Annotated in this window: 42 protein-coding genes and 1 riboswitch (1 of these 43 only partly in view); of the genes, 17 read left to right on the forward strand and 25 right to left on the reverse strand. The window is 70.4% G+C overall.

Going from position 1 to position 41,253, the window contains the following annotated elements; translation table 11 throughout:
- The 8 genes from ABD106_RS08060 to ABD106_RS08095 all read right to left on the reverse strand — a co-directional run.
- Positions 1-383 carry the 5' end (the start) of an MFS transporter gene (locus ABD106_RS08060; RefSeq protein ID WP_343919172.1) on the reverse strand. The gene continues 820 nt to the left of window position 1, outside the view, so only the first 383 of its 1,203 coding nucleotides appear in the window; the start codon lies at positions 381-383; the stop codon falls past the left edge of the window.
- Positions 380-1,990 (reverse strand): tripartite tricarboxylate transporter permease, encoded by a 1,611-nt coding sequence (locus ABD106_RS08065; protein WP_343919174.1) that lies wholly within the window; start codon positions 1,988-1,990, stop codon positions 380-382. Before ABD106_RS08065 ends, ABD106_RS08060 begins: the two co-directional genes overlap by 4 nt.
- 7 nt (positions 1,991-1,997) lie before the next feature.
- The gene (locus tag ABD106_RS08070) at positions 1,998-2,540 is read right to left on the reverse strand and encodes a tripartite tricarboxylate transporter TctB family protein (protein WP_343919176.1); all 543 of its coding nucleotides are present in this window, start codon (positions 2,538-2,540) and stop codon (positions 1,998-2,000) included.
- A 2-nt stretch (positions 2,541-2,542) separates the two neighbouring features.
- Positions 2,543-3,550, reverse strand: coding sequence for a tripartite tricarboxylate transporter substrate binding protein (locus tag ABD106_RS08075; protein WP_343919178.1), 1,008 nt, complete (start codon positions 3,548-3,550; stop codon positions 2,543-2,545).
- Positions 3,551-3,716: 166 nt separating this feature from the next.
- The gene (locus ABD106_RS08080) at positions 3,717-4,370 is read right to left on the reverse strand and encodes a TetR/AcrR family transcriptional regulator (RefSeq protein ID WP_343919180.1); all 654 of its coding nucleotides are present in this window, start codon (positions 4,368-4,370) and stop codon (positions 3,717-3,719) included.
- The gene (locus ABD106_RS08085) at positions 4,367-5,341 is read right to left on the reverse strand and encodes an NADP-dependent oxidoreductase (protein ID WP_343919182.1); all 975 of its coding nucleotides are present in this window, start codon (positions 5,339-5,341) and stop codon (positions 4,367-4,369) included. The genes ABD106_RS08080 and ABD106_RS08085 overlap by 4 nt, the downstream gene beginning before the upstream one ends.
- On the reverse strand, positions 5,338-6,642 hold the full coding sequence (locus tag ABD106_RS08090) for an MmgE/PrpD family protein (RefSeq protein ID WP_343919184.1): 1,305 nt from the start codon (positions 6,640-6,642) through the stop codon (positions 5,338-5,340). Before ABD106_RS08090 ends, ABD106_RS08085 begins: the two co-directional genes overlap by 4 nt.
- 37 nt (positions 6,643-6,679) lie before the next feature.
- Positions 6,680-7,384, reverse strand: a complete 705-nt coding sequence (locus ABD106_RS08095) for an SDR family oxidoreductase (RefSeq protein ID WP_343919186.1) — start codon at positions 7,382-7,384, stop codon at positions 6,680-6,682.
- Positions 7,385-7,599: 215 nt separating this feature from the next.
- Here ABD106_RS08095 and ABD106_RS08100 point away from each other — a divergent pair, with 215 nt between their 5' ends.
- From ABD106_RS08100 to ABD106_RS08120, 5 genes are read left to right on the forward strand one after another with little or no spacing between them, the layout of a single operon-like run.
- Positions 7,600-8,496 carry an alpha/beta fold hydrolase gene (locus ABD106_RS08100; protein WP_343919429.1) on the forward strand — a complete coding sequence of 299 codons (897 nt, stop codon included), beginning with the start codon at positions 7,600-7,602 and terminating at the stop codon, positions 8,494-8,496.
- A 20-nt stretch (positions 8,497-8,516) separates the two neighbouring features.
- Positions 8,517-10,061 carry a flavin-containing monooxygenase gene (locus ABD106_RS08105; protein WP_343919188.1) on the forward strand — a complete coding sequence of 515 codons (1,545 nt, stop codon included), beginning with the start codon at positions 8,517-8,519 and terminating at the stop codon, positions 10,059-10,061.
- Positions 10,058-10,339 carry a LysR family transcriptional regulator gene (locus tag ABD106_RS08110; RefSeq protein WP_343919190.1) on the forward strand — a complete coding sequence of 94 codons (282 nt, stop codon included), beginning with the start codon at positions 10,058-10,060 and terminating at the stop codon, positions 10,337-10,339. Before ABD106_RS08105 ends, ABD106_RS08110 begins: the two co-directional genes overlap by 4 nt.
- On the forward strand, positions 10,336-11,397 hold the full coding sequence (locus ABD106_RS08115) for an Ldh family oxidoreductase (RefSeq protein ID WP_343919192.1): 1,062 nt from the start codon (positions 10,336-10,338) through the stop codon (positions 11,395-11,397). Before ABD106_RS08110 ends, ABD106_RS08115 begins: the two co-directional genes overlap by 4 nt.
- Positions 11,397-12,182, forward strand: a complete 786-nt coding sequence (locus ABD106_RS08120; protein WP_343919431.1) for a fumarylacetoacetate hydrolase family protein — start codon at positions 11,397-11,399, stop codon at positions 12,180-12,182. Before ABD106_RS08115 ends, ABD106_RS08120 begins: the two co-directional genes overlap by 1 nt.
- A gap of 34 nt (positions 12,183-12,216) precedes the next feature.
- On the opposite strand, the gene ABD106_RS08125 is transcribed toward ABD106_RS08120, so the two are convergent.
- Entirely contained in the window at positions 12,217-13,521 is a 1,305-nt protein-coding gene (locus ABD106_RS08125; protein WP_343919194.1) for a PucR family transcriptional regulator, read from the reverse strand.
- Positions 13,522-13,651: 130 nt separating this feature from the next.
- On the opposite strand from ABD106_RS08125, the gene ABD106_RS08130 reads away from it, so the two are divergent.
- From ABD106_RS08130 to ABD106_RS08155, 6 genes are read left to right on the forward strand one after another with little or no spacing between them, the layout of a single operon-like run.
- Positions 13,652-14,404 (forward strand): ABC transporter permease, encoded by a 753-nt coding sequence (locus tag ABD106_RS08130; RefSeq protein WP_343919196.1) that lies wholly within the window; start codon positions 13,652-13,654, stop codon positions 14,402-14,404.
- 42 nt (positions 14,405-14,446) lie between these two features.
- Positions 14,447-15,487, forward strand: coding sequence for an ABC transporter substrate-binding protein (locus ABD106_RS08135; protein ID WP_343919198.1), 1,041 nt, complete (start codon positions 14,447-14,449; stop codon positions 15,485-15,487).
- Positions 15,484-16,299 carry an ABC transporter ATP-binding protein gene (locus tag ABD106_RS08140; protein WP_343919200.1) on the forward strand — a complete coding sequence of 272 codons (816 nt, stop codon included), beginning with the start codon at positions 15,484-15,486 and terminating at the stop codon, positions 16,297-16,299. The genes ABD106_RS08135 and ABD106_RS08140 overlap by 4 nt, the downstream gene beginning before the upstream one ends.
- Positions 16,296-17,225 (forward strand): fumarylacetoacetate hydrolase family protein, encoded by a 930-nt coding sequence (locus tag ABD106_RS08145; RefSeq protein WP_343919202.1) that lies wholly within the window; start codon positions 16,296-16,298, stop codon positions 17,223-17,225. The genes ABD106_RS08140 and ABD106_RS08145 overlap by 4 nt, the downstream gene beginning before the upstream one ends.
- Positions 17,222-18,244 (forward strand): NAD-dependent epimerase/dehydratase family protein, encoded by a 1,023-nt coding sequence (locus tag ABD106_RS08150; RefSeq protein ID WP_343919204.1) that lies wholly within the window; start codon positions 17,222-17,224, stop codon positions 18,242-18,244. The genes ABD106_RS08145 and ABD106_RS08150 overlap by 4 nt, the downstream gene beginning before the upstream one ends.
- Positions 18,245-18,256: 12 nt before the next feature.
- A complete protein-coding gene (locus tag ABD106_RS08155) occupies positions 18,257-19,021 on the forward strand; it encodes a hypothetical protein (RefSeq protein WP_343919206.1) in 765 nt (254 codons plus the stop codon).
- Positions 19,022-19,053: 32 nt separating this feature from the next.
- On the opposite strand, the gene ABD106_RS08160 is transcribed toward ABD106_RS08155, so the two are convergent.
- On the reverse strand, positions 19,054-19,980 hold the full coding sequence (locus tag ABD106_RS08160; RefSeq protein ID WP_343919208.1) for a LysR family transcriptional regulator: 927 nt from the start codon (positions 19,978-19,980) through the stop codon (positions 19,054-19,056).
- A gap of 118 nt (positions 19,981-20,098) precedes the next feature.
- Here ABD106_RS08160 and ABD106_RS08165 point away from each other — a divergent pair, with 118 nt between their 5' ends.
- The 3 genes from ABD106_RS08165 to ABD106_RS08175 all read left to right on the forward strand — a co-directional run bounded on the left by ABD106_RS08165 (position 20,099) and on the right by ABD106_RS08175 (position 23,749).
- Positions 20,099-21,259: an iron-containing alcohol dehydrogenase gene (locus ABD106_RS08165; protein ID WP_343919210.1), complete on the forward strand. Its 1,161-nt coding sequence runs from the start codon at positions 20,099-20,101 to the stop codon at positions 21,257-21,259.
- Positions 21,260-21,347: 88 nt separating this feature from the next.
- On the forward strand, positions 21,348-22,871 hold the full coding sequence (locus tag ABD106_RS08170; RefSeq protein ID WP_343919212.1) for a CoA-acylating methylmalonate-semialdehyde dehydrogenase: 1,524 nt from the start codon (positions 21,348-21,350) through the stop codon (positions 22,869-22,871).
- 11 nt (positions 22,872-22,882) lie between these two features.
- Entirely contained in the window at positions 22,883-23,749 is an 867-nt protein-coding gene (locus ABD106_RS08175; RefSeq protein WP_343919214.1) for an SDR family NAD(P)-dependent oxidoreductase, read from the forward strand.
- A gap of 112 nt (positions 23,750-23,861) precedes the next feature.
- On the opposite strand, the gene ABD106_RS08180 is transcribed toward ABD106_RS08175, so the two are convergent.
- Together ABD106_RS08180 and ABD106_RS08185 are read right to left on the reverse strand one after the other, a co-directional pair.
- Entirely contained in the window at positions 23,862-24,956 is a 1,095-nt protein-coding gene (locus ABD106_RS08180) for a type I restriction endonuclease (RefSeq protein ID WP_343919216.1), read from the reverse strand.
- A 117-nt stretch (positions 24,957-25,073) separates the two neighbouring features.
- Positions 25,074-25,823, reverse strand: coding sequence for a hypothetical protein (locus tag ABD106_RS08185; RefSeq protein WP_343919218.1), 750 nt, complete (start codon positions 25,821-25,823; stop codon positions 25,074-25,076).
- 85 nt (positions 25,824-25,908) lie between these two features.
- Here ABD106_RS08185 and ABD106_RS08190 point away from each other — a divergent pair, with 85 nt between their 5' ends.
- Positions 25,909-26,454 carry an NYN domain-containing protein gene (locus tag ABD106_RS08190; protein WP_343919220.1) on the forward strand — a complete coding sequence of 182 codons (546 nt, stop codon included), beginning with the start codon at positions 25,909-25,911 and terminating at the stop codon, positions 26,452-26,454.
- A 199-nt stretch (positions 26,455-26,653) separates the two neighbouring features.
- Positions 26,654-26,995 carry a hypothetical protein gene (locus ABD106_RS08195; RefSeq protein ID WP_343919222.1) on the forward strand — a complete coding sequence of 114 codons (342 nt, stop codon included), beginning with the start codon at positions 26,654-26,656 and terminating at the stop codon, positions 26,993-26,995.
- A gap of 61 nt (positions 26,996-27,056) precedes the next feature.
- On the opposite strand, the gene ABD106_RS08200 is transcribed toward ABD106_RS08195, so the two are convergent.
- The 7 genes from ABD106_RS08200 to ABD106_RS08230 all read right to left on the reverse strand — a co-directional run bounded on the left by ABD106_RS08200 (position 27,057) and on the right by ABD106_RS08230 (position 33,232).
- Positions 27,057-27,494: a hypothetical protein gene (locus ABD106_RS08200; protein ID WP_343919224.1), complete on the reverse strand. Its 438-nt coding sequence runs from the start codon at positions 27,492-27,494 to the stop codon at positions 27,057-27,059.
- Between the two features lie 36 nt (positions 27,495-27,530).
- Positions 27,531-27,646, reverse strand: a riboswitch (SAM riboswitch).
- Between the two features lie 110 nt (positions 27,647-27,756).
- Positions 27,757-28,431: a cyclase family protein gene (locus tag ABD106_RS08205; RefSeq protein WP_343919226.1), complete on the reverse strand. Its 675-nt coding sequence runs from the start codon at positions 28,429-28,431 to the stop codon at positions 27,757-27,759.
- Positions 28,428-29,828: a purine-cytosine permease family protein gene (locus ABD106_RS08210; protein WP_343919228.1), complete on the reverse strand. Its 1,401-nt coding sequence runs from the start codon at positions 29,826-29,828 to the stop codon at positions 28,428-28,430. Before ABD106_RS08210 ends, ABD106_RS08205 begins: the two co-directional genes overlap by 4 nt.
- A 69-nt stretch (positions 29,829-29,897) precedes the next feature.
- Positions 29,898-30,326, reverse strand: a complete 429-nt coding sequence (locus tag ABD106_RS08215; RefSeq protein WP_343919230.1) for a nuclear transport factor 2 family protein — start codon at positions 30,324-30,326, stop codon at positions 29,898-29,900.
- 79 nt (positions 30,327-30,405) lie between these two features.
- Positions 30,406-32,127 (reverse strand): DNA/RNA helicase domain-containing protein, encoded by a 1,722-nt coding sequence (locus ABD106_RS08220; RefSeq protein WP_343919232.1) that lies wholly within the window; start codon positions 32,125-32,127, stop codon positions 30,406-30,408.
- A gap of 4 nt (positions 32,128-32,131) precedes the next feature.
- The gene (locus tag ABD106_RS08225) at positions 32,132-32,452 is read right to left on the reverse strand and encodes a nucleotide pyrophosphohydrolase (RefSeq protein WP_343919234.1); all 321 of its coding nucleotides are present in this window, start codon (positions 32,450-32,452) and stop codon (positions 32,132-32,134) included.
- A 99-nt stretch (positions 32,453-32,551) separates the two neighbouring features.
- Positions 32,552-33,232, reverse strand: coding sequence for an excalibur calcium-binding domain-containing protein (locus ABD106_RS08230; RefSeq protein ID WP_343919236.1), 681 nt, complete (start codon positions 33,230-33,232; stop codon positions 32,552-32,554).
- 261 nt (positions 33,233-33,493) lie between these two features.
- On the opposite strand from ABD106_RS08230, the gene ABD106_RS08235 reads away from it, so the two are divergent.
- Positions 33,494-33,724 (forward strand): hypothetical protein, encoded by a 231-nt coding sequence (locus tag ABD106_RS08235; RefSeq protein ID WP_343919238.1) that lies wholly within the window; start codon positions 33,494-33,496, stop codon positions 33,722-33,724.
- 73 nt (positions 33,725-33,797) lie between these two features.
- Here ABD106_RS08235 and ABD106_RS08240 read toward each other — a convergent pair whose 3' ends face one another.
- The 6 genes from ABD106_RS08240 to ABD106_RS08265 all read right to left on the reverse strand — a co-directional run.
- Positions 33,798-35,369 (reverse strand): zinc-binding metallopeptidase family protein, encoded by a 1,572-nt coding sequence (locus ABD106_RS08240; protein ID WP_343919240.1) that lies wholly within the window; start codon positions 35,367-35,369, stop codon positions 33,798-33,800.
- Complete coding sequence (locus ABD106_RS08245; protein ID WP_343919242.1) at positions 35,366-36,982, reverse strand: thiamine pyrophosphate-binding protein; 1,617 nt, start codon at positions 36,980-36,982, stop codon at positions 35,366-35,368. Before ABD106_RS08245 ends, ABD106_RS08240 begins: the two co-directional genes overlap by 4 nt.
- Positions 36,979-38,715 carry an amidohydrolase gene (locus tag ABD106_RS08250; protein WP_343919244.1) on the reverse strand — a complete coding sequence of 579 codons (1,737 nt, stop codon included), beginning with the start codon at positions 38,713-38,715 and terminating at the stop codon, positions 36,979-36,981. Before ABD106_RS08250 ends, ABD106_RS08245 begins: the two co-directional genes overlap by 4 nt.
- A complete protein-coding gene (locus ABD106_RS08255; protein WP_343919246.1) occupies positions 38,693-39,721 on the reverse strand; it encodes a C-terminal binding protein in 1,029 nt (342 codons plus the stop codon). The genes ABD106_RS08250 and ABD106_RS08255 overlap by 23 nt, the downstream gene beginning before the upstream one ends.
- Positions 39,711-40,511 (reverse strand): amino acid ABC transporter ATP-binding protein, encoded by an 801-nt coding sequence (locus tag ABD106_RS08260; RefSeq protein WP_343919248.1) that lies wholly within the window; start codon positions 40,509-40,511, stop codon positions 39,711-39,713. The genes ABD106_RS08255 and ABD106_RS08260 overlap by 11 nt, the downstream gene beginning before the upstream one ends.
- Positions 40,508-41,253 (reverse strand): amino acid ABC transporter permease (locus ABD106_RS08265; RefSeq protein WP_343919250.1); only part of this gene is annotated, 746 nt, incomplete at its 5' end. The genes ABD106_RS08265 and ABD106_RS08260, both read right to left, overlap by 4 nt.

Below are 41,253 nucleotides of genomic sequence, written 5' to 3' on the forward strand. Positions count from 1 at the left end.
CGGGGCAGCACCTCGACGAGCAGCGCCATCGCGACCGCCTGGATGCCGCCGAGCGCGATGCCCGTCACCCCTCGCATCGCGATGAGCACCTCGAGCGTGGGCGCGAGCGGCGCGGCGAGCGCCGACACGGTCGTCGCGATGAGGCTGATGCGCATGACGGCCGTGCGGCCGATGCGGTCCGACAGCCATGCCCATGCGAGCACCGACACCGCGATGCCCGTCGTCGTCGCCGAGACCGCGAGCGCCGCGGTGGCGCTGCCGACCTGCAGGTCGCGGGCGAGGCTCGGGAGGATCGCCTGCGCGTCGAACAGCTGCGAGAAGGTCGCGAACCCCGACACGAACAGTGCCGCGATGAGCGACCGCTCGCGCCGGTCGGCGCTCACGGCCGGGGTGCAGCGGTCTCGTCCGCCTCCTCGGCCTCGTCGACCACCGCATCCGATCCGGCGGCGTCATCCTTCGGCACCGTGACCGCCTCGGTCATCGGAGGGATGTGCCGTGCCTGCTCGATCACCTCGGGCGTGCCCTTCATGATGCGCCGCACGACCGCGTAGCCGAAGCCGAGCACGAGCGCGGCGTAGATGGTGATCGCGATGGGGTCGGTGACGAAGATGCCGAAGTCGCCGCCCGAGATGAGCAGGGACTGCCGCACGGATGCCTCGAGGATCGGGCCGAGCACGAAGGCGAGCACGAGCGGGCCCGGGTCGAAGCCGGTGCGCTTCATGAGCCAGCCGAGGATGCCGAAGCCGAGCACGATCCAGATGTCGGTGGGGTCGTTCGAGATCGAGAAGGTGCCGATCAGCACGATCGCCATCGCGAACGTGACGAGGATCCCCATCGGCACGCGCAGCAGCTGCACGAAGACGCCGACCATCGGCATGTTCAGCACGAGCAGCATCGCGTTGCCGATCACCATCGAGGCGACGACGCCCCAGAAGATCTCCGGGTGGTCCGGGATGAGGCTCGGCCCGGGCGTGATGCCCTGGATCAGCAGCGCGCCGAAGATGAGCGCGAGCACGACGTTCGAGGGGATGCCGAGCACGAGCAGCGGCACGAAGGCCGACGTCGAGGAGGCGTTGTTCGCCGTCTCGGGACCGGCGACGCCCTCGATCGCGCCCTTGCCGAAGCGCGAGGGGTCCTTCGCGCTGCGCTTCTCGAGCGCGTACGAGGCGAGCGACGAGAGCACGCCGCCACCGCCGGGCAGGATGCCGATGAAGAAGCCGAGCACCGAGCCGCGGGCGATCGGCGCAGCCGACTGCTTGAGGTCGGAGCGCGTCGGCATGATCTTCGTGACCTTCTTGGCCACGCGCTGCAGGTGCCCGCCCTGCTCGAGGTTGTGCAGGATCTCGCCGACGCCGAACAGGCCCATCGCGATCGCCACGAAGTCGAACCCGTCGAGCAGCGAGGCGGAGCCGAAGTTGAAGCGCGGCATGCCGCTGATCTGGTCCTGGCCGACGGTCGCGAGCAGCAGGCCGACGGCGGCCATGACCATGGCCTTCCAGGTGGAGCCCGTGCCGAGCGAGGTGACGAGCATGAGCCCGAGCACCATCAGGGCGACCATCGCGACGGGCCCGAAGGCGAGCGCCGCGTTCGCGAGCATGGGCGCGAAGATCGCGAGCCCAATGACCGAGACGATGCCGCCGATGAACGAGCCGATCGCGGCGATGCCGAGCGCGGGGCCAGCTCGGCCCTGCTTCGCCATCTGGTAGCCGTCGAAGGTCGTGACGACGGATGCCGCCTCACCGGGCATGCGCAGCAGCACGGACGTGATCGTGCCGCCGTACATCGACCCGTAGTAGATGCCGGCGAGCATGATGATCGCCGTCGCGGGGTCGAGCGCGTAGGTGAGCGGCAGCAGCAGCGCGATCGTCGCGGTCGGGCCGAGGCCGGGCAGCACGCCGATCGCGGTGCCGACCACGACGCCGACGAAGACGTAGAGCAGGTTCATCGGGTCGAGCGCGACCCCGAAGCCTAGGACCAGACCATCGAACATGGCGGCATCACATCCAGGACGTCAGTGGCGTCATGAGCAGGTCCCGAGGCATCGGGACGCCGAGCAGGACGTCGAACAGCATGAAGAGGGCGACGGCACCGACCACGGCGAGGGGCACGGCAGTGGCCCAGCGCATCTGGCCGAACATCCGCAGCCACAGGAGCATGAGCAGGATCGCGGGTACCGTGAAGCCCAGCAGTGTGAAGAGCACGGCGAAGACGACGAGCGAGGCGAGCGCGACGAGGGTGCGCACCGACTCCTTGCCCCAGGGCTCGTAGTCCTCGAGGGTGTCGGTGATCGCGACCACGACGGTCGAGCCGAGCATCAGCACGGCGGCGATGAAGGGCCACAGCCCCGGTCCGGGGCGGGTGCCCGTGCCGAGCCCGTAGCCGATGCTCAGGACGATGGCGACGACGCCGACCGCGGCGAGCACGGCCACCGCACCCCAGCGGGCGATCTTCCGCCCGCGGATGCCGACGGTCGAGTCGGACGCATCCGGCTCTGCCGGGTGCTCAGCACCGTGCTCGGTGCGGTCGGCGACGTCGGTCATGGTCAGCTCCCGAGGATGCGGGTGTAGACCTCCTCGGCCTCCGTCAGGAAGCCGTCGAAGTCCTCTGCGGTCTGGTACTCGGCCGGGACGTAGTCCTCCCCGATGGCGTCGACCGTCTCGGGGTTGGTGAGGCAGCCCTCGAGCGCGTCCGAGAGCGTCGTCACGACATCCTCGGGCGTGCCTGCCGGAGCGGCGAGCGCGTAGATCGTCACGGCGAGCGTGAGGTCCTCGTAGCCGAGGTCGACGAGCGTCGGGACCTCGGGCAGGTGCGCCTGCGGCTCGGGCGACGAGACGGCGAGCGCGGTGAAGTCGCCCGACTCGATGCGCTGGACGACGTCCTCCTGGTCGTTCACGAAGACCGAGTCGACGTGGCCGCCAAGCAGGGCCGTGATCGCACCGGCGCTGCCGTCGAACGGCACGACCGTGACCTCGACGCCGTACTCGTCGGCGAGTCGCTGGAGCTCGATCGCCTGCGGCGTGGAAGCGCCAGAGACGCCGACCGTGAGGGTGCCCGGAGCCTCCTCGGCTGCCGAGAAGAACTCCTCGCCGGTGCTGTACGGCGAGTCGGCGCCGACGACCAGGATCATCGGCGAGTAGGAGATGACGCCGATCGAGGCGACATCCTCGCGCGAGTAGTCGAGGCCGTTGGCGATGGGCGAGAGCGCCACCATGCCGGGCGAGACGATCGCGACCGTCTGACCGTCTGCAGGCTTGGAGATCATGTCCTGGAGGCCGACCGAGCCGGAGCCGCCGGTGATGTTCTCGGCGATCACGTTCGTGCCCAGCGTCTCGCCGAGGCACGGCGCGAGGGCCCGCGCGGTCACATCGGTGGGGCCGCCAGCCGCGTAGGGGATGACGAAGCGGATGTCGCCGGCCGGGAAGCTCGACGCGTCGCCCGCCTCGGGCGCGGTGGAGGTCTCCGGGCCCGCGGCGCTGCTGCAGCCGGCGAGCAGCGCGACCCCCATGATGGCGCCGACCGCGATCAGCGACCGGTTGTGGTTCCTGCTCATGCTGCGCATGCGAGTTCCTAACCTCGTTGTTAGTAGAGAAGTGCAAGTTTCGAGAGTGCACTCTCAGTATGGCCTGACGCGACGCTATTCGTGAGCACGGGGGAACGTCAAGCGGCGATAAGCATCGGCGATCGGTCGGCGGGCATCGGCCCGTCGGCCGCGCCCATCAGTCGCGCGGGAGGAGCACGAGCGGGCGCAGCTGCGCGTCGAGCCGCGGTCCGAGCCGCTCCCAGATGCGGTCGGGGTCGAAGCCGCGCACGGGGGTGCGGTCGATCTCGTGCATGTAGATCGCGTGGCAGTTCGTCCCGACGTGCTGCGCTTCCGCCCGCCGGTCGAGCAGGCCACGCTGCTGGCCGTCCTCGACGATGCTGCGCGTCATGCTGATGGTGCGGTCGCCCTGCGCCACGTTGCGCGCGCTGAGGGGGCTGAGGCTGAAGCCTTCACGGAGGTACCGCGAGGCGTTCTCGGGGTTGCGCCGGTAGAAGGCGGAGCGCTCGAGATAGATCGCGCGGATGCGCTCGACGAAGTGCGTGCCGGTGAGCGCATCGCCCTGCGCGGCCGAGAGTGCCGCGTCCTGCTCGTCGATGCGGTCCAGCACGGCATCGAGCTCGTCGCCGAAGACGACGTGCAGCAGGTCGTGCTTGTTGGGCACGTAGCGGAAGAGGGTCGCCTCGCCCACGCCCGCGAGCTGCGCGATCTCGCGCATCGTGATGTCGTCGAAGGACTTCACGTGCATGAGCTCCGCGGCGGCAGAGCGGATGGCGTCGCGCTTGCGCTGCTTGCCGAGCTGGCGCGCACTCATCTCCGGTGCAGTGGTCACCGCGTCACCTCTTCGTCGGTCGCGCCCTGGCTGCGCTGCCACGGCCGCAGCACGATCTTGCCATCGAGCCCGCCGCGCTCCCCCACCCGGTGTGCTTCTGCAGCCGCGGCGAGCGGCAGCTCGAGCGCGACGCGCGGCCGGAGGCGCCCATCGGCGACCCAGTCGGCGATGCGCTGCATGTCGAGCTCGGACGGCTCGACGACGACGCGGCGGAGGCCGATGCCGCGCGCGCGGGCAGCCTCCTCGACAGCGAGCGCCGTGCGCGGGATGAGCGTGACGACCGTGCCACCGGGCGCGCACCAGTCGAGCAGGGTCGCGGTGCGCTCGCCCCCGAACGGGTCGATGACGACGTCGTGCTGAGAGGGCGCAGCCGGCAGGCCGTCATCCCCGGATGCCACCACCCGCGCGCCTGCGGAAGCCGCTTCCTCGAGCCTCGCCGACCGAGCGCACGCCGTCACGACGGCCCCGAGCGCGAGCGCGATCTGCACGGCGAGTCGCCCGACCCCGCCGCCCGCGGCACAGATGAGCACCGAGGCTCCCGGTCGCACTCGGCCCGCGCCCTCGAGCGCCTGCAGGGCGGTGAGGCCCGCGAGCGGGAGCGACGCCGCCGCCGCGAAGTCGAGGCGCTCCGGCATGCGCACGAGCTGCCGCGCGGGCGCGGAGACGTACTGCGCGTAGGCCTCCGCCGGCAGCGGGAAGCGCGGCATGCCGAACACCCGGTCGCCCACGGCATGCCGGAAGGAGCCGTCGGCGACCTCCTCGACGATCCCCGCGACGTCGAACCCGAGGATGGCCGGATCTCGCCAGTAGCCTCGACCACCCGTCGCGCGCGACTTCTGATCGGTGGGATTGACGCCCGCAGCCTCGACGCGGACGAGCACCTCGCCCGGCAGCAGGGACGGGACGGGCACCTCGACGGGCCGCAGCACCTCCGGCGCGCCCCACGCGGTCGCGGCGACCGCTTGCATCATGCGTGGCACAGCGCCTCCCAGGGGGCGATGCCGTCGAGCGCCTCGATGAGCCGTGCGACGCCGTCCGACTCGTCGAGACCGGCGATGAGGGTCGGCAGCCGCTCCGCAAGCGCGAGCGGCAGCCCCGCGGCGGGCAGCAGGTCGAGCGCCATGCGCGCCGACCGCCGCGCGTCGACCTCGACCCGCTCGGCCGCGCCGTCGAGGCGACGTCCGTCGGCGAGCTCGATCTCGATCGCTGCACCGTGCGCCGCTGCGGCGGGCAGCCCGCCCGCGACGTCGACGAGCGCTCGGAGCCGCTGCGACTCGGCGCTGCCCGGGTGGAGCGCGTCGGCGTCGACCCGACCGTCCGCGAGCGCGATCGCGACGCCCTGGCGCGCATCCATCATCGCCTGCGCCCACGACGAGGGCGGACGTGCGATGTCGATGCCGGGGTAGGCGGCGTCGGCGTCGCTCAGTCGAACGCGCACCCGCACGATCGTCGAGGGGTCGGCGTTCGGCAGCTCGGCGCGCAATCCGATCGCGACCTCGACCGCCGCTTGGTTGATCGCGCAGACCGGATGCGCCTTCAGCAGCATGTGCGCGATGACGGGCTCGTCGGCGAGCGCCCCGGGAAGCGCATCGACGATCGACGTGACGCCTTCGGCATCGATGCCGAGAGCGTGGAGCAGCCCCGAGCGTCCCTCGATCGCGGCCGTCGCGCCACGCGCGCCGCTCGCCGCCCACATGGCCGACTCGAGCCCGTCGCGCGCGGCCGCGGCGGTCTGCAGCCGCCATTCGTCCGTGCCCTCGAGCCACACCTGGGTGAAGCCTGCGGCGCGGTTCGCGGCGAGCGCGATCGCGTGCGCGGTCGCGGCCTCGTCCAGCCCCAGCACCACGGCCGCCCCGGCGGCGGCAGCGATCGGCCCGACGACGCCGGTCGACCGCATCCCTCGAGCGCGCGCATGGGGCAGGAGCGCCGTCCCGAGGACGCCACCGACCTGGTAGCCCGCCGCGATCGCGAGGCACGCGGGGGTCACGGCGCTGCCGAGGTGCGTGACGGAGCGCGGGTGCTCGTCGTGCTGCGCTCGCGCGCCCATCCGCAGCGCGGTCGCGAAAGCGAGGTCGGGCGCCGTCTGCGGCCGCTCCGTCCACGGCAGCGCCCATGAGCCCGAGATCCCCGGGAGCGGCATGCCGTGCGCCCCGAGACCGACGATGAGGTTGTGCAGCAGCACGGCCTTCGCACCCCGACGCGTGCGCTCGGGCAGCGGCTCCCCGGCGGCGCGCACCACGTGGCGCGCGAGCAGCGCCGCGGCGGTGGTCACGATCGGCGCGGCGGGGCCGACGCTCGTGGCTCGGCGCTCACAGCGGCGCGGCGCCGACGGTCATGCCGCCGCAGACGTTGAGGTTCTGCCCGGTGATGAAGCCGGCCTCGTCGAGCAGGAAGGTCACGGCCGCAGCGACGTCGGAGGGCTCACCGACGCGCTTGACGGGGATGGCGTCGATGATCTGCTGCGTGCGCGGCTCGCCGGCGGGGTTCGCCGCCTCGAACATCGCGGTGCGGATGGGGCCGGGGCTGACGGCGTTGACCGTGATGCCGTGCTCGCCGAGCTCGAGCGCCCACGTGCGGGTCACGCCGATGATCCCGGCCTTCGAACCCGAATAGGCCGTCCTGCCGGCCTTGCCGAGCGCGGCTCGAGAGGCGAGGTTGACGATGCGGCCGAAGCGCGCGTCGCGCATCCCGGGCAGCAGCGCCTGCGCGCATCGCATGGCGGCGACGACGTTGATCTCGTAGGTGCGCAGCGCATCCTCGATCTCGAGGTCGGCGAGCTCCGCGACGCGGATATAGCCGACGTTGTTGACGAGCCGGTGGATCGGCCCGTCCGCGAGCGCCTCCTCGAGGGCCGCCGCGACCTGCGTCGCATCGGCGAGGTCGGCCTGGATGCCGCCCGGCTGCTTGTCGATCACGACGACGTCGCGACCGAGCCGGCGCTGCTGCTCCACGATGGCGGCGCCGATGCCGCTCGCTCCGCCCGTGACGAGCACGCGCTCCTTCGACTCGCCCATGGCGCTCCTCCATCCGCGGCCCACGGCCGCTGTCAGCTCTGCAAGTGCGACGGGCGCTCAGGGCGTCGTCGCCGCACGCCGATCGTACGAGGGCTCGTGAGAGTGGGCAATCACATCCCCCTATTGGCATGGCCCCGGACGCCGTGTACGCTCGCCTCAGAGCACATTTTGATAGTGCACTCTCAGAATCTTGATCACGATGGAGTGAGGTGGCAATGGTCACGGAGCAGGCAGAGCGCCAGAGCGTCTGGCATGTCGACGGCACGCTGCGGGAGCCGCTGCTGGTGCAGCCGACCGGGCACGTGGCGCAGAGCGACCGGTCGATCCCGATCTACGACAGCGGCAACGAGTCGAGCGCCGCGACGATCGTGCTCGTGCATGGCAGCTCCGGCACGGCCCGCGGCAGCTTCTGGGCCGTCTACCCGATCCTGTCGTTCACGCGCCGCGTCGTCGCCTTCGACCTGCAGCTGCCGGCCGACGACGCCGAGCTCACGCTCGCGGACGCCGTCGACCAGCTGCGAGCAGTCGTCGCGCATGCATCCGCCGACGGCCCCGTCGCGCTCGTCGGCTATTCCTTCGGTGCGGTCGTCGCGGCCGCATACGCCGCCGAGCAGCCCGGCACGATCGAGTCGCTCACCCTCGTCGCTGGGTGGTCGAAGACCGACCGGCACCAGCTCGTGCGCAACGAGCTCTGGCAGCGCCTGCACGACAGCGACCCCGAGAGCCTGCAGCGCCTCACCCTTCTGATGGCCTACTCGCCGGGCTTCGTCGTCGGCCGCAACGCGCGCGACTGGGCCGAGCTGCAGGCGGCGGTCACGCGTCCGTACCCCGCGCAGATCATGCGCCTCAACCGCGAGATCGACATCACCTCGGGCCTCAGCCGCATCGACGTGCCGACCCTCATCGTCGGCTGCACGCATGATGCGATGGTGCCGCTGCACCACGCGCGCGTGCTCTTCGGCGCCATCTCCGACGCCCGCTACCTCGAGATCGAGTCGGGCCACGCGGTCTCGGTCGAGCGCCCCGCGCAGCTCGCCGTCGCCATCGACGACTTCAGCGTCGACCCCCGCGAGCACCCCGCGGGCACCATCATCCCCGTCGACCACGCGTGATGCAGAACCAGGAGCAGACCATGAACACCGCATCCGCCACCCGGGCCGCTGAGCGCCCGTCGACCACCCACGCGAAGGTCGCGATCATCGGTTCCGGATTCGCGGGCCTCGGCCTCGCGATCCAGCTGCGCCGCCGCGGCGAGCACGACTTCATCGTGCTCGAGCGTGCCGGTGACGTCGGCGGCACTTGGCGCGACAACACCTACCCCGGCGCCGCGTGCGACATCCAGTCGCACCTCTACTCCTACTCGTTCCGCCCGAACCCCGACTGGTCGCGCGTGTACGCGACGCAGCCCGAGATCCACGCGTACCTGCGCGAGGCGGCGATCGACGAGGGCGTCATGCCGCACATCACCTTCGACGCCGAGCTGCTCGAGTCGACGTGGCAGCCGGAGGAGCAGCGCTGGGCACTCGAGACGACCGCCGGCTCGTTCACCGCCGACTTCGTCGTCACCGCTGCCGGGCACCTCTCTGACCCGAAGCTGCCCGACATCCCGGGGCTCGAGAAGTTCGACCGCCCGATGTTCCACTCGGCGCAGTGGGACCACTCGTTCGACCCCGCCGGCAAGCGCGTCGGCGTGATCGGCTCCGGCGCATCCGGCATCCAGATCGTGCCGGAGCTCGCGAAGGCCGCCGAGCAGCTCACCGTCTTCCAGCGCTCGGCGCCGTACCTGATCCCCCGCGTCGACCACGAGTACAGCGACGCGCAGAAGACGATTTTCCGGCGCATGCCCGAGACGGCGCAGGCGCTTCGCGACGAGCTCTACTGGGGCAACGAGGCGCGCTTCCCGCAGCGCCGCGGCATCGCCGACTTCATCGCCAAGATCGAGGCGACCGCGCGCGACCACCTGCAGGCGCAGGTGCCGGCGGGCGAGCTGCGCGACAAGCTGACGCCCGACTACATGATCGGCTGCAAGCGCATCCTCATCTCGAACGACTACTACCCGACGTTCCTGCGCGACAACGTCGCGCTCGAGACGAGCGGCATCGTCGAGGTGACCGAGACCGGCATCCTCACGAACGACGGCGAGGTCGAGCTCGACGCGCTCGTGCTCTGCACGGGCTTCGAGGCTGCCGACCTGCCCATCACGCACCGCATCTTCGACGAGCACGGCCGCTCGATGGCTGAGTCGTGGACCCGTGGCGGTGCCGCCTACGCGTGCTCAACGGTCGCGGGCTACCCGAACCTGTTCATCATGAACGGCCCGAACTCGGGCCTCGGCGCGGGCTCGATCATCTTCATCATCGAGTCGCAGATCCGTTACATCCTCGGCGCCCTCGACCACATGACCGACACCGGCGCCGCCGTCATCGAGATCACGCAGGACGCGCAGGACGCGTTCATCGACTCGGTCGACGCGCGCGCCGCGGACACGGTCTGGCTCAACGGCGGCTGCCACTCCTGGTACGTCGACCACCGCTACGGCCGACTCACGACCGTCTGGCCCGACTTCATGCACAAGTTCCGCCGCGAGGCGGGCACCTTCCGGCCCGACGAGTACCGCTTCGACGGCGAACTCGCCATGGCCGAGCGCGAGCGCGAGCTCGAAGGGGTGCGTGCATGAGGGGCGTGAACCTGTGGCGGCTCGAGTGCTTCGTCGCCCTCGCCGAAGAGCTGCACTTCGGTCGCACCGCGACCCGGCTGTTCATCACCCAGCCGGCGCTCTCGCTGCAGATCAAGCAGCTCGAGCTCTCGCTCGGCTACGAGCTCGTCTGCCGCGCGCGGCAGGTGACGCTCACCGAGGCGGGCCGCCGGCTGCTGCCGTACGCCCGCCACGTACTGGCCGCCGCGGAGTCGTTCTCCACCGCCGCAGCGGTGCGCGGCCGGCTGCAGGCAGCATGACCGTGCCCGCGGTCCTGCCCGAGCGGCTCGTGCGCACGGTGCGCGAGATCCTGACCGCCTCCGGGTGCACCGACGAGGTGGCGGATGCGGTCGCGCTGGGCCTCGTCGACGCCGACCTGCACGGGGTCGCGTCGCACGGCGTCTCGCGCCTCGGCATCTACCTCGAGCGGCTGCGCGCCGGCGCCGTGCGCGGCGACGACGCCGTCTCGGTCGTCACCGAGTGGCCGACCGGCGCCGTGCTCGACGCGGGGCACAGCTTCGGCGCGTGGTCGGCGTCGCGCGCGACCGACCTCGCGATCGCGAAGGCGCGCGAGTCGGGCATGGCCATCGTCGTCGCCCGGCAGGCCGACCACTTCGGGCGTGCCGCCGCGTTCAGCGAGCGGATGGCCGACGCCGGCATGGTCGCGATCGTCGCGGCCAGCACGGCGCCCCTCATGCCCGCCGTCGGCGGCGCCGAGCCCGTGATCGGCAACAACCCGATCTCGATCGCCGCGCCGGGCACGGCGGGCGCTCCGTTCGCCGACATGGCGCTCTCCGCCGTCGCGCTCGGCAAGATCATCGAGGCCGAACGGGCAGGGCGCGACATCCCGACCGGTTGGGCGACCGATGCGGAGGGCGCCGCGACGACCGACCCGAGCGCCGCGCGCGGCGGCCTGCTGCTGCCGGCGGCCGGCGCGAAGGGCTTCGGGCTCGCATTCTTCATCGAGGTGCTCACGAGCATCCTCGGCGGCGGCGAGGGCGGGGAGGCGCGCAGCCTCTACAAGCAGCGCGACGAGCCCAACGACTGCTCGCACATCTTCATGGCGATCGACGCGAACCGCTTCGGCGCGGCCGCCGAGGCGCCGGTCGCCGAGCGCGTCGACCGCTTCTCCGAGCGCATCCGATCGAGCCGTCGCGCCCCCGGCGTCGACGCCATCTACGCGCCGGGCGACCTCGAGCGCGCGGCCGCCGACCGCAACCGCGAGGGGCTCGCGCTCGCGCAGGCGACGATCGACGAGCTCGAGGCGCTCGCCGCGGACGCGGGCGTCGCCTCGCCCTTCGACGAGGAGACGACGTGATGCTGCAGCGCGTGCAGACGACCGACGGCCGGGACCTGCTCGTGCGGTGCGAGGGCGACGCCCTCGTCGTGCTCGGCCCGTGGGACGCCGGTCGCGTCCTCGACGCCGTGCCGGATGCATCCGGTGAGCGCCTCGACCCTGGTGCGACGACGCCGCTGCCGTTCCTCCGCGACGGCGCGAAGATCCTGTGCGTCGGCCTCAACTACCGCCCGCACATCGAGGAGATGGGGCGCGAGGCGCCCGAGTTCCCGACCCTCTTCGCGAAGTTCGTCGACTCGTTCGTCGGCCCGGCCGACGACATCGTGCGACCGGCCGACGTCGACCAGCTCGACTGGGAGGGCGAGATCGGCGTGGTGATCGGCGCGGAGGTCCGCGCGGCATCCGTCGACGACGCAGCTGACGCATCGCTGGGCGCGGTGGCGCTCAACGACGTCACCTCGCGCGGCCACCAGTACCGCACGACGCAGTGGCTGCAGGGCAAGGCGCTCGACAGCCTCTCCCCGATCGGCTCGACCGTCGCGCCGCTGCACGACGACCTCACGATCGAGACGCGCGTCGACGGCGAAACGGTGCAGCACGGCAGCCTCGACGAGCTCGTCTTCGGCGTCGCCGACCTGATCGCCTACTGCTCGAGCATCGTGCGGCTGCGGCCGGGCGACATCATCGCCACCGGCACGCCGGGCGGGGTCGGCCACGGCATGCGCCCGTCGCGGCACCTCCAGCCGGGCCAGCTGCTCGAGACCGAGCTCGGCGGGGTCGAGACGCTGCGCAACCGCGTGCGCTGAGCAGGCCAGCACGGGCCGCCCGCGCGGCCTCGGCTCAGGTGTCGGACCGTGGCACGCTCGCGTGTCGCGCGTGATCACCGGATGCCCACCGCAGCGCGAGGGCGGTGCCGACGAGGTCGTCGAGCTTCAATGGGTCGTAGCCCGTGATCTCGTGAATCCTGCGAACCCGGTGCGCAACCGTGTTGACGTGGACGAAGAGCGATCGCGCGGCAGCCGACTGCGACAGGTCGTTCTCGATCAGGGCCTCGAGCGTCTCGAGGAGGTGCGGATGCCCGCGAAGCCCGTCGAGCCTCGTCGCGACGAGCACCTCCGAGATGCTGGGGCTCGCGCCGAGGAGCACATCGACGAGCGCATCGGAGTAGCGGAGGACGCGTGCTCCACCGCTGCGGCGGAACGCAGCCGCTGCGCTCTCGATCGCCTCGTGGCTGGACGAGTGGGCGCTCGGCAAGTCGCCGACAGCGCGGCCGATCCCGACCACGATGCGGCCGCCGCCCTCCTCATCGACCACCCGTTCGACGGCGGCTGCGACCGCATCTACGCCCCGACGCGGCGACACGATGCCGACCGCAAGCTCCCCGATGTCGCCGAAGACGCTCGGTCCGACGACGTGCGGCTGGATCACCGAAGCGATCCTGCGGCGCAGCCGATGCAGCAGCGCGAAGTCCGTCGCAGCGCTCGCCCCGACCGCGAGCGCGACTCGCGGAAGCCGCGGATCGATCCCGAGCGTCCTGACCCGTGCATCGAACTCCTGCGTCCGCGTCTCACCGTCCACGACCGCCCGGACGAGCTCGTTCTCCACGCGACGATTCGCTGCTTCGACCGAGGCCGCGGTCTCGCGGTACGCGTCGATCATCTCTTGGGTGAGGAGATCGAACGTGCTGATCACCAGATCGGCGTAGTGGCTCGTGAGGCGCACCGGCCAGGTCTGCGCATCGGAGAAGAGGTCGAGGATGATGGTCCGCTCTGACGAGCGGTAGGCCTGGATCACCGACTCGAGCGGCACCCCCTGGCTCGCTCGGCTGGCGCCGAGCACTCGCCCGTTGCCGAGCTCGTCCGCTCGCGGCGCCGCGCCACGCCGCAGGACGCGCACGGCGAGCGACAGGTTCTCTCGCACCGATGGGATGAGCTCGCTCTTCGGGAACACGTCGGCCGAATACCCCGGGTACTGATCCCAGATCGCATCCACCGCCCGCGCGGTGAGGCGATCGACGTTCGGCGAGTAGACGAGCCGAGATTGTGGGGACACCACAACAGAGTAACCCGAACGCCATGATTCTTCCCTCGTGGCCGTGAATTGCCACATGTCACGCTGAGTCCAGGAAGACAACGACGTCACCACTGGAGGTCTCATGCCTGCGCGTTCTGCCACCGCTCCACCGACACCGACCGCTGCGGTCCCGACGGTCGCACCCTCGAGGGGACGTGTGCGCCGACCGAGGCTGTCGACCGGGTGGCTGGTGCCGGCCGGCGTGGGCGTCGTCGTCCTCGTCGCGTGGCAGCTCGCCGTCGACCTGCTCGACATCCCCACCTACATCCTGCCGAGCCCGCTGCAGACGGTCGAGTCGCTGTGGTCGAACCGCCTGGAGCTCTGGGGCGCGACACTCGTGACGACCGGCGAGGTGCTTGCCGGGTTCCTGCTCGCTGTGCTCGTCAGCGTTCCCATCGCGATGCTGCTCGTGTCGTTCCGCTGGTTCGAGCGCATCGTCTACCCGTTCCTCGTCCTCCTGCAGACAGTGCCGAAGATCGCGCTCGCACCGCTCTTCGTCGTCTGGTTCGGGTTCGGACCGGGGCCGAAGGTGCTCGTGACGTTCCTCATCTGCTTCTTCCCGATCCTGCTCGACACGATGACGGGCCTCCGGTCGTCGAACCCCGACATGGCGAGCCTCGTTCGCACGATGGGCGGCGGGCGCTGGGCCGTGTTCAGCAAGGTCCGCCTGCCCTCGGCACTGCCGCACCTGTTCGCCGGCGTCAAGGTCGCGATCACCCTCGCGGTGGTCGGTGCGGTCGTCGGCGAGTTCGTGGGAGCGACAGAGGGGCTGGGCTACCTGCTGCTCCGAGCCAACGCCAACCTCGACACCCCCCTCCTGTTCGCGAGCATCGTGATCCTCACGGTGCTCGGACTCGCACTCTTCTACCTCGTGGCGCTCATCGAGCGCCTCGTCATCCCCTGGCACGTCTCGCAGCGCTCCGAGACCGCCGTCACCGCCGCTCCTGCCATCTGACCGCCTGGTCAGCACCCTTCCGCGATCTCAAAGGAGAGATTCATGCACACACGACGCCGCACGACCGCACTCGCCATCGCCGCGGGCGCAGCCCTCGTGCTCACTTCCTGCGCCGGCTCGCCCGCCGCAGAGCCCAGCAGCACTTCGAGCGGTGAGCTCGACACCCTTCCGATCCGCCTCAACTGGACCTACGAGGCCGCCGACCACCCGTGGTTCTTCGCGGGCATGGCGCAGGGCATCTACGAGGAGCACGGCATCGAGCTCGAACCGCTCGAGGGGACCGGTTCCGCGTCGACCCTCCAACTCGTCGCGTCAGGCAGCGACCCCGTCGGACTCGTCGACGCCGGCACGATGATGGGCGGCGTCGCACAGGGCCTCCCGGTGCAGATGGCGTGCGTCCTCGCACAGCGCAACCCGATGGCCGCGATCTTCCCCGCGAGCGCCGGCATCTCGACGCTCGAGGACCTGCGTGGCGAGACGGTCGCCGTCACCCCGGGCGACTCCCTCTCGCAGATCTTCCCCGCGGTGCTCAACGCGAACGACATGAGCGAGACCGATCTCGAGCTCGTCGGGCTCTCGGACCCGGCCGCGAAGCAGAACTCGGTGCTCACGGGCGCGTCCACGGCCTTCCTCGGCTACTACACGCTCCAGCTGCCAGCGCTCGAGGCGTCGTCGGGCGAGGACATGGACTACCTCTCCTTCTCGGAGCTCGGGGTCGACACGCTCAGCATGGGCATCGTCGTCAACCGGTCGTGGGCCGAGCAGAACGAGGACCTGCTGACGCGCTTCATCCAGGCGACGCAGGAGTCGGTCGCCTACGTGGTCGAGAACCAGGAGGCCGCGGCGGATGACTTCGTCGCGGGCGTCCCGAGCTTCGACCGGGACCTCGCACTCCAGCAGATCGAGGCGACCGTGCCGCTGCTGCACACGGAGGCGAGCGAGGGAGAGCTCCCGTGCGTGACGACCGAGGAGGACTGGCAGACGACCGAGGACATCCTCGCGGAGTACTCCGGCCTCGAGCGCGCAGAGTCGATCGACGACTACTTCACCAACGACTACGCGAGCGCGGAGGCCGGCCGATGACCGCGCAGGCTCCACAGGCCGCTGCGACCGGCGCGGCGACGACGATCGAGGTGCGCGATCTGACGATCGAGTACCAGACCGGCTCCGGCTCGGTGCACGCCCTCGGTCCGGTGGACCTCGACATCGCCGCAGGCGAGTTCGTCTCGATCGTCGGCCCGTCGGGCTGCGGAAAGTCGACGCTCCTCAAAGCGGCGGCGGGCCTCATCTCTCCGACCCGCGGCTCCGTCTCGATCGGCGGCAAGCCGGTGCAAGGACCGCAGAGCGACCTCGGGATCGTGTTCCAGAACCCGCTGCTCATGGACTGGCGCAGCGTGATGAGCAACATCCTGCTGCAGGCCGAGATGCGCCGCCTGCCCAAGGCGGAAGCGGCCGAGAAGGCGCGCACGCTCCTCGCGCAGGTCGGGCTCGCGGGCTTCGAGCAGCACCGCCCCTACGAGCTCTCGGGTGGCATGCAGCAGCGCGTCGGCATCTGCCGCGCGCTGGTGCACGACCCGCCCCTCATCATGATGGACGAGCCGTTCGGGGCCCTCGACGCCCTCACGCGAGAGCAGATGTGCTACGACCTGCAGGACCTGTGGATGACGCGCCGACCGACCGTGCTGTTCATCACCCACTCCATCTCCGAGGCGGTCCTCCTCTCCGACCGGGTGATCGTGATGTCCGCTCGCCCGGGCCGGATTCTCGAGGAGTTCCGCATGGAGCGGCCGCGACCGCGGCTGCTCGACGACGACCACCAGGAGGTCGACGAGGCGTCGCGGCAGATCCGACGACTCCTCGGCGTCCAAGACCACGCGAACGAGGCAGCAGCATGAAGCTTGTATCCATCGATCACTCCGGCTTCCCTGCCGCGGCGATCCTCCGGCACGGCGAGGACGGCACCGACGAGCTCCTGCCCCTCCACATCTCCCCCGCCGACTCCGACGACCTCGTGCCCATCTCCATGCGCGACCTGCTCGACGACTGGGAGCACTGGAAGGACGAGCTCCAGCGGCGCGTCGCGACGAGCACCCCCGACGCCTGGGTCCCCGCCTCGAGCCGAGCGCTCGTCGCGGCGGTGCCAGAGCCGCGCACTTTCGTGTGCGTGGGTCTCAACTACCACGACCACGCAGAGGAGACGGGAGCCGAGCTCCCCGTCGCACCGATCGTCTTCGCGAAGCACCCGGCGAGCGTCGTCGGGCCGGATGCCGATATCCCACTGCCGCCTGAGAGCGACGAGGTCGACTACGAGGTCGAGCTCGCGGTCGTGATCGGCAAGCGCGTGCACCGCGCGACGCGCGAGGATGCGCTCGACGCGGTCGCCGGCTACACGATCGTCAACGACGTGAGCGCGCGGGACTGGCAGCGTCGGACGAGCCAGTGGATGACGTCGAAGTCGTTTCCGGGCTTCGGCCCCGTCGGGCCGGCCCTCGTGACGGCGGACGAGTTCGACCTCGCGTCGGGCCGGCGCGTGCAGCTCCGGCTCAACGGTGAGACGATGCAGGACTCGACGACCGACCAGCTCATCTTCGGCGTCGCCGACCTGATCGTGCATCTGTCGTCCGTCTGGCCGCTCGAGCCGGGCGACCTCATCGCCACCGGCACGCCCGGCGGCGTCGGCTTCACCCGCGAGCCCGCCGTCTTCCTCGCCCCCGGGGATGTCGTCGAGGCTGAGATCGAGGGGATCGGCACCCTCCGCAACACCGTCGTCGCCGCACCGGCCACGCAGCAGCAGCAGTTCGAGACCACGAGGAGCGCATGACCATGGACGTGATCGAGAAGATCGAAGCAGAGCTCACCACGCCGACCCAGGCGCTCATCGACGACATCGCGACGATCGAGGGAGACATCGTCGTGCTGGGCGTCGGCGGCAAGGTCGGTCCGAGCGTGGCGATCCAGGCGAAGCGCGCCCGCGACGCGGCGGGCATCGACTCGCGCGTCATCGGCGTCGCCCGCTTCAGCGACCCGGCCGCTCGCGCGTCGCTCGAGCGGTACGGCGTCGAGACGATCGCCGCCGACCTGACGGATGACCTGGAGCTCGACGCGCTCCCCGACGCACCCAACGTCATCTACATGGCGGGGCACAAGTTCGGCACCACCGGCAACGAGCCGTTCACCTGGATGATGAACGCCTACCTGCCCGGCCGCGTCGCGCAGCGCTACCGCGACTCGCGGATCGTGGCGTTCTCGACGCTCGTGACCTATCCCCTCGCGGACGTGACGCGCGGAGGCTCCCGCGAGAGCGACCCGTCGGGACCCATCGGCGAGTACGCCGCATCGTGCCAGGGCCGTGAGCGCGTCTTCGAGCACTTCTCCAAGAAGAACGGAACGCAGGTGCTGCTGTTCCGCCTCGGCTACTCCATCGAGACGCGGTACGGGGTTCTGCAGGAGGTCGCGCAAGCCGTGCTGGACGGCACGCCCATCCCCCTCGCCATGGGGCACACGAGCGTCATCTGGCAGCGCGATGTCGCCGAGTACGCCATCCGCTCGCTGAAGCTGGCGACCTCGCCGGCCCGCAAGCTCAACATCACCGGCCCCGAGATCGTCTCGGTGCGGTGGCTCGCGGAGCGCTTCGGCGAGAAGCTCGACCGGACCCCCGTCTTCGAGGGCGAGGAGACGGGTACGGCCTACGTGCTCGACGGCTCCGCGCTGCAGTCGGAGTTCGGCTTCCCTTCGACCACGCTCGCACAGATGATCGACTACGTCGCCCAGTGGGTGCGCGAGGGCGAGCCGACGATCGGCAAGCCGACGAAGTTCCAGCTGCGCGACGGCGCGTTCTGACCGGTGAGCGCGATGACTGCAGCGTCGGCCGTCGGCGCGGAGACCGAGGCGTCGGCGTGGGGCGGCGAGGCCGCCAGCTTCGGCGGCGCCCTCGTCAACCTCATCTCGGTCACCGCCGCGCATCTCGAGGACTTCGAGGACTGGTACAGCTTCGAGCACTTCCCCGAGCGGCTCGCGATCCCCGGCTTCCGTCGCGCGCGCCGGTACGTCGAGGTCGCCCCGGAGCCCGGAGCCCGACCAGTCCAGTTCCTCTCCATCTACGAGACGGATGACGTCGCGACCCTGACGAGCGACGCATACCTCGCGGCGCTCGACGCTCCCACCGACTGGACCCGTCGCGTCGCGCCGACATTCATCGGCAATGAGCGGTCGGTGGGCAGGCTCAACGCACTCGAGGGAGTCGGCCGCTCGGCCCGCGTCGCGGTCGCGCGCCTCTTGCCGGGGACGGGCTCCGAGGATCTCGTGCGGGAAGCCATCGGCTCGGCGCTACACGCGGCGCTGCGATCCCGAACGCTCGTGCGAGCGTCGCTCATCGAGGACGACCGCGCGGCCACTGCGGCGAAGGACGCGACGCAGGAGGGCAAGTCGATGGCGGGCTCGTCCGCCCCAGCCGGCTCCGGCTGGTTCGTGGTCGCCGAGCTGCACGGTGTCACCTCGCGCGTCGAGGGAGCCGAGCTCGAGGCGCTGCTCGTGCCTGCCAGCATGCATGACCACGTCTCCGAGGTGCGCGTAAGCGAGTACCGACTGATCGTCGACCGGACAGCGGACCCGAGCTGAGCCGAGCGCCCGGGCGTCGCGACCGACCGCTGTCAGCCGGCGGCGGGTCGCGGGGGCCCGGGCGCGACGTCGTGCGCCGACAGCTGCGGATGCGCAGCGGCGAGCGCGCGGATCGCATCGGTGATCGCGCGCACGCGCAGCAGCTCCGTCAGGTCGCTCGGCACGACGAGCCAGTAGGTGCGGCTGATCCGCAGCTCCTCCGGCAGCACCTCGACCAGCTGCGGGTCCGCGGCCCCGATGTAGGTGGGCAGCAGCCCCACGCCGAGCCCCGCTCGCGCAGCGCTGTGCTGCCCCGTGATGTTGTTCGTCTGCACGCGCGCGTGGGCGCGCGGCAGCAGCTCGTCGAGCACGCGCAGCGGCACCACGTCGAGCAGGGCGTCGACGTACCAGATGAGGTCGTGATCGCGGCGGAGCTCCTCGACCGAGCCCGGCATGCCGTGCCGCTCGATGTAGTCGCGCGACGCGAAGCACCGCAGCTCGTAGTCGGCCAGGTGCGACACCGCCGCAGCCCGGGGCGAGGGCCGCTCGAGCGTGACCGCCACGTCGAAGTCCCGCGCGGTGATGAGGTCGTGCGTCGTCGCGGTGATCACCTCGAGCGAGAGCCCCGGGTGCGCGTCGAGCAGCGGGCGCAGCCCCGGCACGAGCACGTTGGCGCCGAAGCCGTCGGGGGCGAGGATGCGCGCGGTGCCGCTCAGCTCCCCGGCGCGCGAGACGACGGCCTCCATCGCCCGCGAGACGCTCGACTCGATCGCCTCGGCGTGCGGGATGACGAGGCGACCGGGCTCGGTGATCCGCCAGCCCTGGGGCGTGCGGTCGAACATCCGCACGCCGAGGTCCTGCTCGAGCCGGCTGATGCGGCGGGAGACCGTCGTCTCGTCGACCTGGAGCCGCGCGGCGGCGTCGCGCAGCCGTCCCGTGCGAGCGACTTCCAGGAGGAAGCGCAGGTTCTCGGTGTCCATGAGCCCAGTCTGCACTCCTGCAGTCGATCCTGCGTCATTGGCCGTTGACGCCTGCATCTGTGCATCCGATGCTGGAGGCATCCCCTCCCGTTCGCGGGACGATCACAAAGGTGTGCACGTGAGCTTCGAGATCAACACTCCCCCCGTCCTCCGCTTCAGCGCGGGCAGCGTCGACTCGATCGGCGAGCTGCTGACGTCGATCGGCGCAGCCAGGCCGCTCGTGGTGACCGACTCGTTCCTCGTCTCCACCGGGGTCGCCGACCGCGTCGCCGACGCCGCGCGCGCCGCCGGGCTCGACGCCGCCGTCTTCGGCGAGACGATCCCCGACCCCACGACCGACTCGCTCGAGGCGGGCCTCGCCGCGATCCGCGCCCACAGCGCCGACAGCATCGTTGCGCTCGGCGGCGGCAGCCCGATCGACACCGCGAAGGCCCTCTCTGTGCTCGCCGTGCGCGGCGGCCACATGCGCGAGCTCAAGGCCCCGTACCGGTTCGTCGGCGAGGCGCTCCCGGTGATCGCCGTGCCGACGACCGCCGGCACGGGCTCGGAGGTGACGCAGTTCACGATCATCACCGACAGCGAGACGAACGAGAAGATGCTGTGCGCCGGTCCCGGCTACCTCCCGAGGGCCGCGGTCATCGACTTCGAGCTCACCGTCTCGATGCCGCCGCGGCTCACCGCCGACACCGGCATCGACGCGCTCACGCACGCGATCGAGGCCTACGTCAGCAAGAAGGCCAACCCCGTCTCCGACACCTACGCGCTCGCCGCGATCACGCGCATCGGCCGCTTCCTGCGCACCGCGTTCCACGACGGCGCCGACCGCACCGCTCGCGAGGAGATGATGATCGCGGCGACCCTCGCCGGCATGGCGTTCTCGAACGCGAGCGTCGCGCTCGTGCACGGCATGAGCCGGCCGCTCGGCGCACACTTCCACATCGCGCACGGCATGGCCAACGCGATGCTCTTCCCCGAGATCACCGCCTTCTCGGTCGAGCATGCCGTCGAGCGCTACGCGACGTGCGCGCGCACGCTCGGCGTCGCGGAGGCCTCCGACACGGATGCCGTGGCCGCCGACGCGCTCGTCACCGAGCTGCGGGCGCTCGCCGCCGAGCTCGAGGTGCCGACCCCCGCCACGCGCGGCATCGACCGCGCCGCCTGGGACGAGCTCGTCCCGCTGATGGCGCAGCAGGCGCTCGCCTCGGGCTCGCCCGCCAACAACCCCCGCGTGCCGACCGCCGAGCAGGTCGAGCAGCTCTACGCCGCGATCTACGCCTGACCCACCCCCGCTGGCTGACCCGCTCCGCTCGCGAAGCGCGCCGAGCGGGACGAAGCCCCCACACACCTCAACGCAACCAGGAGCATCCATGAGCATCATCGAAGAGACCGGCACGGAGCAGGCGACTGCGACCGTCCACCACTGGATCGACGGCCGCCACCACGAGAGCGCCAGCGGCCGCACGGCCCCCGTCTACGACCCGGCCCGCGGCGTCGTGACGAAGCACGTCTCGCTCGCCGACGACGCCGACGTGCGCGCGGCGATCGCGTCGGCGCATGCGGCGTTCCCGGCCTGGCGCGACCTGTCGATCGCGAAGCGGCAGGCGATCATGTTCCGCTTCCGCGAGCTCCTCAACGCCAAGCGCGGCGAGCTCGCCGAGATCATCACGAGCGAGCACGGCAAGGTCATCTCCGACGCCGGCGGCGAGATCGCCCGCGGCCTCGAGGTCGTCGAGCTCGCGACCGCGTTCCCCAACCTGCTGAAGGGCGCGTACAGCGAGAACGCCTCGACCGGCGTCGACGTCTTCTCCATCAAGCAGCCCCTCGGCGTCGTGGGCATCATCAGCCCGTTCAACTTCCCCGCGATGGTGCCGCTCTGGTTCTTCCCCGTCGCGCTCGCATCCGGCAACACGGTCGTGCTCAAGCCCAGCGAGAAGGACCCCTCGGCCGCCATGTGGATGGCCGAGCTCCTCAAGGAGGCCGGCCTCCCGGACGGCGTCTTCACCGTGCTGCACGGCGACAAGGTCGCCGTCGACGGGCTGCTCACCGCGCCCGAGGTGCAGGCGATCTCGTTCGTCGGCTCCACCCCGATCGCGCAGTACATCTACGAGACCGCGGCGAAGCACGGCAAGCGCGTGCAGGCCCTCGGCGGCGCGAAGAACCACATGCTCGTGCTGCCCGACGCCGACCTCGACCTCGTCGCCGACGCCGCCGTCAACGCCGGCTTCGGCTCGGCCGGCGAGCGCTGCATGGCCATCTCGGTCGTGCTCGCGGTCGACTCGGTGGCGGATGCGCTCATCGAGAAGGTGCGCGAGCGCGTCGCGACGCTGAAGATCGGCGACGGCCGCCGCGAGACCGACATGGGGCCGCTCATCACCGAGCAGCACCGCGACAAGGTGGCCGGTTACATCGCCATCGCCGAGGAGGACGGCGCGGAGGTCGCGATCGACGGCCGCGGCATCGAGGTCGACGGCGACGCCGACGGCTTCTGGCTCGGCCCGACCCTGCTCGACCGCGTGCCGCTCACGAGCCGCGCCTACACCGAGGAGATCTTCGGACCGGTGCTCTCGGTCGTCCGCATCGAGTCGTACGCCGAGGGCGTCGACATCATCAACTCGGGCGTCTTCGGCAACGGCACCGCGATCTTCACGAACGACGGCGGCGCGGCCCGCAAGTTCCAGAACGAGATCCAGGTCGGCATGGTCGGCGTGAACGTGCCGATCCCCGTCCCGGTCGCGTACCACTCGTTCGGCGGCTGGAAGCAGTCGCTGTTCGGCTCGTCGAAGGCCTACGGCGCCGCCGGCTTCGACTTCTTCACGCGCGAGAAGGCGATCACGCAGCGCTGGCTCGACCCCAGCCACGGCGGCCTCAACCTCGGCTTCCCCGAGAACTGAGGCGGGTCGGCATGCGGCTCGAGCAGCTGCGCGGTCGTGCCGCGGTCGTCACCGGAGGCGGTGGCGGCCTCGGCCGATCGATCGCGCTCACCTTCGCCCGAGCCGGAATGGATGTCGTGCTCGCCGATGTCGAGCTCGACGCGGCCGAGCGCGTGCGCGATGACGTGCGCGCGCTCGGCCGCGAGGCCATCGCGGTGCGCACCGACGTGTCGCGACTGACCGAGGTCGAGGCGCTCGCCGACGCGGCCTACGACGCGTTCGGCAACGTCGCGGTGCTCGTCAACAACGCGGGCGTCACCTGGCGGCCGTACCGGGCCAGCTGGGATGCTTCGGTAGACGACTTCGAGTGGATCATGGCGGTGAACTTCTGGGGCGCCTTCCACGGCCACCGGGCGTTCGTGCCGCGCATGGGCCGCTCGAGCCTGCCCTCGCACATCGTGAACACCTCATCGATCGCCGCGCTGAAGCCCACGCCCGGCCACGCGGCGTACACCGCGTCGAAGGCGGCGATCGACGGCTTCTCGCTCGCGACCCGCGCCGAGTACGAGACGGCCGGCCTCGACATCGGCGTGACGGTGCTCTACCCGGGGCCTGTGAGCACCGGCTTCGCGACCAGCGAGCGGCTGCGGCCGGCCGAGGATCGTGCTGACGCCCGCGGCGTGGTGCCGTGGGAGACCTATACGGATGGCGCGCCCATGCGGGCCGGAGCCGAGGCTCCCGGAGCGATCGACCCTGACACCGTCGGGCCGCTCGTGCTCGACGCGATCGTGCAGAACCACCCGTATGTGCTGACGCATCCGTTGCCCGACCATGTCGCGGTCCGGACGCGCCAGCTGACCGAGCTCGCCGCCTCCCGCCCCGCTCCGATGGTCGAGTAGCTGCCGGCGGAGCCGGCGCGTACCAAGACCATCACTCCACGCGGAGCAGGACCTACCCGCTCCCCTGGCGGCAAGAGGCCAGCGCAAACGTCGACGTCACCGACGTGCCTCGTCAGCCGCGATAGCGCCGTACTGCTTCGCGGATCGCGTCCGCGTGCTCATAGATCCCGTCGAGCGACTCAATCGCGTGGCGAACCTCGACCTTGTTCTCGTCGAAGAGCCCGAGGTACTTCTGCTTCTGCCCGTTGAAGTGCAGTCGCGCGATCGGCTTGCGATTGTTGTCGTCAAGCAGCACCGCAAAGTACGACTTCGCGTCCCGGTTCGCGATCCGTGACGGCTTGACCTCACTGCAGGCGATCGCCTTGACGATCTGATACCCCTCGAGTTCTTCGAGCGTGGTCTCGACCTCCGTGTCGCGATCGAGGTCCTTCTCGGCGACAGGCGCGCTGGTGACTGCCGCTGGCTGCGAGTCCAATGAGGGCGTGTATCCGCTCGCGCCGAGCGCGGTCTTCAGGCGATCGTTGACCTGATCGCTGAGGAACTGCTTGCTGGCCTTGCTCACGAGTGCCGTGAACTGCTCTCGCACCTTCTGAGTGAACGCGCCTCCGTAGACCCGTGAGGTGAAGAACTTGATCCAGTCGTCGGACGGCTCTCGGAACTGCTCGCCGATTGCGCGCTTGATGGCGCCGACGTACTTCAGCTCTTCAGCGGCGCTGATGATCGAGTCAAGGTCGAAGTTCTCCTTGGTGAGCTTCCGGAGCTCCGGAACGATCGACTCGTCGATGTCCGCGAGATCCAGCACCAGGAAGGGCTTGTCGTCCATTCGATTCGGCGCGTCGAGGTCGGTGTAGAACTGGTAGACCTCGCCGTTGGTCAGCACTGCAACGCGCGCGTTCGTCACCGCGAAGTACCTGAAGAGCTGCGAGGCGTGCTCGAACTTGAGATGTCCGACCGACGCCTTGCACTCCAGCAAGATCTGCACTTCGCCGTCGCGGAGAATCGCGTAGTCGATCTTCTCGCCACGCTTCAGCCCCACATCAGCGGTGAACTCCGGTACGACTTCCAGCGGGTTGAAGACGTCGTAACCGAGAATGGACGAGATGAACGGCATGATGAACGCGTTCTTCGTGGCTTCCTCGGTCTGAATCGCTGACTTCTGATTCGCAACCTTCGCGGCGAGCGCGTTGAGCCGATCACTGAATTCCACTGTGCCTCCTGGGATTCGCTCGACCATATCGCGCGCACCGCTCGATGGTGAGTGCGACTCAGTGACCGTTTAAGTATGTTCAGCGCGCATGGTCGGCGAGGCCGCTCGAGGTTGCGCTCACTCCACGCTGAGCAGCGCCGTCCCGCTCTCGTCCCCGCTGTAGCTCGACACGACCACCACGATGTCCTGCGGCTCCTCTCCGAGCAGCGAGACCAACGGGTTGCCGTCGCCGCCGGTGTCGTCATCGAAGTCCGGGAACAACGACCCCGGCACCTGCGTCCACAGCACCGAGTCGAAGTCGGCCACGGCAGCGATCGTCTCGTCGCCCGTCGAGAGCGAGACCATCATCACCGCCGGCCGCCCCGGTGCGACTTGCACGTCGATCGACTGGCCCGCCGTGATGAACATCGGCGAGGCGATCACCTGCAGCTGGAAGCTCGTGCGGTCACCGCCGTACTCCTCGAGCTCGATCGCGTAGGTGCCGGGATCGAGCACGGTGCCGATCAGCGGATTGCGCGCCCTCATGTCGAAGGCGAAGCCCTCCGGCCCCTCGTCGTTGTCGTCGTTGTCGAGATCGACACCCTCGCCGACGAGCCGCATCGTCAGGTCCTCGTTGTCCGGCGATGCCGCGGTGAGCACGACCGCGGACCGCTCCTCGATCTGCAGCTCGACCGTCGTCGTGCCGCCGCTCGCAATGAAGCCCTCGCGCAGCTCCTCCGCTCCGGGCGACCCCTGCACGATCGGATCGGCGTTCGGCGGTGTCGGGACGGGCGGGGGCATGGGCACGAAGCATGCCGAGAGGCCGAGCACCGTGACGGATGCGGCGAACGCGGCTCCGAGCATCCGACCGGTGTGTGCTCTGCGCATGCTGCGGCTTCCTCTCCACGTGTCCGTACGGCCGATCCGATCGTAGGCGCAGGGCTTGAGCGAGCGCCCGCTGTAGGGTCGGCCCATGACCGAGCGCTCCACCTATCTCCTCGTCGACGGCGAGAACATCGATGCGACGCTCGGGATCTCGCTGCTGGGTCGGCGACCCGAGCCGCAGGAGCGGCCGCGCTGGAACAAGGTGCTCACCTTCGCCGAGCAGGCGTGGCAGCAGCCGGTCAAGGGACTATTCTTCCTCGCCGCGCCGGGCGAGCTGCCGGCGACCTTCGTGCAGGCGCTGCTTGCGATCGGCTACCGGCCGGTGCCGCTGCGCGGCGAGGGCAAGGTCGTCGACATCGCCATCCAGCGGATGACCGAGGCGCTCGTCGGGCGCGACGCCGACGTCATGCTCGTCAGCCACGACCGCGACTTCGCCCCGCAGATGGAGCAGCTCGCCGCGAACGACCAGCGCGTCGGCATCCTCGGGTTCGGCGAGTTCATGGCCGGCGGCCTGCGCGACATCGATGGCATGGAGTTCTTCGACCTCGAGTACGACGTCGCCGCCTTCACGAGCCGACTGCCGCGCGTGCGCGTCATCCCGATCGACGAGTTCAACCCGCTCGACTTCATCTAGGCCCGCACCGACAGCGGGCGACCGGTCGGGCGGCCGCGTCGCGCTGTCCCCCAGCACAGCCTCTGGGTGCGATAATGGTGCGTTGGCGTTCGTGCGATCCGCGAGGCGCCACGCACCTCACATCCACGCCGCCGTGCCGATGCGCGCGCGGTGTGCTGCGCGCGCATCCGCTCAGCGCCCGCACCCAGGGAGCATCACCATGAGCACCACTCACGCCACCGACACCGCAGCGTCGACCGCCGAGCCGACGTCGACGCCGGCCGCCTCGAAGCCGGCACGCACGGTCCGCCGCTGGCCGTGGATCGTCGCGCTCGTCGTCGTCGCCGCCCTCGGCGCGATCGGCACCGGCATCGGCGCCTCGTCGGCCGCCAACGCGCAGTCCGAGCTCTCGACCGTGCAGGCCGAGCTCGCTGCCGTGCAGGAGGACTACGCCGACCTCGAGACGCGCGAGGGCATCGCGCAGAGCAGCCTCGAGCTGATCCGCGACCACCGCGACCGCCTCGAGCTGCAGCTCGAGGAGCTGCAGGGCACCGAGGGCTGATCCCTCACCGCTCAGCGACCAGACGCGGCCCCAGCCTTCCGGCTCGGGGCCGCGTCCGTTTCTAGGACTGGCCGAGATAGCTCGAGGGCGAGAAGCCGAGCGCCCGCAAGCCGCGCAGCTCGTCGGCGTACACGCGCATCGCCCAGGACGCATCTGCCCGGCGAGCACGGCGCGAGAGCTCGATGAGTGCCAGCACGCCCGGCTGCGTCGGTGGCCGGCGCACGAAGGCGACCGCCCACGCGAGCTCGTTGCGAGCGTCGTGCAGGTCGACGCCTGGGAGCGGTGACAGTGGCAGCACCAGGTCGCACAGCACGCACTGGTCCCGGTCGGAGTAGGGATCGGCAGGCCTCAGCCCGCAGTCGTGCGGGCAGTCGCGCTGGGCGCGAGCGATCGCCTTGAGCATCGAGATGCCGGACCCGCGCGACGGGTCGGGCCAGGCGGGCGGACGGCCGCTGTGGCTGTGCTGCTCGCCCTCGGCGAGTGGTGGCTGGACGTGCATGAGGACTCCGTTCCCTCGGCGGGGGACGGCGTGCCGATCCCGCTGACTTGCCGCGCGCGGGTGCGCGAGGCCGGCTCTTCCCCTGGGGCACCCCGCTCAGCGGAGGGGTTGCCGTGCAGCCGGCCAGGTACCGATGGCTGCAGCTCTTGAGCCTGGTTGCGAGTGTAGGCGGATGCGGTGACACCGCCGTCGCGCACTCGCCAACGCGCCGAAGGCGGATCTCGTCATGTCAGGATGACGCCGGAGTTCGAGCGCGCCTGACTCAGTGCTGGTCGCGCGGCGTCACGCGCGCGATCGCCCGAACCGGCGACCCGTCGAGCCCGGCCAGCCGCAGCGGCAACGCGATCAGCTCGCACGTCTCCCCCGGCACCCCGTCGAGACCGCGCAGGTTCTCGATGATCAGTCCGCCCGAGCCGAGCCACCGCTCGTGCACCGGCAGCGACGCGGGCTCGTCCGTCGAGTCGCCGGATGCCAGGTCCGACAGGTCGGGGCTGAGGGTGTCGACGCCCAGGACGTCGACGCCGAGGGCGAGCAGTGCATCCGCCAGCTCGATCGACACGGCCGGGTGCTGCAGCATGCGCGCGGTGCCCCAGTGCGCGTCCCAGCCGGTGTGGACGAGGGCGATCCGCTCCCCGTCCCACGCGCGCAACTGCTCCTCGAGCCCGGCGACGCCGATGGTCTCGCCGTCGCCGACCGAGACCCGCAGGATGCGCGCTCGCCCCATGAGCCGCGCCGGGTCGATCTCGTCGATCGCGGTGCCACCCTCGACCGAGTGCGACGGCGCGTCCACATGGGTGCCGGAGTGCGTGCCGAGCGCGAGCGCGGTCACGGCGAAGCCGTCCATGGCGATGGACGTCGCCGGCGCCGTCGCGACCTCCGGGTCGCCCGGGTAGACAGGCATGCCGGTGGCGATCGGATGCGACAGGTCGACGATCACGCCGCATCCGCCTCGACGCCGTCGACCTCGGCCAGGTGCCGCGACTCGACCTTCTCTCCCGAACCGACCTTGGTCGCCCGCGCCCACACCCAGTAGAGGACGAACGCGACCGCGAAGGTCGGCAGCGCCGCGCCGACCGGTGACGACCACCAGAACGCGAGCGCGAGGTAGGTGAGCGCGCCAATCGCCCAGGAGACGATCGCCGCCCAGTGCACGCCGCCGGTGAACCAGTAGCGCCCGCCGGAGCGCTCGAGGATGTCGGGCGAGTAGGCACGGCGGCGGATCAGGTAGTAGTCGACGATCATGATCGCGAACACCGGGATGAAGAGCGCCCCGATGGTCGACAGGAAGGTCGTGAACTGCTCGAGCAGCCCGAGGAAGGTCGAGCCGATGATCGCGATGGCGCCGACGGCGAGGGCGGTCGGCAGGAACCGCAGCGGCTTGCGCGTGGGCAGCGCGTTCGTGAGCGACAGCGTCATCCCGTACATGACCATCGTGTTCGTGGCCATCACCGACAGGAAGATCGCGATCGCGAGCGGGGCGCCGAACGCCTCGATGATCGTCACCGGGTCGAACGCGATCGCCTCGCCCCCGGCGAGCAGCACGAAGGCGATGGCGACGGCGCCGAGCGTCATCGTCAGCACGGTCGAGAGCGTGTAGCCGACGAAGGCGCCGACGCCGCCGGCGCGCTGCGAGCGGGCGACGCGCGTGAGGTCGGCGGAGAGCACCGTCCAGGAGATGGCGGTGGCGAAGACGATGTCAAACACGAGCGAGCTCGTCATGCCGGCTTCGGGGTCGGGCTCGATGGCGGCGAACTCCGCCGGAGCGTAGGTGGTGAGCGCGACGACGAAGATGTAGGCCATGATCGCGAGGATCACGAGCGCGAAGTACGGCTCGATGCGCGCGATGCCCTCGTGGCCGAAGATCGCGAGCGCCACCACGATCGCCTGGCAGATCGCCGCCCACATCGCCGGGTTGGAGTAGCCGGTCGCTTGCGCGACGAGCCAGTCGATCGAGATGCCGGCGAGCATCGCCTGCACCCACGACCAGCCCATCAGCACGATGAAGTTCGAGATGGCGGGCACGATCGAGCCACGCAGGCCGAAGGAGCCGCGCGTGAGCGACATGGTGGGCAGGCCGGTACGCACGCCCATCACTCCGATGAGCGTCAGCACGATCGCGCCGAGCAGCGTGCCGACGACGATCCAGGCGATCGCCTCCCCGAGGCTGACGCCGGGCACGAAGAGCGTGCCCGTGAGGAGCGTCGTGACGACGAGGTTGGCGGCGAGCCATATGAGCAGCACGCGGCCCGTGCCGCGATGACCGCGGATCGGGCCGAAGCCACCGGAGCCCTCCTCGATCCGGTCGATGAAGCGGCGGCGGTTGGTGTCGGTCATGGTCGCTCCTCGGTGCTGTGCTTCTCCGTTGGTCGAGGAGCACCCGAGGGGCGCGTCTCGAGACCAGTGTCAGCCATCGGCGGATGCGTCGGCCCGCGCCACGTCGCCGTCCTGCGTCGGGATGGGCGACAGGTGCTCGTGCACGGCGACGAGCTGGCCGTGACGGCGGGTGAAGACGATGGACTCGCGCTCCCGGTACGTCTCGATCGCGCCGGGCTCGCCCGCCGTCGTCTCGACCTCGTGCAGGTAGACGCCGCCGTCACCGACCGCCTGCACGTGGTCCCAGAGCGTGCGGCAGTCGACCACGCGCCATCCGGTCGCCTGAAGCTCGCGCCAGGCGGAGCGCCAAGCGGCGGTGCCCAAGAGCGGCTCCGGGTCGGTGTGGAACGCGAACGAGCAGTCTGCGACGAAGCCGGCGAAGTAGGCCTCCTCGTCGTTGTCGCGGAACGCGCGCACGATCGCCTGAGCGGCTGCGCGGATCTCGTCATCGAGGGGCATGCACACGGTCTAGTGCACATCCGGCCCCGTTCGCTACGACGCACCGACACTCGCGCGATCACTCCACCGAGTCCGACGGTCAGTCGCTGGAGAAGTAGGGCCGAAGAGCAGCACGCAGTTCCGGGTCGACGACGTGCACATACGTTCCGAGCATCCCGCGCGTGAGGAGCACCGCGTATATGTTCAGCACGAACGTCCGCAGGTCCTCGTCCGAATAGGAGATACCCCGGATGTTGTTGTTCGCCTTGCCGCGGGCGTCGAAGTAGTGTTCACGGCGAAAGACGACCCTTCCCCGCTCGGCATCCCATCCGAGATCGCGGCCGATGAGGACACCTGCATAGTTCAGATCGTAGCCCTGCACCGTGTGGATGGAGCCGACCTCGTCGCGTGACGTCTTCGACCGGATCCACTCGGTCGCTGTCCGGTTCCACTGGAGGCTCAGCCCGTCCAGCTCGATGTCGGGTGCCGCCCGATCCTTGTTGCTCCGCCACTTCCAGGCGTAGCCAGCCAGCAGCCTCGACAGGCCGACCTCTTCGTCGCGCTGCAGGATCTCCGCACGCATCGCAGAGGCGTCTTCGAAGAACCGCAAGTCGTATTCGCCGAGCGGCGGACGCTGGGGACGCTCGTCTTCGCCACTCAGGACGTCGCGGATGTACGCGACATAGTCGCTGCCAGCTGCGACACGCATCTGCGTCGCAAGTCGGTGCACACGAGCATCGGCTTCCGCACGCGCGACCAGCGGGCCGACGACTGACGCAGGAAGGTCCGCCGGCCTGACCGACTGGAGCTCATCCAGCATGAGGATGCGGTGGTCCGCTTGCGCTTCGATCCAGTCCAGTTGCGTGCGCCCATGGTCATCGGCCCCGAACAGTCGCTCGGTGATGAGCCGGAAGTCGCGCGTCTGCACCCCGACGGCTTGAGCAGCACGCTGGGACAGCCGGTGCGCCTCATCGACGACGAGGACATCAAAGCGCTCGAGGCTATGGCCGACCTGAAACGGCGAAAGCACCATGGCCGGATCCAGGTTGGGCGTGTGCTCGAACACACGCCGGATCGACGCCCGCAATGACTGCTGCGGGATGACAAGCCCGATGCGCGGGGATGCGAGCAGATCGCGATGGCCGTGCGTGAAAAAGTCGTCGAACACCGACTCGCCTGTCGGCTCCTCGTCACGGTCCTGAGACGCGATGTCAGCGAGCAGCTTGACGAGGTAGATCGCCACGATCGTCTTTCCTGTGCCCGGATTGCCCTGCACGATGCTCGTGCTCTCGATCCCCGCTTCGATGTCGTGGAACAGCGACTCGACGATGTCAACCGTCGCAGCAGCCTGATCGTCGGTCAACGCCTTGAACGGTGACAGCTTGAAGAGGTCTGAGTTGCGGATCTCGGGGATGCTGCGTGTAAACAGACCGCGAGAGCGAAGCTCCTCGAAGATCGCATCGAATTTCGCCTGGTACTGCGGGCGCTGGTAGTACTCGGCGTTGACGATGCCTGTATTGCGATTCAGCACGGTCCTCGCGGCATCACCGCTGAAGAGGCGGATCAGGTAGGACTCGAGATCGAGGCAGGCTGATTTGTGGAACGTCTCATCGACGACCACGTGCGCCCGCTCGAGGCGTGCTCGCTCCCCGTTCGCCAGGTGCTGGCGTGCTCGCGCCGCCATGTTGAGGGTCTCGCCCACATACACCTCGGATCCACCCTCGAGCGTGTAGACAACGGGCCAGTTCGTTGCGCGCGGATCCGCTTGAGCCCAAAGCCGAATCGACGCATCGTCGAACGGCAGCGCATGGATGCTCGGCACGCCGTCAGCGCCGGTCGTACTTGGTGATGGAACCCTTTGCGAGCTCGACCGGGTACTTGCCTCGCGTCTGCTCGAGTTTCGCGAGCACGAGTTCGCTCGGGTCAGCGCCGATGCGGTCCGCGAGGAGAAGACAGTACGTGAGCACGTCGGCGAGCTCTTCGCGCACCCGCTCGTCATCGGCTGCATCGCTCCACTGGAAGCACTCGAGAAGTTCAGCAGCCTCGATCGAAACACTCTTCGCGAGGTTGGCGGCAGTGTGGAACTGCGCCCAATCTCGCTCAGCGACAAACGTGCGCAGAGCATCGCGAACTCGGACATCCGTCATGGCTTCACGGTACCGACCGATCGGCGCTGGCAACCCTAGACACGATTGAGGGCGCACCATCGGGTCCGCATGCCATCGCACCGCGTGCCTGTGCCATGGCTAGGACTCGCAGGCGACCCCATCGCCATCGCGGTCCAGACCAGAGCGGTAGCCCGGCGAGCCTGCGCGGAGTGGCGCTGCACCAGCGGCCCGCGCGGCGGCACAGTTCGCATAGTGCGCGGCTGCAGCCGGAGCAGCGGCGGGCGCTGGCTGAGCAGCGGGCTGGGGCTGCGCGACCGGAGCAGGTCGCGCAGGCACGGCTGCCGCGTCGGCCTCGAGTGAGGCAATTCTCGACTGGAGTTCCGCGACAGCGGCCAGAGCATCGTCTCTCTCTTGCTGCATGGTGACCACTGCCGCTCGCTCGTCCTCGAGCGAAGCCTGTAGCGTCTCGACCTCGCCCGCCTGCGGCTCGAGCTCTCGCACCTCCCGTTCGAGATCGCGGGCTTCGGTCTCAGCGCGCTCCTGAGCGATCAGCGCTGCGCCGAGCTCCTCTGCAACAGCCTGCTGTCGAGCGTCGAACTCCGATCCACTTGTTGCGCGCCCAGCGCAGTTGCTGAGGAGCAGAGCAACGAGCGCCAGCAGACCGAGCACTATCCAGAAGCGCTTCGACCGCTGCTGCTGACGCTCGGGCGCGGCCGATTCATGTACAGCACCAGCGAACACCGGGCCCAACGGCTCTGTGAGTGGCGTGATCCGCTTGCTGCGGAAGCGCGCCATCGGGTTGGGAACGTTGCGTTTCATCGAGGCTCCAGTCGAAGCGTCCGCAGAGCTTGCGGCCGCGCAGCGAGGAGCCTCCACCCGCTCGATCGGGGCGAGGTTCCATTAGCGGAAGGAGTTGTCACGACTGAGGACCTGACAACGACTCAACAATATGCGACTTGTCCCCCGCGACGCTAGAGCGAAATGAAGAGCGTCGAAGTGCTCTCGAGGCGAGAACAAGCAATCGTCTGGTCCGCCCGCGGAGCAGCCATCGTCTCGAACGCCGGGTGCGCAGCATGAACGGTGTTCCTCATTATCGACGCGGTCGTGCTGGGCTCGGCGAGGGATGCGGCGTCGCCGGTGCCGCTGTGGCGGATCGATGGGCACGAGCTGCCGGAGCTGCGGGCGGCCGCGGCTGGCGGCGACGACGAGGCGCGGGCCCCGGCTGGATTCGTGCTCGGCGTCGAGGCGGTCGTGGCCGCTGTTGTTCAGCTGGCGACGGGCGCGACGATCACGGCCGACGTTCGCGGCTGAAGGGGCGGGTCCGATGGACCCGCCCGACACTCGGCCGGTGCCGAATCGGCCTGCTCGGCCAACGGAAGCAGGCTCAGCGCTCCGGCCAGGGCAGGTCGATGGGCGCAGCGAAGTCGGTCGGGAGCAGCGCCGGCATGGGGTCGGCCGCGGTGCGCTCGTCGAACTCCGCCTTCGCCGCCGCGAGCTCGTCGGGCGAGGTGAGCAGCCGCAGGAACGTGCCGGCGATCGTCTTGCCGGCCGTCTCGATCGTCGGGTCGATCGTGGCCGGGATGCCGCCCATCGCGTTCATCGTCCACGCCGGGTAGGGCGTCGACGCATCCGCCTTCAGGGCAGGCCGCGAGACGTAGAAGCGCACGGTGGGCGCGTAGTGGGTCATCTCGACGTAGTCGTCGCTCGTCCAGTTGCGCTGCCAGGCGGGCATCATCTCGCGCAGCTTCGCCTCGGCGTCCTGCGGCGTGATGAGCTGCTCGACCTCGTCGAGGAACGGGCGCTCCATCGGCTCGATGCCGATGCTCCGCTGGATCTCCTGCGCGACCTGCACCGCATCCGCCCCGTAGGACGGCGCGCCGACGGCCGACAGCTCCTCGAACAGTGCCGTCGACAGCACGTGGTTCGTGCGGCCGGGTCGCGAGCGAGCGACCCAGGTCTCCTCGACGGTGCAGTGCGCCATCGTCGCGACGGCCGCGGCGTTGCGGTCGAGCGCGGCGAGGATGTGCTCGGCCATCTGGATGTCGGGCGTGCGCCACGAGAACTGGATGCGCGCCGACCGGGCCGGCAGGTTGTCTGCCGTCGCCTGGCCGTCGGTGAGGATCGCGTCGGTGAGCGACCAGCCGCCCGACGCCGGCAGGATCGCATCCTGCATCGCCCGCGACGCGGAGTACATCTGCGTCAGCGCCAGGTTCGCGCCCGGCGCGCGCGCCGCCGAGTGCGAGGCGGGGATGGGCGAGTCGCCGTGCCCCAGCTGCCACGTCTCCGGCTCCTCGCAGAGGAACGTGTAGACCTTCGAGTAATAGGCGCCGCACTGGGTGTCCCACCGCGCCGTGTTGCACAGCGGCAGCATGTAGAAGGGGTGGAACGACACGATCGCGTCGACGTCGTCGTAGTAGCCGCGCAGCCCGTGCACGACCTTCGAGCCGTGCATCTTCTCGGCCGGCTCGCCCGTGTAGCGCAGCGTGCCGGGGATGCCGTGCTGCTCCATCGCGTGCTTCGTGGCGAGCACGCCGGCGAGCGTCGAGATGCCGAGCGCCGAATGCGGGTCGGTGTGGCCGCCGGCGAACCTGCTGGAGCCGTCGCGCGGCTGCTGGTGCGTGACCGGCGCCTGCGAGTTGCCGGGCACCGCGTCGTACTCGGCGTACGTCAGCAGCGCCGGCCCCTCCCCCTGCGACCACGTGGCGGAGAACGCGGTCGGCATGCCGGCCGATCCCTCCTCCACCTCGAAGCCGTGCTCGCGCAGCTTCGCCACGTACCAGGCGACCGAGCGGTACTCGCGCCAGGCGGGCTCACCGTAGCCGAAGATCTCGCTGTGCCAGGCGGAGAGCTCGGCCATGTGCTCGTCGATCCAGGCGCGGGCGGTCGCCTTCGCGGCCTCCGAGAGCCCGGCGGTCGTGGTGCCGGCGGCGGTGACGTCGGTGTGGGTCATAGTCATGCTCCGAAGATGCTCAGTGGGATGTGGATGAGGCTCACGCCGGGCTCGGCGATCGCCTTCGCGACGGCCGAGGGCACGGCGGATGCGTCGCTGACGCTCGTGCCGGATGCCCCGAACGCGCGCGCTAGCGCGGGCCAATCGGGCTGGTGGAGGCGCACACCGATCGGGTCGATGCCGCGGTCTGCCTCGTTCTGCTCGATCTCGCCGTAGCCGCCGTTGTCGACCACGACGACCGCGAGGTCGAGCCGCTGCTCGACAGCGGTCGCGAGCTCCTGCACGCTGAACATCAGCGCGCCGTCGCCGGTCACGACGAGCACCGGTGCGCCGGGCGTCGCGATCTTCGCGCCGATCGCGGCGGGCAGCCCGTAGCCGAGCGTCGCGTATGCGGGCATGTAGGGCATCGACGCTGGCGCGTCCTGCCGCACGGCGCTCGTCATGCCGTAGTAGGTGATCTGCGACGAGTCGCCGGTGACGACGGCGCCTCGCGGGATGCCCTGCGCAATCGCCTCGGCGGCCGCCATCTCGATCGGCGCGAAAGCGCGCGCCGCTTCGACGAGCGATGCGCGCACCGCGTCGAGGCCCTGCGGCTCGGCGGGCTCCCGCTCGACGCGGGCGGCGACCGCCCGGATCGTGGCGCGCGCGTCGCCGTGCAGCCGGATCGTAGAGGCCAGATTCTTGTCGAGCTGCGCCGCGTCGATGTCGATGCGGATCACTGCTCCGGTCGGCGCAAGCTCGTTGCCCCACAGCTCGGCCTCACCGAGCTTCGAGCCGATGACGAGCAGCGCATCCGACGCGTTGGCGATCTCGATCGCGGGCGCGAGCCGCAGCTCGCTGCCGAGCGACAGCGGGTGGCACTCCGGCACGGCGCCCTTGCCGTTGAGCGTCGTGAGCACGACGGCGCCGAGCCGCTCGGCGATCGCCTGGAGCGTGGCACCGGCGCGGACGGCGCCGCCGCCGGCGATGATCACGGGTCGAGCCGACGCCGAGAGCGCGTCGGCGGCGGCCTGCAGCGCGGCGTCGTCGAGCGTCGCGGTGGGCGTGACCGCCCGGGGCGCCAGCAGCGCCTCATCGAGGTCCGTCTCGGCCTCGAGCACGTCGAGCGGCACCTCGATGTGCACCGGTCGCGGCCGGCCGGAGCGGAAGAGCGCGAACGCGTCGTGCACGGCCTCGACGGCTTCCGCGGCCGAGCGCACCCGTCGGCTCCACAGCAGGATCGCGCCGGCGGCGGCCGACTGGTCCTTCGTCTCGTGCAGCGCGCCGCGGTCGGCGAACTCGTCGCCGATCGCGACACCGGGCGAGAGCACGATCATCGGCCGCGACTCCGCGAAAGCGGTGCCGCCCGCCGAGAGCGCGTTCAGCAGGCCGGGGCCGCTCGTGGTGATGACGACGCCGGGAGTGACCTCACCGGCGGCCGAGCGGCGCTGCGCCCACGCATCCGCCGCGTAGCCCGCGCCCTGCTCGTGCCGGGTGGTGACGGCCCGGATGCCGAGCGCCGGCGGGTGCCGGTAGAGCTCGAGGTTGTGGGTGCCGGGGATGCCGAAGACGGTGTCGACGCCATAGCCGGCGATCGTCTGCAGCACGGCCCAGCCGGCGTTCCGGCGATGCTCGGTCATCGGACCGTCTCCAGGCTCGAGGCGGCGTCGACGGATGCGTCGGCTGCGGATGCGTCGGATGGGGCCTGAGTGCGGTGCGCCTCCACCCCGCCGACCCATGTGGCCAGCACCGTGATCTCGGCGATCTGGCCGACCGGCGTCTCGACCGGGTCGGCGGCGAGCACGGCAAAGTCGGCGGCCTTGCCGACCTCGAGCGAGCCGAGGTCGCGCTCGCGGCCGAGTGCCCGGGCGCCATTGATCGTGTGGGCGCGGAGCGCGAGCTCGGCGCTGATCGCGAGGTCGTCGCCGCCCAGCTGCACGCCGCGCCGCGTGATGCGCGAGGCGGCCGCCTGCACGGCCTCGAGCGGCGTCGGGTCGGCGACCGGCGCATCCGACGAGATGACGAGCGGCAGCCCGGCCCGCTCGAACTCGCCGAGCGGGTTGAAGCGCTCCCCCGGCGTGCCGATCGCGCGCGTGACGCCCTCGCCCCAGTTGAAGTGGTGCTGCGGCTGGTTGACGGGGATGATCCCGGCGGACGCCATGCGCTCGATCTGCTCGGGCGTCGGCAGCCCGCAGTGCTCGATGCGGTGGCGGGCGTCGGCGTCGGGACGCTCGGCGAGCGCCGCCTCGAGCCCGGTCAGCACCATCTCGATCGCGTCGGGCGACTGCGAGTGCGTGGCCGTCTGCAGCCCGACCGCGTGCGCGCGGGAGACGAGCGAGCGGTACTCCTCGGGCGAGTGGTACAGCTGGCCCGTGCGGCACGGGTCGTCGAGGTAGCCCTCCGGGAACCAGGCGGTCTCGCCGCCGAGCGTGCCGTCGGCGTAGAGCTTGATGCCCTGGATGGCGAGCCGCTCGTTGCCGAGGGGGCCGTGCAGGCCCAGCTCAAGCGCCGCATCGAGCAGGTGCGAGAGCAGGTAGCCCGAGACGCGCATCGTGAGGCCGCCGGTCTCGGCGAGCCGCAGGTAGGTGTCGAGCTCGCGCTTCGTGACCTGCGCATCGCCGATCGCGGTGACGCCTCCGGCGAGGAACTGCGCCTGCGCGCCCTCGAGCTGCCGCACGAGCTCGGCCGGTTCGTCGCCCAGGTGAAAGTTGGGGCCGTGGTGGCCGATCTTCACGCCGTGGAGCCCGGTGAGCACGTTGCAGGCGGCGTCGGAGAGCTCGCCGGTGAGCTCGCCGTCGGCGTCGCGGAAGAACTCGCCGCCCTCGGGGTTCGGGGTGTCGCGGGTGACGCCGTAGCGCTCGAGCGTCCACGAGTTGACGACGCCGCCGTGGCCGGAGGCGTTCATCAGGTACACCTCGCGGTCGGTCGCGACCTCGTCGAGCTCGAACCGCGTCGGGTGGCGCAGCTCGGCGAGGTTGCGCTGCTCGTAGCCGTAGCCGCGCACGGGTGCGCCGGCGGGCAGCCGCTCGGCCGCAGCGCGCAACAGGGCGACGATGCCGGGGATGTCGCTCGCGGCGGCGGGGCCGCAGTCGACCCACGTGCTCAGCTGGCCGAGCATGAGCGGGTGCGCGTGGGCGTCGACGAAGCCGGGCACGACGGTGGCGTCGCCGAGGTCGATGCGCTCGACGTGCTGGTGCTGGTGCTGGCGGGCGGCGCGCTCGACCTCAGCGGCGCCGCCGATAGCGGCAATCCGGCCGTCGACGACGAGCATCGAGCTGGCGATGCCGCCATCGGCATCCATGGTGCGGATGCGCTGCGCGGTGACGAGCAGCGGGTGCTCGTTGCGAGCCTCAAGCGGTGGCAGCGTGCGCATCGGCGGTCTTCCTTCGGGAGTCGATCGGGGAGTTCACGGGGGTGGCGGGGCGCCCGGTGGCGAGCCACGCGAGCGCGTTCTCGGCCTGCAGTCGCACGTAGTCGGCCATCGACGCATCCGACAGGAACGCCGAGTGCGGGGTGACGATCACCTTGGGATGCGTCACCAGCGGGTCGTCTGCGGCCGGCGGCTCGGTCTCGAGCACGTCGAGCGCGGCACCGGCGAGGTGCCCGGCGTCGAGCGCCTCGATGAGCGCGGTGGCGTCGATGAGGCCGCCGCGGCTGACGTTCACGACGGTGGCGCCGCGCGGCATGCGAGCGATGCGCCCGGCGTTGAGGTAGCCGGCCGTCTCGTCGGTGAGCGGCAGGTGGAGCGAGAGCACGTCGGCGGCGGCGAGCACCTCGTCGGCGGTCATCCGCTCGATGCCGGGCGTATCGCCGGCGTACGAATCGAAGCCGACGACGCGGCCGAAGGTGGCGGATGCGCGCTCGGCGAGCGCGAGCCCGATGCGGCCGAGGCCGACCAGGCCGAGCGTCTGCTGGCTGAGGCGCCGCGGCGTCGGTGCCGCGCCGAGATCCCAGCCGCCCGCGCGCACTGCCACGGCGTGGTCGACGATGCCGCGGGCGCTCGCGAGCGCGAGCCCGAAGGCGTGCGTCGCGACCTCCTCCGTCGCGCCGCCGAGCACGTTGGCGACCCAGACGCCGCGCGCGGTCGCGGCCTCGACGTCGACCATGTCGAAGCCCATCGATGCGGTCGCGATCATGCCGAGCCGCGGCAGCCGATCGAGCAGCTCGGCGTCGATGCGGGCGTAGCCGATGAGGAGCACATCCACGTCGGCGGCCTCTCGGGCGACCGTGTCGGGGTCGTCGGCGCTCAGCCGCACGACGCGGCACCCTGCCGCCTCGAGCATCCGCACGCCCGTCTCGATGTCGAGCTCGTCGAGATCTCGGGCCACCGCCACGACGCGGCCAGCTGCACCGGCCCCGCCGCGGAGGTCAGTGGACATGGCTCAGGAACTTCTTCGTGCGCTCGTGCTGCGGGTTGTCGAAGAACTCGTCCGGGGCAGCCTGCTCGACGATGACGCCGCCATCGAAGAGGGTGACCTCGTCGGCCGCGCGGCGCGCGAACCGCACCTCGTGGGTGACGACGATCATCGTCATGCCGTCGCGGGCGAGCTGCTCCATCACCTCGAGCACCTCGCCGACGAGCTCGGGGTCCAGCGCGCTCGTGCGCTCGTCGAAGAGCATCACCTTCGGCGCCAGCACGAGCGCGCGAGCGATCGCGACGCGCTGCTGCTGGCCCCCCGAGAGCTGCGAAGGGTGGTGGTCGGCGCGGTCGGAGAGCCCGACTCGGTCGAGCATGGCGTGCGCCTGCTCGAGCGCGTCGCCGCGGCTGACCTTCTTGACGGCCGTGAGCGCGAGCGCCACGTTCTTCGCAGCGGTGAGGTGCGGGAAGAGGTTGAACTTCTGGAACACCATGCCGACCTCACGGCGCTGCACGGCGAGCTGCGCCTCCGGCAGCGCACGGCCATTCGCGGCGACGCCGATGCGGTCTCCCTCGAGCAGGATCTCGCCCTGGTCGGCGGGCTCGAGCAGCGCCATGAGGCGCAGCATCGTCGACTTGCCCGAGCCCGAGGGTCCGAGGACGGCCTTCACCTGACCCTGCCGCACCTTGAACTCGACGCCCTTGAGCACCTCGTTGCCGTGGTACGCCTTGTGGAGGTTGCGCACCTCGAGGGTGGGCACATCCGTCACCAGCGCGCCGGTGGGCGTGTACGTCGGAGTGGACTGATTCATCGTGCGGCTCCCACCAGCTTGAGTGCGCGGCGCTTCTTCGTGGGCAGCGACGAGGCCCAGTGGAAGCGCTTCTCGATCTGCATCTGGATGACCGTGATGATGCTCACGATCACGAGGTAGTAGATGATCGCCACGGTGTAGTACTCGGCGTAGCGGAAGGTGATGTTGACCCCTACCTGCGCGGTCGTCAGCAACTCGCGCAGCGAGATGACCGAGGCGAGCGACGAGTACTTGATGAGGCCGATGAACTCGTTCGTCGTCGGCGGCAGGGCGATGCGGATGGCCTGCGGCACGAGGATCTTCGACATCACGGTGCCGGGCTTCATGCCGAGCGCGCGGCCGGCGAGGCCCTGGCCCTCGTCGACGGACGAGAGCGCTGAGCGGATGATCTCGGCCATGAAGGCCGCCTCGACGAGGCCGAGGCCGATCGATGCTGCGATGAACGGGTTGTAGCCCCAGTCGCGCAGGTTCGGGATGAGCTGCGGGAGCGCGTTCCACATGATGAGGAGCACGAGCAGCGCCGGGAGCGCCCGGAAGAACCAGGTGTAGGTGAGGGCGAGCCACTGAGCGACGCGGTTCTTCGAACCGCGTCCCATCGCAACGATGAAGCCGATCACGGTCGCGATGATGAGCGACGTGACTGCGACGCCGAGCGAGAGCATCGCGCCCTGCAGGTACACCGGGCTGAACAGCTGCTCGATGAAGATCTGGAAGTCGAATCCCAAGATGGGCTCCTCTCGCG

Source organism: Agrococcus citreus, from assembly GCF_039527715.1.
Lineage (GTDB): Bacteria > Actinomycetota > Actinomycetes > Actinomycetales > Microbacteriaceae > Agrococcus > Agrococcus citreus.

What these genes read in the sequence shown, in the direction of transcription:
- ABD106_RS08115 (WP_343919192.1), top strand. Translation starts at nt 10,336, where the DNA reads ATGACCGTGCCCGCGGTCCTGCCCGAGCGGCTCGTGCGCACGGTGCGC.
- ABD106_RS08210 (WP_343919228.1), bottom strand. Translation starts at nt 29,828, where the DNA reads ATGACCGACACCAACCGCCGCCGCTTCATCGACCGGATCGAGGAGGGC.
- ABD106_RS08065 (WP_343919174.1), bottom strand. Translation starts at nt 1,990, where the DNA reads ATGTTCGATGGTCTGGTCCTAGGCTTCGGGGTCGCGCTCGACCCGATG.
- ABD106_RS08145 (WP_343919202.1), top strand. Translation starts at nt 16,296, where the DNA reads ATGAAGCTTGTATCCATCGATCACTCCGGCTTCCCTGCCGCGGCGATC.
- ABD106_RS08120 (WP_343919431.1), top strand. Translation starts at nt 11,397, where the DNA reads ATGCTGCAGCGCGTGCAGACGACCGACGGCCGGGACCTGCTCGTGCGG.
- ABD106_RS08135 (WP_343919198.1), top strand. Translation starts at nt 14,447, where the DNA reads ATGCACACACGACGCCGCACGACCGCACTCGCCATCGCCGCGGGCGCA.
- ABD106_RS08260 (WP_343919248.1), bottom strand. Translation starts at nt 40,511, where the DNA reads ATGAATCAGTCCACTCCGACGTACACGCCCACCGGCGCGCTGGTGACG.
- ABD106_RS08160 (WP_343919208.1), bottom strand. Translation starts at nt 19,980, where the DNA reads ATGGACACCGAGAACCTGCGCTTCCTCCTGGAAGTCGCTCGCACGGGA.
- ABD106_RS08095 (WP_343919186.1), bottom strand. Translation starts at nt 7,384, where the DNA reads ATGGGCGAGTCGAAGGAGCGCGTGCTCGTCACGGGCGGAGCGAGCGGC.
- ABD106_RS08170 (WP_343919212.1), top strand. Translation starts at nt 21,348, where the DNA reads ATGAGCATCATCGAAGAGACCGGCACGGAGCAGGCGACTGCGACCGTC.
- ABD106_RS08155 (WP_343919206.1), top strand. Translation starts at nt 18,257, where the DNA reads ATGACTGCAGCGTCGGCCGTCGGCGCGGAGACCGAGGCGTCGGCGTGG.
- ABD106_RS08110 (WP_343919190.1), top strand. Translation starts at nt 10,058, where the DNA reads ATGAGGGGCGTGAACCTGTGGCGGCTCGAGTGCTTCGTCGCCCTCGCC.
- ABD106_RS08250 (WP_343919244.1), bottom strand. Translation starts at nt 38,715, where the DNA reads ATGCGCACGCTGCCACCGCTTGAGGCTCGCAACGAGCACCCGCTGCTC.
- ABD106_RS08190 (WP_343919220.1), top strand. Translation starts at nt 25,909, where the DNA reads ATGACCGAGCGCTCCACCTATCTCCTCGTCGACGGCGAGAACATCGAT.
- ABD106_RS08195 (WP_343919222.1), top strand. Translation starts at nt 26,654, where the DNA reads ATGAGCACCACTCACGCCACCGACACCGCAGCGTCGACCGCCGAGCCG.
- ABD106_RS08140 (WP_343919200.1), top strand. Translation starts at nt 15,484, where the DNA reads ATGACCGCGCAGGCTCCACAGGCCGCTGCGACCGGCGCGGCGACGACG.
- ABD106_RS08070 (WP_343919176.1), bottom strand. Translation starts at nt 2,540, where the DNA reads ATGACCGACGTCGCCGACCGCACCGAGCACGGTGCTGAGCACCCGGCA.
- ABD106_RS08105 (WP_343919188.1), top strand. Translation starts at nt 8,517, where the DNA reads ATGAACACCGCATCCGCCACCCGGGCCGCTGAGCGCCCGTCGACCACC.
- ABD106_RS08175 (WP_343919214.1), top strand. Translation starts at nt 22,883, where the DNA reads ATGCGGCTCGAGCAGCTGCGCGGTCGTGCCGCGGTCGTCACCGGAGGC.
- ABD106_RS08255 (WP_343919246.1), bottom strand. Translation starts at nt 39,721, where the DNA reads ATGTCCACTGACCTCCGCGGCGGGGCCGGTGCAGCTGGCCGCGTCGTG.
- ABD106_RS08075 (WP_343919178.1), bottom strand. Translation starts at nt 3,550, where the DNA reads ATGAGCAGGAACCACAACCGGTCGCTGATCGCGGTCGGCGCCATCATG.
- ABD106_RS08185 (WP_343919218.1), bottom strand. Translation starts at nt 25,823, where the DNA reads ATGCGCAGAGCACACACCGGTCGGATGCTCGGAGCCGCGTTCGCCGCA.
- ABD106_RS08225 (WP_343919234.1), bottom strand. Translation starts at nt 32,452, where the DNA reads ATGACGGATGTCCGAGTTCGCGATGCTCTGCGCACGTTTGTCGCTGAG.
- ABD106_RS08200 (WP_343919224.1), bottom strand. Translation starts at nt 27,494, where the DNA reads ATGCACGTCCAGCCACCACTCGCCGAGGGCGAGCAGCACAGCCACAGC.
- ABD106_RS08215 (WP_343919230.1), bottom strand. Translation starts at nt 30,326, where the DNA reads ATGCCCCTCGATGACGAGATCCGCGCAGCCGCTCAGGCGATCGTGCGC.
- ABD106_RS08150 (WP_343919204.1), top strand. Translation starts at nt 17,222, where the DNA reads ATGACCATGGACGTGATCGAGAAGATCGAAGCAGAGCTCACCACGCCG.
- ABD106_RS08230 (WP_343919236.1), bottom strand. Translation starts at nt 33,232, where the DNA reads ATGAAACGCAACGTTCCCAACCCGATGGCGCGCTTCCGCAGCAAGCGG.
- ABD106_RS08100 (WP_343919429.1), top strand. Translation starts at nt 7,600, where the DNA reads ATGGTCACGGAGCAGGCAGAGCGCCAGAGCGTCTGGCATGTCGACGGC.
- ABD106_RS08240 (WP_343919240.1), bottom strand. Translation starts at nt 35,369, where the DNA reads ATGACTATGACCCACACCGACGTCACCGCCGCCGGCACCACGACCGCC.
- ABD106_RS08245 (WP_343919242.1), bottom strand. Translation starts at nt 36,982, where the DNA reads ATGACCGAGCATCGCCGGAACGCCGGCTGGGCCGTGCTGCAGACGATC.
- ABD106_RS08085 (WP_343919182.1), bottom strand. Translation starts at nt 5,341, where the DNA reads ATGATGCAAGCGGTCGCCGCGACCGCGTGGGGCGCGCCGGAGGTGCTG.